Genomic DNA, 57,671 nt, shown 5'->3' on the forward strand with positions numbered 1-57,671 from the left:
TAAGCCGCTATCGGCGCGCATTCCGCAGGGTTAGGGATACGTGAAATAGTCGGAGTCTCGTACGCATCGGAGCAGATGCCACCCGGCTCCCAGCCCGCAGCCACTTTACTTAAACCTACATTTACTCCGCCTGGTCGTCTGTTTTGGCCCCGTCGGAATATGGTTCTTCGCTGCTCTGCTTGATGGTGACGCTCAGGTCGTTGAAGTCCACTTTCTTCCAGACTCCTTTGTTCACCTTCACGCCTGCCTTTTTGATCCATTTGTCACACGTATCGTTGTAGAGCTTTGTCTTTCTCTCCTGAACGATGCTTTCCTTTTTGGAATCCGTCGCCTCCCTGTCCAGAAGGCTTGTCACTTTGGCCACATAGCAGCCGCTGTCTGTCTCTATGACGCCGGTCGCTTCTCCTTCTCCGAGTGCGTCCGCCGCCTTTACGAGGTCTTCATCCGGGCTTGTGGACTCGCTGTCGAACGTGGCGGTCTGTGCTTCCAGTCCCTGCTCTGTGGCAAGTGCATTGAAATCTTCTGCCGTCTCAGCGCTTTGTGCAAAGCTCTCTGCCTTCTCCTTGGCCTCAGCCTTTTCCTCATCCGACAGGTCGGCAGATTTGCCGGAATCATCGGTTTTCGTATAAGGGAACAGCACGTACTGCATACTCTTCTGGGCCGCCTCGTCATCCGATACTTCCGTATCCGCATCCGCTTCTATCGCTTCTGACATCTTTTTCTGTATTGCCATCAGCGTCAGTACACGTTTTACCGTCTTCTTGGAACCTGATATCTTCTCTTTGGATTCCAGCGTATTGTCTTCATCAAAGGTTTTGGCGGATTTATCAATGACAGCTTTCTCTTCCTCAGTAAGAGATACGTCATAATCGCCCATGTGCTCTTCCAGCACGAGCATCTTTTCCAGCTCTTCCAGCACAGAGTCTTTGACGAATTCTTCATATGTCTGTCCCTCTGCAGCGTCAGTATTCCACATATCCTCCCCAAGGTAACCGGAATAATACGTCTCATACTGGGCTTGTGTATATCTTGCAAAGAAATTTGCAACATCGGCTGTAATCTCTTTCTCTCCCACAGTCGCCACCACGTCATCCTCGTCGATGGAACCACATCCCGTGAGGACGCCCGCCGCGAGCAGACCCGTTATTGCAAATAGTAACACTCTCTTTTTCATGTTTTTATATACCCTCCTTAGTACTGCTAACTTCACCATTATAGCCCGTTTTTAAGTGTCAATCAATCCTTTTATTCCAATTAGCACATTTTTCACAACCTGCAGAATATCTTCATTCTTTTCCTTTTTATTCCGGTTCTTCTTTTCATATATGAAATATGGCGGCGTTTCGGTCTTAAATATGAGCGCCCCTTTGAATGCATCCAGAAGGTCTTGAATCCGTTCCGGATGGACCTTCGCCTTCTCATACATCACAAAGGTATATGTCTCGCCTTTCTGTTCCACAGCCGTCACGTACACGCTGTGGGCCAGCGCTTTCAGACGGGCGACGTTCAGCAGGGTCTCCACCTTCTTTGGTATATCTCCAAAACGGTCGATGAGCTCCTCTACCATATCCTCCATCTCATCCTCCGTCTCCACAGCGGCAATCCGCTTATATATATCCAGCTTCTGATATTCGTTCAGAATATAAGAATCAGGGATGTACGCATCCACGTTCAGATCCATCGTCGTCGTGTAAGTCTCCTCTTCCATCTCACCTTTGAGATGTTTTACCGCCTCATTGAGCATCTTGCAGTATAGGTCGTAACCGACCGCCTCCATATGCCCATGCTGCTGTGCGCCGAGCAGGTTGCCGGCACCTCTGATTTCCAGATCGCGCATAGCAATCTTGAACCCGGAGCCAAGTTCGGTGAACTCGCGGATAGCAGCCAGACGCTTTTCCGCTACCTCTTTGAGCATCTTGTCTCTCCGGTACAGAAGGAACGCGTATGCCATCCTGTTGGAACGGCCCACGCGGCCCCTCAGCTGATAGAGCTGCGACAGTCCAAGCCGGTCTGCATCGTGGATGATCATCGTATTGACATTCGATATGTCAAGCCCGGTCTCGATAATGGTGGTGGATACGAGGACATCTATCTCACCGTTGATGAAATCATACATGATCTTCTCCAGCTGGTGTTCTTTCATCTGCCCATGGGCAAAAGCGACGCTGACTTCCGGCACGAGCTTCTGTATGCCGGCCGTAACCTCCGCGATATCTTCCACACGGTTATAGACATAGTAGACCTGTCCCTGGCGGGCGCACTCCCTCTCTATCGCTTCGCGCACCATCTCATCGTTATACTCCATCACATACGTCTGTATCGGCATCCTGTCATTGGGCGCTTCTTCCAGTACGCTCATGTCACGTATGCCGATCAGGCTCATATGAAGCGTCCGCGGTATAGGGGTGGCGGTAAGCGTCAGCACATCCACGTTTTCTTTCAGCTTTTTGATCTTCTCCTTGTGCTGGACACCGAACCTCTGCTCCTCATCGATGATGAGGAGACCAAGGTTCTTGAATTCCATATCATTGCTCAGCACGCGATGCGTCCCTATCACGATATCGACGAGACCCCGCTTCGTATCTTCGGCTGTCTTCTTCTGCTGTGACGGCGTACGGAACCGGCACATGAGGTCTATCCGCACTGGAAAGTCACGCATCCGCTGAACAAATGTGTTGTAATGCTGCTGCGCAAGTATCGTCGTCGGCACGAGATATACGACCTGCTTATCCTCCTGCACGGCCTTGAACGCTGCCCTGATCGCTATCTCCGTCTTGCCGTAACCGACATCCCCGCAGATGAGGCGGTCCATGATTCTGCGGCTCTGCATATCCCTCTTTACCGCCTCGATGGCCAGAAGCTGGTCCTCCGTCTCCTCAAAGGGAAACATCTCTTCGAACTCCCGCTGCCAGACCGTGTCTTCTCCGTACACATAGCCTTCCTGCTCCTGCCGGGCCGCGTAGAGCGCGACAAGGTCTCTAGCGATTTCTTTTACCGCTCCCCGGACTTTTTTCTTCGTCTTCGTCCACTCCTGCGTCCCGAGCCGGTTCAGCTTCGGCTTCTTGGCATCCGAGCTTGCATACTTCTGTATCAGGTCCAGCTGAGTGGCCGGAATGTAGAGATTTCCCCCTTTTGCATAGGATATCTTCATGTAATCCTTTGCCACTTTGTCCACTTCTATCTTCTCTATCCCCTGGTAGATTCCAAGGCCATGGTTTTCGTGGACGACATAATCTCCCGGCTTCAGCTCAGAAAAGCTCAATATCTTACGGCCTTCGTAAGATTTCCTCTTCTTTTTCTTCTTGACCTTGCCGAAGATATCCGTCTCTGCAATCACGGTAAATTTAAGCATGGGGTATTCGTACCCCTCTGCCACGTGTCCGTATGCGGTCATAATCTCGCCGGGATTTACCTCCCGGTCCATCTCATCGCTGTAATAGCTGCTCAGGTTATAATCGCGCAGATCTTCGGCCAGCCGCTTTGCCCTCGTTCTGGAACCGGAAAGTAGCACGACACGGTAGCCGTTTCTCTTCAGGCGTTTCAAGTCCTGCGTCAGCATGTCGAAGCTGCTGTTATAGGGATTAACGCTCTTTGTCATAAGACTGAGGGAAGCACGGACTTCAAATCCTCTGCAGCGCATCTCCAACGCAAAGAAGCCGATGCTGCTGTAGCCGTTCATCCGCTTGACTATCTCATCCGTATGAAAGAGCTGCGCTTCTGCATCGGTCATATCGTAGCCGCTTTCGAGACGGCGTTTCTGGGCTTCAATAAATTCATCCTCGACGCCTTTGCCTTTTTCCAGAAGCCGCACCGGCTCGTCGAGAAATAGAATCGTATGCTCCGGTTCAAAATAATCCAGAAAGGAAACCCTCTTCTCCCCCTCTTCCGGGAATTCGCTGGCCGGATATATGACGACTTCCTCGAGATTCTCTATAGACCGCTGCGTGTCGACATCGAAGGTACGAATCGAATCTACCTCATCTCCCCAGAGTTCTATTCTGATAGGAAGTTCCTCTGTCAGCGGATATACATCCAGAATCCCTCCACGGACGGCGAACTGCCCCGGGCCTTCTATCTGTATCTCCCTGTCATAGCCCAGTCTGGCAAGCTCTCTTTGCATCTTGGCAAGGTCGACCGCGCTGTCGCTTTTCACCGTTATCGTACGTCTCTCGATTTCAGCCTTCGGCAGCAGAGCATCCATGAACCCGTCGAAGCTTGTGACAACGGTAATGTCCTGACCCGTGATGACGGACTGGATGACTTCCATCCTCTGCCGTACCAGTTCTCTGCTCCTTAGATCTGCCTGATAGAACAGAAGGTCCTTTGCCGGGTACAGATATGTATTCGGATCTAGGAAACGGTATTCTTCATAGATTTGTTTCGCTTTTGACTCACTGGAACAGGCGATGACTTTATAGTGACAGCCATCGCTCAGCGCATACATCATATGGGTTTTCTGTGAATTGACGCAGCCGGATATCTGTATCATACCGGAACTGCTCTTCTTTCTCTTCTGAAGCTCTTCAAATTCCGCAAATTCTTCTAACGGCCTTATTAAGGCTTGCATATTTAGCCCTCCTTAGGCTTTACTTTTCGGTTATACTCATTCATAGCCGCATCTATATCACCCGCCGCTATCATCTCCACGGCCTCAGCTGCATGTCCATACCCTTCCTCCATCATCTCCCGCTCTGCTTTAGAAAAATGGCCAAGCACATAATCGGCCAGGTCATACCGTTTCGGCTTCTCGCCGACTCCTACTTTTATACGAGGAAATATGTCCGTCCCAAGGCACGAGATGATGCTCTTTATCCCGTTGTGCCCCCCTGCGCTGCCTTTCTTGCGTATGCGCAGCTGCCCGACGCCGAGGCTTACATCGTCGTAGATGACGAGAAGCTCCGTCTCCTCATCTACTTTATAATAGTCCACGAGCGCCCTGATGCTCTCGCCGCTTAAATTCATATACGTCTGCGGCTTTACGAGCAGCACTTTCTGTCCGGCAATGACGCCTTTTCCGACATACGCCCTGTTCTTCCGGTAATCTACGGAAATATTATATTTGTCTGCAATCGTATCTATGACATCAAATCCCACGTTATGCCTTGTACCTTCGTACTGTAATGTAGGATTGCCAAGTCCTGCGATAATAAACATTTTCTCTCACCTCATTTTCTCCCTATTACATTCTACAAGAGGGCAATCATTTTGTCACGCAAAAGCCACGAATAATTTTAGGATAAATCTCATACATTATAGAAAGTGAAAATACGATACACGACACAGGAGGGCTTTATGAGTTCTAAAACAAAAATAGTTGTATTGCATATGAAAGAGATTATATACACGGCGGTATTTGCCGTGTTGGCAATAGTATTGATCCTTTTACTGGTATTTATGTTCCTTCCCAAGAGCAAAGGCGCCGGTGCGGATGAAGAAAAATATGTCCCGGGAGTCTATACATCCACCGTGACGCTGAACAACACAGCGCTGGAAGTGGAAGTATCGGTAGATGAATCCCACATCAATTCCGTGCGGTTCTCTAACCTGGACGAAACAGTAACTACCATGTTCCCGCTTATCCAGCCTGCAATCGAAGACATTGCAGAACAGGTATATGACAAACAGTCGCTTGACGACATCAAGTATTCCGAAGACAATCCATATACCTCTCAACTTATCGTCAATGCCATCGACGAAGCATTGAAAAAAGCCGCAGTTACCAAATAGCTGCGGCTTTTCTAATGTACTGCGCTGCCCGGGCTACCCTTCCACGATCAGGAATCTGCCGTTAGGCAGAGGGAACACTTCGGAAGCCTCTTCCAGCTCTTCCTCCGACATTCCTTCTATGTCCAGGCCTTCTTCCTCAAAGAACTCCCTCACTTCACCGATTCCATCCACAACGACGGCCATGCAGTCTTCCAGGAATGCTTCTGCCTCTTCTAGTGTTATGGCGACCGGCTCGTCGAACAGCTGCGACTGTTTCTCCAAAAACGTTCTCAGACAATCTTCATCATACTCATACATCCTTGATATCCTCCCTTAAAGTGACGTTACGATCTTCTTATACATACTGCAGTAATTCTTCCGGCATATCTATGATATGCTCCGCCCCTGCATCTGCCAGGATTTCTCTTGAACGGAACCCCCATGCTGCTCCGATACATGTTATCCCCGCATTGCATGCAGTCTTCACATCCACTTCAGAATCGCCTATATACAGGCAGTCTTCTTTCTCCGTATGCAGCCTTTCGAGCACCTTGTACACTCCCTCCGGATCCGGCTTCCTCTTTAAGCCTTCCATCTGCCCCTGCACACAGTCGAAGATATCGTCCCCGAATATCTCCTGCACTACTTTCACGGTCTGTACATGCGGCTTATTGGAAAGGACCGCCAGCTTCAGGCCCACTGCCCTGAGTCTGGTTATCATCTGAGGTATTCCATCGTATGGTGTTACATGATATGTACAGTTTGCATCAAATATACGTCCGTATATCTCCATACCTTCATCAATTCTGCTGCCCGTCTTGTCCCCGGCAGCCTCAAGCGCACATTCCATCAGCCGTCTCGCCCCGTTTCCGACAAATCGTCTGCACTCGTCTGTCGTTATCTCCTCAAGTCCCATCTCGCGCAAGGTCGCTTTTACCGAATATGCCAAGGATTCCAATGTATCCGTCAATGTCCCGTCCAAATCAAATACGCAAGCTTTCATACATACATCCTCCTATGTACCTAATGATAGTATGAACGTGTATAAATTTCAAGCTGGAATTTGATGAAATGACGGCCGGGCAGAGCAAAGCGCGGCAGATTAGGATTGTTTTCGCCCCTTTCAGCCGCGCCGCTATATATACCTTCTGTCCACCCCAAAAACTTCCGTTTAATTTTCCAGATACTGCTTCATGACGCGAAGGGCATTCTTCTCCAGCCTGCTCACCTGTGCCTGGGAGATATTAATCTCCTCCGCCACTTCCATCTGTGTCTTGCCCTCAAAGAAACGGAGCTTTATAATATAGCGCTCACGCTCCCCAAGATGTTCCATCGCCGCCTCCAGCGACAAGTCCTCCACCCATTTCTCTTCCTTGTTCTTCGTGTCGCTTATCTGGTCCATCACATACAGGGCGTCTCCGCCGTCATTGTACACTGGTTCCTGCAGGCTCATCGGCACCTGTATCGCATCGAGTGCAAATACGATATCTTCTTTGGAAATCCCTATCTCCTCAGCTATCTCCTGCACCGTAGGTTCTTTCAAGTGTCTTTTTACATAATTTTCTTTCGCATATATCGCTTTGTAAGCAGTATCGCGAAGCGACCGGCTGACGCGTATGGAATTGTTGTCCCTCATATAGCGCCTGATCTCACCGATAATCATCGGCACCGCATAAGTCGAGAATTTGACATCAAGCTCAGTATTGAAGTTATTGATTGCTTTGATCAGGCCGATGCAGCCAATCTGAAAGAGGTCGTCAGGATTCTCATTACTGCCGCCGAAACGCTTGATGACGCTTAGGACCAGCCTCAGATTTCCCTTGATATATTCTTCCTTCGCTTCCTGGTCGCCTGCTTTTATACGCGCAAACAAAGCTTCCTTCTCCTCTTCTTTCAGGATGGGAAGCTTCGCCGTATTTACACCACATATTTCAACTTTTCCCTGAGCCATAATAAGAATCCTCCTTACTGAACATAACATTTTGTCAAATAAATTAAGTACAATAAGATTTTTCTCATTATGGATTTGGATTATACGAACGTTTCGAAAATATAAAAATTATTGGGGCTTGACATCACTTTTCTAATCTCTGTCCCACTTCTCCGCCAGATTCTGTATCTGCGTCTCGAACTTGGCCAGTTCCTTATTCGCCAGGCCTTCATTCTTATATACGACCTCAAGCAGACGTTTTGCGGCCGCGACGAGCCTGTTGAACGCTGCCTCCGCCCTTGTCCTGGCCGGCTTCTCCACCGCTATTTTCGGTTCCCTTACACCGATGGTAAGCACTTCTCCCGTCGCCAGGTCCACGCTGCCTCCTGAATACGGTGCCAGCGCAGGACATCCGAATGTATCGGTAATCGTCCGTGCGAATTCATCCGTGACCTGGTCTTCGCCGTGTACCACAAATACATGGGACGGCACAGTCTCAAACCCTTTCAGCCATGCCAGCAGGCCATTCATGTCCGCATGGCCGCTGATTCCTTTGAGCACCTCGATCCTTGCATTGACTTCCACCGGCTCGCCAAACAGCTTCACGCTCTCTGCACCTTCTATGAGCTTTCTGCCGAGCGTTCCCACCGCCTGGTAGCCGACGAAGCATATGGTGCACTCTTTCCTCCAGAGGTTGTGCTTCAGATGATGCCGGATCCTGCCGGCCTCGCACATCCCGGAAGCGGATAAGATGACTTTCGGCCTGTCGTCAAAGTTGATCATCTTCGACTCATCGCTTGTGATTGTCGTCTTTAGCCCTCTGAACAAGAGCGGGTTCACTCCCTTATTCACAAGTGCCAGCGCCTCTTCATCGAAGCAGGACCATACGTTCTTATTGAACACATTCGTAGCCTCGATAGCAAGAGGGCTGTCAACGTATACTTCAAAATCAGGGAATTCCGGCAGCAGCTTCTGCTCCTTGATCTCCCGGATAAAATAAAGCAGCTCCTGAGTCCGTCCTACGGCGAACGAAGGCACTACGAGATTGCCGCCCCTTTCAAACGTCTCACGCAGTATCCTCGTAAAATCACCTACATAATCTGGCGCCTCAGCACCGTGCGTCCGATTGCCGTATGTAGACTCTATCACGATATAATCCGCCTCTTTTACCTTCTGCGGGTCCTTGATTATCGGCTGGTTCAGATTGCCGATATCGCCGGAGAACACAATCTTCTTCTGCACGCCGCCTTCCGTAATCCACACTTCGACAGCCGCAGATCCGAGCAGATGTCCGACATCCGTAAAGCGCACGTCGATTCCTTCGCAAAGCGTAATCCTCTGGTTATAGTCACAGGGGGATAGAAGCTTGACAGCCGCCTCTGCATGTTCCATCGTATAGAGCGGCTCATACGGTTCGGCTCCGCTGCGCTTCGCTTTCCTGTTGCGCCATTCCGCCTCAAACACCTGGATGTGCGCGGAATCGCGCAGCATGATGTTGCACAGGTCGGCAGTTGCAAAGGTTGAAATTATGTCCCCCTTGAACCCCTGCTTACAGAGCATCGGAATCTTTCCGGAATGGTCGATATGTGCATGGGTGAGCAGGACATAATCGATGTCCCCGGAAGTTACCGGTATATCCTGGTTTTCATACAGGTCCGGTCCCTGCTCCATGCCACAGTCGACGAGAATATTTTTTCCACAGGCTTCAATCAGGTGACAGCTTCCCGTAACTTCATGGTCGGCCCCAATAAAAGTAAGCTTCATATGCACAACCCCTTTTTTCTTTTATTGTATCACCTTTCTATGGACGTGGCTATGAATACTTTACCATTTCCCTCCGGAGCCTCTGCATGATTTTTTTCTCCAGCCTTGATATGTAGGACTGTGATATGCCGAGCATATCCGCCACCTCTTTCTGCGTCTTCTCTTCCCCGTCAGGAGTCCCAAGTCCGAAGCGCATCTGTATTATCGTCCGCTCTCTCCCGGAGAGCCTGCTGATTGCTTTCAGCAGAAGCTTCTGTTCCACCTCGTTTTCCAGGTCCTTATATATCGTATCTTCTTCTGTTCCCAGGATGTCTGAGAGAAGAAGTTCGTTTCCATCCCAATCTACATTCAACGGTTCATCTATGGACACTTCCATCTTCGTCTTGTTATTCCTTCTCAGATACATCAGTATCTCATTCTCAATGCAACGTGACGCGTAAGTTGCCAGCTTTATATTTTTCTCGGGGTTAAATGTATTGATCGCTTTTATCAGTCCAATCGTGCCGATAGAAATCAGATCTTCCACACCGACTCCTGTGTTGTCGAACTTCTTGGCTATGTACACTACCAGGCGGAGGTTGTGTTCAATGAGCACTTTTTTTGCCTGTTCGTCATATTCGGAACCGAGGTCACCTATCACGGCACTTTCTTCCTCCGCCTCAAGTGGTGCGGGAAGTATCTCAGAGCCCCCAATATAGTGTATATCCTTTTTATCCGGAAAAAGCAGTGTCCGAAAGTCTGGAATTACTTTTAGTTTGAATTGATGCGGTACTGCTACTTTGATAACCATAATCTGTTCCTCCTATAATATATCAGGATTTAATATCATCCTGTATGCTCCATCTGATGCCACATGACCGTCGCAGATGCCGATGAGCGGACGTTCGATCCACTTCTCGTTCTTCTGGCACACGCACATCTTATCCAGCGTAATGACTGGCATGACTCCTGACTCTTTCCCGACGGAATGGTACGGTATGTACCGGATGCCGTCCGGCAGGGCAGCTTCTGTCAGTGCCTTCACAACGCTTTCATCCACGATGCTGACCGGTTTGCCTGTCACGGCATCTTTCAGGCTGTTGCCGGTATCTATCACTGCTTCCACCCTGCACATCTTTTCATCCTTGTACAGGACCGCTTCACATCTGTATTCTTTCAGCCTTGAAAGGTAAGACAGAAAGTTCCAGATACCAAGCACTGCATAATAGCTCACGACCGCAAGGGCAAAGAACAGGCTTCCAATCTTCATATACTGCCGGAGATATTCAAATACGCCTCCGACGAGGATTCCGCTGATATAGAGCACGACATAAGCTTTCACGAATGTCCTGTCCCAGCTGATTTTCAATCCTGCCTTAAGCATTACAATATTGACAAGACCGTGGAACAGTATGAATTTTATAAACGCATATGGTATGGGAACTATCACGACAGCACAGGTGAGCAATGCTCCGGCAGCCGCACCTAGGCAGATTCTTCCATGCGTGGCAGAACATTTCAGGATTCTGCGGGTAATCTGCAGGAGCATGAAGTCCATCATGAAGTTCACCAGAAAAAATACGTCTATGTATAACTCATAATACACATTCCACCTCTTTCTCTTTTGATACTAAATCGATTTGGTACTCAAGCAAGATTTATTATACGAGGAAGGTCCAAAAGATTTTGTCAGATGATGGAATCCATTCTTATTTTCTTTCGACAGCTGTTCCAAACCACAACATATAGATTTTTGGGGACTGTTTTTTTCGGATTTGTGTTTTGACAAAGCACAATACTTTGTGTCTGTTTTTTGGGTAAAAGCGAGAATTTTATGGGAGAAATATGGGGATTAAGAGCGAATAGGGATAAGAATTGTGATATATTGTCGAATAAAAGAAAGAACAATGTTGCTTTTATAACGAAAAAGGAGAACTTCGTATGTGAAGTCCTCCTTGTATTCCTACTATTGATCTGCTCTCTATCGTTTAAAGAAATCAGGTATCTTGATGGATTGCTCTTTTACCTTGCTCGTCGGCGTTCTAGGCGTATCCAGAGAAGGTGTCGTCCCTCCTGCGGGCTTTCTGGGCGCGGCCGTCGTGCCGCCGCCTCTGGTCGGAGCCATGCCAAGATCCAGCTTCTGGGATGACGGCTTCGCCGCTGTGGCAGCCGCAGGCCTCTCATATGCCTGTGCACCCTGCTGCGGTACTGCTCCTCTTTGAGTCTCCAGTCTTGCCTTCAGCTTTGAAGCGCTGCCGCCTACGTTATGTAGACCTGTAGCTATGACTGTAATGGTAGCTTCGTCTGCCCTGGAATCGTCATACATGGCACCGAAGATAATATTTGCATCTTCACCTGCCAGATCCTGCACATACTCAGCCGCGTCAGAAGCATCCATAAGCGTAATATCACCGGACACGTTGATGATGACATGGGACGCGCCTGCAATCGTCGTCTCAAGCAGCGGGCTTGCAACAGCCTGCTTAACTGCCTCAAGCGCTTTGTCGTCGCCGCGGCCCTGTCCGATACCGATATGGGCGATACCCTTGTCCGTCATGACTGTCTGTACATCGGCAAAGTCAAGGTTGATAAGTGAAGGTACATTGATAAGGTCGGTAATACCTTGAATACCCTGCTGTAATACTTCATCTGCTTTTTTGAGCGCCTCAGGCATGGTCGTGCGTCTGTCCACAACCTCCAGCAGCTTGTCATTCGGGATGACGATCAGCGTATCTACGCTTTCCTTTAACTTCTCGATTCCGGAAAGTGCATTGTTCATCCGTGTCTTTGACTCGAAACGGAACGGCTTAGTAACAACACCGACAGTCAGAGCTCCCTGCTCCTTCGCTATACGCGCGACCACCGGCGTGGCACCCGTACCGGTACCGCCTCCCATGCCACACGTAACAAATACCATGTCGGCGCCTTTAAGCGCTGCCGATATCTCTTCTGAACTTTCCTCTGCCGCTTTTTCACCTACTTCCGGCTTCGCTCCCGCACCGAGCCCTTTCGTAATCTTGTCCCCTATCTGCATAAGCGTAGGTGCCTTACATAACTGGAGTGCCTGTTTATCTGTATTAATAGCAATAAATTCAACACCGGCAATCTGTTCGTCAATCATTCGGTTTACCGCGTTATTACCGCCTCCGCCGACTCCAACAACAATAATCTTTGCCGCTGCTTCTGATTCATTCGTCTTAATTTCTAGCAAGGGTTTTTCCTCCTTTATCCTATCCTTATTATATATTATACATCCCACAGAGCAAAACGCAAAAACGCATTTTGCTATATATAGTATATAATATAAGCTTTTGTATAAAATATCAATAGAATTTTATCTTAATTTATTGATTTTTACGCATTTTTCTTAATTTTCTTCCTGTATTTCTTCTGCATTGAATGTGATTGTAGTATTTCCTTCCGAATAGTTTTCCAGATGGAGTGTTCCTTCTTTCCCCTCCAGCTTCTCCATAATCGGCGGAATCTGTGCGATCTGTTCCGAAGAGACACTGCTACCTAGTGAAATCCGTATCTTTCCTTTATATAGATATATCTTGTTGTCCTGACATACGATCTTGTCCGGGGACAGCTTATATTTTTTCACTTGCTGCGAAGTTACGAGCATCTCTTCGAAGATACTTTTATCCTTGCTCTCAATCATGCCGTACAGGCTGATATCACCGGTATCTATCCCTTCTATGCATGGAAGCCCCTCGATAAAATCCGGGCCTTTATATACGATCATTCCTTCTTTGTCAAAATATGCGTACTCATTTCCCGCGTATATGTAACCTACGATCGGCTTTTCCTTCACTGTCACCTTCACAATCCATGGCGCTTTCATGCTGACTTTCATATCATCCAGACACGGAAGCTGCTCTCCGCGGCCAAGCGCGTATTTTCCGAGTATGTACAACGTATTGATTGAAAACCCGTCATTCTGGACCGTATTGATAATCTCCTTATCCTTACAGTATTCGTTCCCCTCGACTTCTATCTTTTGTACATAGAAAAGAATCAGGACTGCAAGCACGATTATGGCAATGCCCATGACCAGAACCATAAGCGCATAGACTTTATGGCTTTTTTTCTTCTTTTTCTTCGGCCTTGCCGCCTCATCCTCCTGATACTCATTTTTTCCCATCGTATACTCCTCCTAAGCTTTCTCCTTACCCTCTCTCATTCTATCAGAGATGACACGCTGAGCACAAGCCCCATTTCCAGCAGCAGAAATACGACCGAGGTGCCCCCGTAGCTGATGAACGGAAGGGTGATTCCCGTGTTCGGAATCGTGTTCGTCACGACCGCGATATTCAGGATAACCTGTATCATCATATGTCCCATGGCCCCGGCCGCTATCAGCGCCCCGAACAGGTCCTTCGCATGTGTGGCAATGACGAAAAAGCGCCAAATAAGTATGAGGAACAAGATAAGTATGAATCCTGCCCCAAATAGCCCAAGCTCTTCACAGACGATAGAGAATATCATGTCATTCTGGGCCTCGGGCACAAACCCAAGCTTCTGCACGCTCTCCCCCAGCCCTCTGCCGAACAGTCCGCCTGAACCGATTGCATACAGTCCCTGCAGCGTCTGGTATCCTTTTTCAAACTCCTCGGGGTTGCGCCAGATTGCGAGCCTCTCCAGACGGTAGCTTTCAAGGGCCAGAAAGATGGTCATAAAGCCGGCTCCGAGCGCACCCATCAATATAAATTGGCTGTATTTAGGGCTTGCCACAAATACGAGAATAACACCTATCCCGAGAATGATAATAGCCGTGCTTAAGTTGCTGGCGCCTACGAGACCGACAATCGGGAGTATGAGGATCATCACCTTTACCATCGTCCTCATCTTTCCCATGCTCTTGACATTTTTCGTTATGATATGTGCCAGGAACAGTATGACGGCCACCTTGGCAAATTCCGACGGCTGAAAAGAAAAAGGCCCCAAAGATAACCATCTTTTGGACCCGTTATACTCATCACCGACAAATATTACCGCAACGGACAGCAGAATCGCCGTGAAATATCCGAGCACAGCCACATGTTTCCACACATGATAATCCATATTGGCAACAAAAAACATTCCGGCAACCCCAAGCACTGTCGCAAATGCCTGTTTCTTCAGATAATAAAACGAATCATGAAATTTCACTTCTCCGTTATATGCACTGGTGCTGTATAGTATCACCAGGCCGATAAGAACGAGCAGCAGCAGGGCTGCCAGCATCGTATAATCATACTTTTTCTTTTTGGACCGTGTCAAGCGATATGCACTCCTTATAAGGAATTTACAATTTCTTTAAACTTATCTCCACGTGTCTCATAATTTGGGAACATATCCCAGCTGGCGCAGGCCGGTGACAGAAGCACTGCTTCTCCGGGCCCCGCGATTTCTGCTGACATAAGCACCGCCTCTTCAAATGTATCTGCGAACGTATAATCATGAAAGCCGCAGCTTTCTGCGTCTTCTGCAATCTTTTCCTTCGTGGCGCCCAGAAGAATCAGCCTCCTGACCTTCCCGCCAAAGCTTTCTATCCATTCCGTATACGAAGAATCTTTGTCATATCCTCCGCCGATAAGTATGGTAGGGCGGTTCATGGCTTGTATTCCCTTGATTGCCGCGTCCGGATTCGTCCCTTTGGAATCATTGTAGTAAGCGACTCCATCCTTCTCCGTGACGAACTCGATCCTGTGTTCCACTCCTTTGAATGCCTTGATGCTCTCCCGGATTCGGTCCATCGGGACACCGTATACGGCAGCCATAGCTACGGCGGCCATAACATTTTCATAGTTGTGGGTGCCGAGAAGCTGCAGCTCCTCCACATGGCAGATACGAATCTCTTCCGGATTCTTATAGACTATCATACCGTCATCAAGATAGATGCCTCTTTCTAGTTTACGCCGGCTGCTGAAATATAGAACCTGCGCCCTGACATTCTTTCCGAATTCCCGTGTCACTTCGTCCTCATAGTTTAGAATGCACCAGTCATCTTCCGTCTGGTTCCTGGCTATATTCTTCTTCGCCTCAATGTATGCTTCCATCGTATGATGACGGTTCAGATGATCCGGCGATATATTGAGCAGAGCGCTCACAGCTGGCCGGAAGCTGACGATGCTCTCCAGCTGGAAGCTGCTCATCTCTGCCACAGCCACCGCATTGTCCGACATCTCTCCCGCCGCGACGGTATATGGATTGCCGATATTGCCTACGACATACACTTCTTCTTTATCATTCTTCATAATCTCGCCGAGCAGCGACGTCGTCGTCGTCTTGCCGTTCGTGCCCGTGATGGCAAGTACGTCACCTTTTCCGAATGCATACGCCAGCTCGACCTCTCCGATGACTTCTATCCCGCGTTCAAACATCTGTCGTACAACAGGCAGGTCCGTCGGCACCCCCGGGCTTAAAACGACAATGTCGAGCGTCTGGAGCAGCTCTTCCGGAAAAGGACCGAGTATAATCTGCACATCTCTTCCGACGCGGCCCGCAAGCTCTGCCTTGTCAAGCTTCTCGTTCCCATCGTACAGCACTACATCCGCACCGTGTTCTGTAAGAAGCCCCACGGCGCCTGTTCCACTGAGTCCGGAACCGAATACGAGCACCTTCTTATTTGTAACTTTCATAATTTCCTCCTACATAGCCATCAGCGCAACGAGACAGAGAAGCGCTGTAATAATAGAAAATACTGCAACGACCTTCGTCTCCGACCACCCGCACAGTTCGAAATGGTGATGTATCGGGGCCATCTTAAAGATACGTCTGCCCCCTGTCTTTTTGAAATAAGTTACCTGTATCATGACGGATAATATCTCCACCATGTATATAAATGCGACGATGATAAGAAAGATCGGCATCTGGAGCATATACGCCGTTGACGCCACAAACCCGCCGAGGGCAAGCGACCCCGTATCACCCATGAACACGCTGGCCGGATAGACATTAAAGAGCAGGAAGCCGAGAAGCGCGCCTACGACAGCACACGTTATCGGCTCTATGCCGCTCTTCGTGCCGATTGCCACCACGGTAAAGAACGTGGCTATCAGGACGGTTACGCTGGACGCCAGGCCGTCCAGCCCATCTGTGAAGTTGGCACCGTTGACCGTTCCGAGCACGGCCACGAACATGAGTGGTATCGCAAGCCAGCCGATGTCAAGGTAATGTCCGCCTGAAAATGGTATGAGCATCGTGAGCGGAATATTTGTAAAACGCACGAGGTAAAACGCGAGGACAGCCGTCACCAGTATCTGCAGCGCAAATTTCTGCTTTGGATACAGGCCGTCGGAACGCTTCATCACGACCTTCAGATAATCATCCAGAAAACCGATGAGTCCAAATCCCAGGGTTACGAACAATATAGGTATTATCTTCGGGTAGTTCTTCAGATAGAACACCGAAGTAACTACAACGCTCACCAGTATGATGACTCCGCCCATCGTTGGCGTGCCTGCTTTTTTCAGGTGAGACTTCACCCCGTCTTCCCGTTCCGTCTGCCCCATCTTAAGCCTTCTTAAAATAGGAATAATCACCGGCCCCATCACTACGCTAAGCGCGAATGCAATCAATACCGGAAGAAAAACTCTATAATCCATAATCCACCTCTTCGCTTCTTTTGTTAATCACTAACCTTACATAGTATACTTCATTTTTTACTCTTTTTCAATGCCAAGATAGGGCAATATATTCTCAAAAATGTCCCGGATGACAGGAGCTGCTATCGTACCACCATAATATACGCCCTGAGGGTTGTATATGACACACATCCCGAGAACCTGCGGGTCATCTGCCGGCGCAAAACCGATAAAGGATGAGATATACTTGTTGGCGCTTCTTGGCAGCGTCTGGGAGGTGGCTGTCTTTCCACCGATGTGGTACCCCTCCACGTAGGCATTCTTACCCGAACCTTCGGAGACAACGCTCTCCAGCAGCATCTGCATCGTCTCGGAAGTCTCTTTTGATACGATATTCTTTTCTTTCTTGTACTTGAACGTCTCTACTTCCTCGCCCTTCGAGTCCATTACTTTGACCCCGAAGTGCGGCGTAACTCTCGTCCCTCCGTTGACAAGGGAGCTGACGGTCGTAGCCATCTGCATCGGTGTTATCTGGAACGACTGTCCGAACGCCATCGTAGCTAGCTCCACCATACCTACGTTGCTTTTCTTGTGCATAATCGTTCCGGCTTCCCCCGGCAGATCTACCCCGGTCATGCCCATGAGTCCGAACTGGTTGAAATATTCATAGAACTTATCAACGCCGAGCCTCAGCCCGATATCGATAAACACAGGGTTACAGGAATTCTGTATTCCCTGCACAAAAGTCTCCGAGCCGTGTCCCCCGACTTTATGACACCGTATCTTCCTGTCTTCCACCACCCGGTAGCCGGGACAGCTGAAATTGTCGTCCAGGGATACGACGCCTTCCTCCAGGCAGGCAGAAGCTGTTATAATCTTGAATGTGGAGCCTGGTTCGTATGTGTCATTGATACAGCCGTTACGCCACATCTGGTTCAGCGCGTCCTGCTTTTCTTCCGGTGACATCGCGCCTGTATCTTCCTCCGTATTGAGCGTAAACGGATCGTTCAGGTTGAATTCCGGCACGTTCACCATGGCGATAATCTCACCGTTCTGCGGGTTCATCAGGAGAATCGACACTTTGTCTGCCTGTTTTTCTTCCATGACCTTCTCCGCCATCTGCTGTGCATACATCTGAATATTATAGTCCAAGCTCACCTGGAGCGTGTTACCGGCGACCGGTTCCATCCGGTCCTCCGCCACACCTTCCAGTTCGACACCTCTGGCATCTGTCGTCGTGAGTATCTTTCCGTTGATCCCTTTCAGATATTCTTCATATTTTACTTCCAGACCGATGATTCCCTGGTTATCCCCTCCTGTGAACCCGAGCACTTTGGATGCCAGTTCATCATATGGATAATAGCGCTTAAAGTCTTCATCTACTTTGACGCCTTCCAGCTCCAGCTCCCGTATCCGGTCTCCTGTCGCCTTATCTACGTTCGTCTTGATACGCTCCATGGAGGAGACCTTTTCTACCTTTTTACGCACGGTATCCTCGTCCATTTCAAGCTCAGCGCAAAGTGCCTTGATCACGCCTTCCGGATCCTTCATCTGGCTGTGTATGACCGATATGGTGCACACGGTCTTGTTCGTCGCAAGCACTGTCCCGCCTGCATCCACAATCTCTCCCCTGGCCGCTTTTATATCTCTTTCCCGCTCGTGGAGCGATTCAGCCTTCTTCTGGTAATATTCGGCATCAAATACCATGAGATACACAAGCCTTCCCACGAGCCCCAGTATGATGGCTGCGGCACAGATAAATACTACAAAGATCTTCTTTTTATTATAGGTCTTATTCTTCACAAAAAAACCTCACAGAAGCCGTTTTTATAACTTATTAACACTTCTGTGAGGTTATTCTACCTAATTTATTCTATTCTGCTTCCGGTGCGGCCTTTGTCACGCCAAGATAAGGGAATATCTCTGCCATTATCTTGGATGCCATCTCGGTCGCATATGAGCTGCTTGCCTGTGCTGCCACATTTGGTTCGTCAATCACGACATATACGACTACTTCTGGATTGTCCTGGGGCGCATATCCGATAAAGGATACGAGATATTTTCCGTTGCCACGGGGCTGCTTCTCTGCGGTTCCTGTCTTGCCTCCTATGTCATAGCCTTCTACCGCCGCCGAACTGCCGGTACCTTCCTGCACGACGCCAAGCATATAGTCTTTGATTATCTCGCTCGTCTCTTTTGAAACAGTCCGTTTTACGAGCACCGGATCCTTGTTTTCCGTGACATTCCCGTTTTCATCCTGAATCTGCTTCACCACATGGGGCTTATAATAATCACCTCCGTTGATGAGCGAACAGAATGCGGATGCCATCTGGGTCATGGTTACGTTGAAGTTCTGGCCGAATGCATTAGTTGCAAGGCTGGCAGGGTCCATATTATCAGGCTCATACAGCAGCCCTGTCTCTTCTCCCGGCAGATCTATGCCTGTGGACGAGCCAAAACCGAACAGCTCCTGGTATTTGCAGAACTCGTCATTACCAAGCGCGGCGCCTATCTGCATCAATGCCACATTACATGAATTTTCAAGCGACTGCTTCAGCGACTGCGTCCCGTGCCCGTCACGGTTGCTGCAGTGTATATCGTGGTCTCCTACATGAAGCATCCCGCCGCAGGTATAGCTTTCGTTTCCGGTCAGTACGCCGGTCTCCAGGCCGGCCGATATGGTGAACGGCTTATAGGTGGACCCCGGTTCATACGTGTCGCTTACGCAGAAGTTGTTCCAAAGTGCATTCAGCTTCTCAAGCTTCTCTTCATCCTCCATACCCTCTATAGCTTCCTCGGAATAGTATTTTGTCAGATCTCTTGGGTTGTTGAGGTCGAAGTTCGGATAAGATGCTTCCGCGATTATCTCGCCGTTCTGTGGGTTCATGACGATAACTGCCGTGTTCTTGCTGCCCTCTCCCTCAGATGCTTCGTTCTTATGCTTTTCGTTGAATTCCAGTATATGCTTTTCAACGATGCTCTGCACCTGGAGGTCTATGGTAGACATGATGGTGCTCCCGTCCACCGCCTCTTTTACCGTGCGCTCCACACTGGATTCCTTGTCAAAATATCCATATTCCCTGCCGTCGGTCCCATTCAGGACAGAATTGTAAGATGCCTCTATCCCGTTGCTTCCCACATTGCCGTCTACGGTAAATCCGACGACATCGCTGGCAAGCGTATTGTATGGATACTTTCTGACATAGTCCTCTTCCAGCCATATGCCTTTTACATCCGGATATTTCTTGTCATCTGCATCTATCTTTTCAAATTCTTTGGCCTTTTCATAATCAATTCCTTTTTTCAGTATGTTGTATCTGCTCCCCGGGTTGTCTTTTATCAGTTTCCTGACATCCTCTTCCTTTATATCGAAGCAGTCTTTCAGCACTTCTATCGTCGGTTCGATATAGTCCTTGTCGCTTGTCATCACCTTTGCATCCAGGATGACATTGTAAACCCGTTCGCTGGTGGCTATCTTTGTCCCGTTCCGGTCCACGATATCGCCCCGCTTGAACGGAATCGTACGGCTGTCGTACTGCTGCTGGTCCAGCACCACCTTCGTATACCTGTCCCCGCTGGCCGCATTGATGTATGTAATTCTCCCTACTAATACGCCAAAAGCTAGTACAATTGCTACGAAGAGCATTACTAGCTTTTTCTGCATTAGTTTGGAAAACTTCCTTTTAAATACATTTCTTGTCTGTTTTCCCATAATTCCACCTGTTTATTATTTTTTGTCTGATTGGGCAAGTATACCGTCTTCCGGTATATCCTCATATTGTTTCACATAATCTGACGAGGGATTGTCATACTCTACAATCTGATCTGAAGTGGCATATACCATTCCCAGTTCATTTTGCGCCTTGTCCCGAATCTCGTCCAGATTGACGGAATCCATTACAGCATTATACTTTGTATTATTCTCTTCTTTCATATCCGCCAGCTCTTCCTGCATCGCAGAGATTGCTTTTGAGCGGCTTGTAAGCCTGGACTGCAGCTGGACATAATTTACACATACTACGAGTGCAAGTATGGCCGCTGCTGCCAGAAATATAACATATCCGGGGCTCATATGCAGCGCTTTCCTGCGGTTATTGCGCACCTGCCTGCTTGTCTTCCTCGGTCTTTCAGGTTCTTTTGTACGCCGTTCCGGCTCGTAAGCCGGTTTTGTCACCACATTGCCGTAGACATACATCTGACCGCGTGTTCTGTTTGATGTTCCATAGGCTGTCCTGCTTCTGGATGATGTATATCTTGCTGCCATGTTTTTCCCCTTTCTAAAATTATCGTCGTTCAAATATGCGGAGCTTGGCACTCTTCGCACGGCTGTTATATTCCAACTCATCCTCATCCGGAAGAATCGGTTTTCTAGTTAAAATACTCCCCTTTGATTCTTTTCCGCATACACATATGGGAAAATCGCTTGGACAGGTGCATGGATTTTCATTCTTCTTAAATGCACTTTTTACTATCCTGTCCTCCAGTGAATGGAAGGTTATGATACACAGCCTCCCGCCTGGCTTTAACAAGTCAATCATATCATCCAGAGAATCCCGTAGAACTTCCAGCTCCCTGTTCAGTTCAATACGGATAGCCTGGAACGTCCTCTTGGAAGGATGCCCAGACTTTTTCTGGTATTTCATCGGAATGGCTTGTCTTATAATACCGGTCAGCTGACCGGTAGTTTCGATGGGCCTCTCCGCGCGTGCGGCTACAATATGTTTGGCGATGTTCTTTGCAAACTTATCTTCCCCGTAGTCCCGTATCACGCGGTAGAGGTCCATCTCACCGTAGTCATTGACGATGTCCCTGGCTGTCATCTTCTGACGCGTATCCATCCTCATGTCCAGCGGCGCATCTTCGCGATAGGAGAATCCCCGCTCTGCCGTATCCAGCTGATAAGATGATACGCCCAGATCAAGTACGATCCCGTCGACTTTGTCAATGCCTAACTGATGGAGCTGCGACTTCATATCACAATAGTTGCTCCTGACTATCGTGACCTTCTCCCCGAAGTCTTTTAAGCGGCCGCCTGCGGCAGTGATAGCCGCCGCGTCCTGGTCTATTCCTACAATACTCCCCTTGTTTCCTAAGCGTCTGCATATCTCGTATGCATGTCCACCTCCACCAAGCGTTCCGTCCACATATGTGCCGTCCGGCCTGATATTCAACCCATTAATAGTTTCTTCAAGTAATACTGACTTGTGTTCGAATCCCATATCTTCTCCCTCTAGATACTGAATCCACTCTCTTCCATATCAGAAGCAATATCCTCAATGTTGAGCTCCACTTCAGCATTCTTTTCATCCCATCTTGCCTTGTCCCATATCTCGGCACGCTTCCCCATGCCGATAAACACGACCTCTTTTTCAAGATGCGCGTAGGTCCTCAGTACAGAAGGAATTAAAGTTCTTCCTTGCTTGTCAAGGTCGCCATCAGTTGCACTCCCCTGAAAGAAGTAGGCAAAAGCTCTTGCTTTTTTGTCTGTGGTCGTAGGTAAAGCGTTAAGTTTATCTTCGAAGGCGTTCCATTCATCTTCAGGATATACATATAAGCAGTTTTCCATACCTTTTGTTATGACGAAATTCTCCCCTAGATCGTCACGAAACTTGGCCGGAATGATTAATCTTCCCTTAGGGTCGATATTATGACTGTATTCTCCTTTCAACATAAGAACTCACCCTCTTTCAAGTGGTCTGCCACTTTTGCACCACTTTATACCACTTTTCACCACTTTCTACCACTTGAATACATTGTAAACCACTTTTTGGGCGATTTCAACCCTTTTTTAAGAAAATTTTGAAAGGGGTCAGACCCCTGTGGCCACAGGGGTCTGACCCCTTTCAAAATTCAGGCCATTGTCAGACTTCTTTTTCTTTTGTTTTCAAACACAAAAACAAGGCGCTGCAGTGCAGATGGACCAGCCATCTATTCTGCAGCGCCTTTGTAATCTTGAATCTTACCGGCTATTCTTCTGTATTTCCTGCCGCCTCGGTGAGGTTTGTGGAAAATTCCGTCAGCGCGGTATAATCGATTTCTACTGACTCTTTTGGTTTGTTAGACTTATATGTTCCGTAGGCAGAATATCCAACCCAGCCTACAAGAAGAAGCGCGGCCAGCCCTACGACACATTTGCGGGCTACGTTTGCGGCTTTCTCCTTTTTCACATTCTTTTTGCGGTTAGCTTTTTCTTGTTTATACCTGTCTACTTTTTCCTGGCTCATATTTTTCGCTCCTTCTATAGCTCAATAACTAAAAGTTATTCTACCATAGTTTCCGGCATTATACAACTACAATTACGCCTCCGTCTGAAGCGTACATACTGCTGATTCCAGCCGTATCCAAAATGATGACATCCCGGAAATCTGCCTTTTCAAGCAGCATGTCTTTTACCTGACGGGCACGTTCGGGACAGTTGCAGTGTGATATGGCAAGTATCTTCTTCCCCGGCTCTTTCAGTCTCTTCGCAATCTCATCTACCATTTTCACGAGAGCCTTCTTAATCCCTCTTGCTTGTCCAAGCTGGCAGATGGTTCCTTCCGCCGTGGCGCCCATCACCGGCTTTATGTTAAGCGCCGTGGCGACGATAGCCTTTAGGCCCGTAAGCCGTCCGTTCTTCCGCAATGTCTCAAGTGTCTCTAGCACAAAATACGTATCTTGTTCCGCTATATATTCTTCTACCGTATCCACTACGTCCTGAAATGCCATCCCTGCCTCCTCACACTCTGCAATCTTCAGTGCTATTAATGTCTCACCGACAGAGGCTGAGCGGGAGTTGAACACGTAGATATCTTTCTCCCCATATTCTTCACGGTACAGGTTCTTGCCGAGCAGGGCGCTGTTGTAGGAACCGCTCAGCTCCGAGGATAGCGTCACCGCATATACATGATTCGCTTCACAGTGAAATCCCTCCATATATCTCTCCGGTGACGGACAGGAAGACTTTGGACATTCCGGCGAAACTGCCACCAGTTTCAGAAATCTTTCCTGGTCAAAAGTCTCGTCATCAACAATCTGCTGTCCCGCCACTTCTATTTTAAGAGACGCCGTCTCAAAGCACCCGGACTTCTTCATCTTATCTGTAAGTTCTCCACAGCTGTCTACAATCACTTTATAACTCATATCTTTCCTCCCGGCATACCATATCTGTGTTTGTTTGGCATGTCATCTGTTGCTATAATATGTAGTTTTCAATACTACATTTGTAATCATAGCACATTTGTATTGGAAATAAAAGTATTTTTATTAAAGTTTTCCCAGGTGCCTTAGTCTTCAAACTTAATTTTCCTCGACACTCCGAGTGCAATTCCCATCTCGATTGTCAGAAACAGGATTGAAGTCCCTCCATAGCTGATAAACGGCAGCGTGATTCCGGTCGTCGGAATCAGGTTGATCACAACTGCCACATTCAGAATGACCTGAAGGGCGATATGTGCGAATATACCTGTCACGATGAGAGAACCGTATATGTCTGGCGCATTCTGGGCGATGAAGAGCAGGCGGTACAGAAGCATCCCGAACAGGACGAGTACCAGGATTGCCCCGAACACTCCAAGTTCCTCACATATAATAGAAAGAATCATATCATTCTGGACTTCCGGGATGATCATCTTCTGCGCACTGTTCCCCAGGCCTTTCCCGAAAAAGCCTCCCGAACCGATTGCATACAGCGCCTGCATGATCTGATAGCCGCCTTCTGCAGCATGATCCTCCGGCGCAAGCCATACGAGTATTCTTCTCATACGGAAGTTTTCACTCGTCACAAGTACCCTGCCCAGAATCTGCACCGCCACAAGTATCACGCCCATACCTGCCGTAAATAGCACGATAAACGGCGCCGTCTTCGGATGTACGACAAATACCATGATGCAGGTGATTCCCATTACGATGATAGCCGTGCTCAAGTTGTCCGTCAGGAATAAAACGCAGGCGGCGGAAAAAGCACCCCACGCAAGTATTTTCGCGATTCCCCCAAGCGTCTTAATCTCCTTGCCCATCTTGCAGATAAGCACAGGAATAAATAAGATGATTGCTATCTTCGCCACCTCTGCCGGCTGGAACTGCTGGTCGAATGGCAGCTGTATCCAGCGCTTGGCGCCATTTACCTCTTTTCCCAGAGGCGTCTTTACAAGCATCATCAAAAATACAGAGACTAAATACAACGGCTTGGCCCATTTTATATAAATATGATAATCAATCTTAGCCACCACGTATATGACTATGAGCCCCATCACGCAGAATATAAGCTGTCGTTTGAAATAATGCATACTGTCGCCATAAGTTACAAGCGCGCTGTATGAACTCGTGCTGTACAGCATTACAAGTCCAAAACAGATGAGAAATATAAGGACCGCAAGCATACTGTAATCAAAATACCGTGCCTTCGTCATTTTCCTTTTTCTTGTCTTCCGACTTCTCGCCATAATATCTACACTCCAATCTACCGTTCTTATTATAACGATATGAAAGAATAAAAACAACTGCATTTTCTGCCTGGCCGGGTATTCCCTCGCTATATGGAGTGCACAGGCTGCCTAAGGTTCCGGTATTCATGTCTGCATATCCCACACTTTTTGAAGTCCATCGCATTTCTCCAGATGGGGACACTCCCCCTGTACATAAGAGATTACCGGGCTTCTGTGTTCATACTGTCTGATGGCCTCCTTGAGCTTATCAAGCATCTGTGTCCGGTCCACGGGCAGACGTCCCCGGACACGGAACTGTATATAATCATGGAATCCATCGTATATGACCGGCTGTTCCCCTGCTGCCTTGATGAGCTCCAACAGCCTTCTTTCTTCCCGGAGGTTCTCAAGCTCATCCGCAGGCCGGAAAGTATTGTCCAGGATATGCTGGTACAGCGGCACTTCCTTATGATGGAACATGGAGAAGTTGACCACATGCCGAGGAGATGTGCTGTTCAAAAAGGCGGCAAGAGCCTCTGCATTTTCTGCTCCTCTGCCTGCGCCCGCCACCCCTGTCATAATATGTGCATCAAATATCATTCCTGCCATGCTTATTCTCTTGACAGCCTCATAGGCCTGACTCATATCATGGTCTTTCTCCATGTAAGCCAGTACATCATCCAGGCCGCTTTCGATACCGATATACAGATGACGGACTCCCTTTCGATGGAGCATCGCCAGCTCTTCATCCGATTTCATGAGAATGCTCGTTACCGTCGCGTCCATGTTGACAGCCTCGCATTGAGGGAAATAGCCCCGAATCATGTCGAGCACTTTTTCCAGATGTCCGGCCTTAAGTCCAAATGCGTTGCCATCCCCGAGAAATATTCTCCTCGGCCGCCCGTTCATATCTCGGACGCGTCTCAGCTCGGCTTCAACCTGCGAAAGCGGAATCTCTCTGTAGGCCAGATGCCGGAAAAGGTTGCAGAACTTGCACCTGCCATAAGAGCATCCTACCATTACCGGAAGCATGAACGATGCCCGCTCCATAGGTGCACGGCAAATCTGCCCTTCATATATCATAATCATCACTCCTGTCTTCTGTGGTAATGTTTCTGTCATCGTATAATTATACTATACTCCTTATATCCTGTACAGCGAAGTCAAATACCTCGCTGCGAGCTACAGGGCATATGACCCTCGTGTCAGCCGCCAAGGCTAGCGGGCCTGGCTTTGGCTCGTTGCCCAAGGGATTAAATCAGGGCTTCTGACAAGTATGGTTCTGATGTCTGCAATGAGGAAGATGAATTCAGATACATATTTCCTCATACGTGTGAGCATCATACTTTTGAAAGGAGTGTGCACGTATGAAAGAAAATAAATCTTCATTTACAACGGAACGTCCAATCGACTATATGGAGAGCAAAGACGCTTATGACGGTAAGATCAACGCTTCCAACTCCGAAAAATCAGTTGAACCACTTCCGGAGTCTGAACGTCCGAGAAAAGACGGACCAGGCGGCGAATAGCCGCAAAACCGGCTGCCCACCCAGGCAGCCGGTTACGTCTTTGTATCAGTCATTCTATTATTGTCTAACGGTAACGATCCGGAAGCATCTCTCTCAGCTTTTCCGTTTCCATCTCCGTCATCTCAGGCACTTGGGCAAGCGGAAACGGTATGCCCATCGTTTCATATTTTTCCAGACAGAGCTTCCTAAACGGCAGCAGCTCGATCTTCTCAACATTCGGATACGCTTCCAGGAAATCCACCAGCTTTATCATATGTTCTTTCGTGTCATTGATGCCAGGGACGACGACCCTGCGGATCCAAAGCGGTATGTTCTTCTTTTTTACCAGATCCAAGAACGCAATCACCTTCTGGATATCTGCCTTGCAGTAATATATGTAGTCTTCCGCAGTTAGGAACTTTACATCAGCCAGTACCAAATCCGTGTACTCTAATACGCGTTCGGCCTTCTGCAGATCTCCGACCCCGCTCGTATCCAGAGCCGTGTGTATCCCTTCTTCCTTGAGAATGCAAAACAGCTCTGTGACAAATTCCGGCTGCATGAGCGGCTCCCCGCCTGTCACCGTGACACCTCCATTTTTCAGATATGGCAGATAGCGGCGGATCTTCTCCGCCACCTGTTCCGCCGCGTACTCTATTCCGGCATCCGGCTCCCACGTATCCGGGTTATGGCAGTAGGCGCACCGCAGAGGGCAGCCCTGCATGAACACCACGAATCTGAGCCCCGGCCCGTCCACCGCCCCCATGGACTGGAAGGAGTGGATACGGCCGCTACATCGTCTCATGGAAAGTACGTGAAATCACTTCCTTCTGCTGTTCACGTGTCAGCTTGTTGAAGTTCACCGCATAGCCGGATACGCGGATAGTAAGGTTAGGATATTTGTCAGGATTATCGTATGCATCCATAAGCGTATCCCTGTTCAGCACATTTACATTCAAATGATGTGCCATCTGGCCAAAATATCCGTCCAGTATGGATGTCAGGTTATCAAGCCTTTCTTCCTCTGTCTTTCCAAGCGCCTGCGGGACAACAGAAAATGTATTGGAGATTCCATCCTTACAGTATTGATAAGAAAGCTTTGCGACAGAGTTAAGAGAAGCAAGCGCCCCGTTCTTCTCCCTTCCGTGCATCGGATTGGCACCCGGTGCGAAGGGCTCTCCCGCTTTCCGGCCGTCCGGTGTGGAACCAGTCTTCTTGCCGTACACGACATTGGAGGTTATCGTGAGTATGGAAAGGGTTGGTTCAGCGTCACGGTACAGCTTCTGTTTTTTCAGTTCTTCACAGAACAGTTTTACCTGTTCACAGGCAATGTCATCCACACGGTCGTCATCATTACCGAACGCCGGATACTCTCCTTTTATCTCAAAATCTATGATAAGACCCGTCTCCTCGTCGCGGATGCATCTCACCTTAGCATACTTGATGGCGGAAAGAGAATCTGCAAGCACGCTCATCCCTGCGATGCCAAATGCCATGAATCGGTGCACTTCTGTGTCGTGCAGTGCCATCTGCGTCTTTTCGTAGGCATATTTGTCATGCATATAATGGATGACATTCATCGTGTTGGCATACATCTTAACGAGCCATGGACGGTATACGTCCAGAAGTTCCATAACCTTGCCGTAATCCAGATATTCTCCGTCGTATGGTTCATGCGCCGGCCCTACCTGTATGTTCTGCTTTTCATCCCTGCCGCCGTTCAGCGACATGAGCAGCAGCTTGGCAAGATTGGCACGGGCTCCGAAGAACTGCATCTCCTTCCCGATTCTCATGGCAGACACACAGCAGGCAATTCCGTAATCGTCGCCAAACTGCGGACGCATCAGGTCATCATTTTCATATTGGATGGCATCCGTATCACAGGAAACCTTTGCGCAGTACTTCTTAAAATTATCCGGAAGGTCCTTCGACCACAATACCGTAAGGTTCGGCTCTGCCGATGGCTTCAGGTTGTAGAGCGTATGGAGCATGCGGAAGGAATTTTTCGTCACGAGCGTCCTGCCGTCCTCACCCATGCCGCCTACGGATTCCGTAATCCACATCGGGTCGCCGGCAAACAGTTCGTTATAGTCCGGCGTGCGCAGATGGCGTGCCATACGCAGCTTCATCACAAAGTCATCGATAATCTCCTGGGCTCCTTCTTCGCTCAGGATGCCTTTTGCAATATCCCGTTCAAAATAGATGTCAAGGAATGTCGAGGTGCGGCCAAGGCTCATGGCTGCTCCGTTCTGCTCTTTGATGGCGCCGAGATAGGCAAAGTACAGCCACTGTACCGCTTCCCTGGCGTCCGCCGCGGGCTTTGTAATATCATATCCGTACATGGCGGCCATGTCGCGCAGCTTGCCGAGGAAGTTAATCTGCTGGTACAGCTCTTCCTGCTGGCGTATATGGTCTACATCCATGACCTCCAGGCTCAGCCTGTCTTTGTCCGCCTGCTTCTGTCCAATCAGATAGTCAAGACCGTAGAGGGCGACACGGCGGTAATCGCCGATGATACGTCCGCGTCCGTAAGCATCAGGCAGACCCGTGATAAGGCCGCAATGTCTGGCTGCTTTCGTCTCCTTGTTGTAGACACGGAATACTCCGTCGTTGTGGGTCGTCCTATACTGGAATTCGTCTTCCACCTTCTGTGACAGCTCATAGCCATACGCCCGGCATGCGTCCCTTGTCATGCGCAGGCCGCCGAAGGGATTGACGCCCCTTTTTAGTGGACGGTCCGTCTGGAGCCCTACGATAATCTCCTGTTCCTTATCCAGATAACCCGGCTTGTAATTCAAAAGAGAAGTGACCGTCTGGGTATCGATGTCAAGCACGCCTCCGAACTCACGCTCAAGCCCAAGCAGATTCTCAAACTTATGCAGCAGCTTATCGGTACGTTCCGTCGCCGGCTTCAGGAAATCCCCATTACCTGTATAAGGGGTATAGTTCTTCTGGATGAAATCACGTACATTCATCTCTTCCTGCCATATCCCCGGATTAAAACCTTCCCACTGTGTAAACATATTCCATTCCTCCTGTTCTCTGTGTGTATGACACCATTCCCTGCGCTCTTTTCATTGGGGCCTGACCCCTTTCGAAAGGGGCCTGACCCCAACCGCTAAAAAAAGAGCAGCACCAGAAAAATGATGCTGCCCAGACGGTCGGCTTATTCCAAGACTTCATTCCCCTGTGGTAACCCACATTATCCGTCAGTAATGAAATCCTTTTTGTTTACTTTACGGGGTGAGTATAACATTAACCTGCCGCAAAAGTCAAGCGTATTTTCATAGGGGTCAGACCCCCTGCATATGCAGGGGTCTGACCCCTTCGACAATTCACGCTATTTTCTGACATCAAACTCTGGATTGAATGCATAGAAGTTCTTGCTGTCCAGGTTATCCTGTACGATGCGCAGGGATTCGCCGAATCGCTGGTAGTGTACGATTTCGCGCTCTCTCAGGAAGCGGATTGGCTCACATACTTCTGGGTCCTTTACGAGCCTTAGTATATTATCGTAAGTAGTTCGAGCTTTTTGTTCTGCCGCCATGTCTTCGTGAAGGTCCGTTATAGGATCGCCTTTAGACTGGAACTCGCACGCATTGAACGGTATTCCTGCAGCAGCCTGGGGCCACAGAGCAAGAGTATGGTCTACGTAATATTTGTCAAAGCCGGATTTTTCTATCTCCTCCGGTGTCAGGTCCTTTGTAAGCTGGTAGACGATAGAGCAAATCATCTCCATGTGAGCCAGCTCTTCTGTTCCGATATCTGTCAGGATGCCTGTCACTTCCTTATATGGCATTGTATACCTCTGTGAAAGGTACCTCATTGATGCCGAAAGCTCTCCGTCAGGGCCACCAAACTGTGACATGATTACCTGTGCAATCCTCGGATTCGTCTGTGTTATTTTTACCGGATGCTGCAGTCTTTTCTCATAATTCCACATATACTAACATCCTCCTTCCTGCCACGGCCATGGCTCGTTGATCCATTTCCACCTGTCTGCTTCCGTATCAGCAGTGTCAAGTGTCAATGGGCCGTAGTATCTGGCATATTCTTTCAATGCCTGGACTCTCTGCCTTTGAAATTCATTGAAGAATTCAAGTGCTTCTTCATTACAAGGATGCGTATCGAGAAACAACTTTACATCATCCACCGCAAAACTCACCGCGTTGATCCAATCCAATAGTTCATGTCTGCAAGGTTTGTTGTCTGTCATCTTGAACACCCTCCTATCCCCCGGAATGGTTTGTTCAGTTCTTCAAAAATCGTACCGCAATGTAATCCTTTTTCGACTTCGTACAAGGCACGCCACTGCTGCCACGGTACATAGGCCATCGCTATGGGCATACCGCTCAGCTCGTCATAAGCTGCCCTGTCATCACAGCAGGCCGGCTGCATCTTCGGCTGTACTTTCGTACGGCAGCCTTCCTCTCTCATGACAGGTGCTGTTCTTCCACAATTATTACGCCTTCCGTACTCCGGCGCATTATAACGGTAATTCGGCATGTGTCATACTCCTTCCATAATCATTTGCAATATTATAGTATGGGACTGACCGGAAAGTTGTGCACAAAAAAGCCGCTGACTACAGATGACTGTGCATCTGCAATCAGCGGCCTTGCTATCGGCTGCCTATTTTAAGAGCATATAAATAATCAATGCTGCCACGGCTACAATTGCAATTCCCAGTATAATCACCGGTACTTTGGAGACCTTATCATCCTCCAAGTCATAATAGTCATCCTCGACTTCCGGCTCCGGCCTTCTCTTCGGCCTCTTTCTCGGTCTCTCTTCCTCCACGGAAAGCAGTTCATCATATGCCTTTCGCATTTCTTTTTCCCGCTTATCCCGCACCTTCTTCGGCGGAATATTGGCATACTTCTGTAATTCCTCTTCCCCGCGCTGCTTCGTTCCTGGTAACTTGAACTTCTTTCTGCAGTTAAAGCATAACATGTAATCCGGGTCTTTCTGGCTCGGTTTTAACGGCTGGCCGCATTTTGGACATTTCATGGAAATCTGTCCCTCCTCGTTCGTTTCTATCTGTACTTCCACTGCGTATTATACTATATCACAGTGCAAATATCAAAACAATTTACATAGTTGTCCTGCTTCTCTACACTTCTGCAGAAAATCCAAGGTCATCCAAAGCTTCCATGGCGGTTTTTACACAGTGTTCGCATCCGTCCACCGTCACCGTCTTATCCTCCAGGCTCACCTTAAAATCAAGCCCTTCCTCTGTCAAAAGCCTGGTAATCCTCTCCACACATTTCTCACAGTGCATATCTGCCACTTTAATCACTGTCATCTGGCCCGTCCTCCTATTTCATCAATTTTTGAATCGTATCGCAAAGTTCGTCCACCACTTCCACTTTGCCCTCCTGTATATCATCAACCACACACGTATGGATGTGGTTCACGAGCAGCTTTTTGCTGAATGCATTCAACGCCGCCTGAATGGCGGATACCTGCGTCAGTATATCCACACAGTACCGGTCCTCCTCCAGCATCTTCTTGATTCCCCTTACCTGTCCCTCGACGCGGTTCAGCCTCGTCACCAGCTCTTTATATTCGCCGGCATCCCGGTGCTTCGTACGTTCCATACAGCAGCTCTTCTCTTCCATAGTCCCTCTCCTCTTCGTGTATTCTTCCTATAATTTCAGCCTGCGAAGCCTGAGTGCATTTCCCACAACGGTCACGGAGCTCAAGGACATGGCAAGACCCGCAAAGACAGGGTTCAGCAGCGTCCCGTTTATCGCGTACAGCGCACCGGCCGCCAGCGGAATGCCGCAGCTGTTATAGAAGAACGCCCAGAACAGGTTCTGCTTGATATTTCTTATGGTGGCGTTGCTCAGCCGGATGGCCTTATATACGTCATTCAAATCAGACTTCATAAGGACCATATCCCCCGAGTCGATGGCGATATCACTACCGCTTCCGATAGCCACTCCAACATCCGCCTGCACAAGGGCAGGAGCATCATTGATGCCATCTCCCACCATCATCACGCGGCGCCCTTCCTTCTGAAGCTTCTCCACCACATTTGCCTTATCCTGCGGCAGCACCTCTGCAACCACATGGTCTACTCCTACTTTACCCCCAATATACTCTGCCGTCAACCGGTTATCGCCAGTCAGCATATAGACCTGTATGCCCAGTTCCTTCATACGTGCCACAGCTTCCCGGCTTGTCTCCTTCACCGGATCCGCCACGCTGATGATTCCGGCCGGGGCAGATGCCTCTTCTGCACCATCTTCCGGTCTGCCTGGCTTCTGCACGACAAACATAGGGGTCTGCCCTTTCGCGGCAATTGCCTCCGCCTCCTTACCGTATGCGCCAAGCCCTATCCCAAGAGACTCGCACAGCTTCCTGTTGCCAATATAATATGTGTCACTCCCGATGACCGCTTCGATGCCCTGACCGGTGACGCTCTGGAACTCTTCCGCTTTCAGAAGCGGCAGTCCTCTCTTTTTAGCCTCTTCCACGATAGCACGCCCGAGCGGATGCTCCGAAGCCTGTTCGCAGGACGCCGCAATCTGCAGCACCAGCTCCTCATCGTTGTCATGGCTTATGATGTTCATGACCGCCGGCTTTCCTTCTGTAATCGTTCCTGTCTTGTCAAGCACGACTGCGTCGGCCTTGTGTGCAATCTCAAGCGCCTCGCCGCTCTTGATCAGGATGCCGTTGCCCGCGCCAAGCCCGGTCCCGACCATAATGGCAGTGGGGGTTGCAAGCCCGAGCGCACACGGGCACGCAATGACAAGCACCGATACGAATATGGTAAGCACGAAGGCAACGTCGTGCCCAAGCAGCGCCCACACGACCGCCGCCACAAACGCGATACACATGACGGCAGGGACAAAGTACCCCGCTACCGTATCCGCGAGCTTTGAGATCGGCGCTTTCCTTCCCTGGGCGTCCTCCATCATCTTTACAATCTTCGCAAGCGTCGTATCCGCACCGACACGGGTAACCTCAACGGTGACGGCACCCTGGTAATTGACACTGCCTCCGATGACCTCCGAACCCGCCTCCTTCTCAACCGGGATGCTTTCGCCCGTAAGCATGGATTCATCTATCGTCGTTCGCCCTTCGGTAATGGTTCCGTCAAGAGGCACTTTATCCCCCGGCCTGATGAGAATCAGCTCACCTTCCCTTACCTGATCCACCGGTACCTCTGTCTGTTCCCCATCCCTCAGCACACAGGCCGTGTCCGGGGCCAGCTCCATCAGCTTACGTATGGCATCCTTTGTCTTGTTCTTGCTCCGGCCCTCCATGTACTTTCCGACCATGACAAGCGTCACGACGATGGCGGCGGACTCATAATACAGGTTGTGGACCGCCGTGCCGTCTGTACGTATGAGAAATGTCATCACGAGACTGTACACATATGCACTTCCTGTACCTATCGCCACAAGCGAGTCCATATTCGGATGCCCCCTGAACAGGCTTTTAAAACCTACAAGATAGAATTTTCTTCCGTTAAACAAGATGACGGTCGTAAGAATGAGCTGTGCCAGCGCAAAATTGAATGGGCTGTGGTGCATATCCAGTACAGCCGGGAGCGGCATCGGAAACGGTACCATATGCCCCATGGAAATATAGAGAAGCGGAATGGCAAGTATAATATTGATGATGAGATGCGTCCTCGTCTTGTGAACCTCGTCTTCCATCACCGCTTCTTCTTCCTTCTTCTCTTCCTTGCTCTTATCGATGTGGAGCTCCGCACGGAACCCCGCCCTCTCCACTTTTCTGATAATCTCTTCGTCAGACAGTGCCTGTTCGTCAAAGGTTATCGTCATTATGCCGGTCGTCAGGTTCACGCTGCTCTCCGTAACACTTCCAAGCTTCCTCGTAACCCTCTCGACCGCGCTGGAGCAGGCCGCGCAGCTCATACCGCCTATATTAAACTGTTTTGTAATCATGTCAACGCCTCCATTCATACCCCTATTGGGTATTTAGATTATACCTCCATCCGGTATATTTGTCAACGGGGGGGACATGCAAAATGACAAAAAATATTAAATCAAAAGATGAGGGCCGGACCCCCGCTCTCATACACGGCAGTTCCAGCCCCTTTCTCTCACTACTGGCAGAGCGGATACTTGCTCGTAAGCCCTGCCACAATTTCTTTTGCTTTCTCTATATTATCTTCACTCTTTATCACAAGCACGATTGCTTCTGCAATCGTATCCATGTCCCCTTCCTTCATCCCTCTCGTTGTCACGGCCGGAGTGCCAAGCCTTACGCCGCTCGTCACAAACGGGGAACGCGGGTCATTCGGAATCGTGTTCTTGTTGCATGTGATGTGGGCCTCATCCAGGCGTCTCTCCAAATCCTTGCCCGTAACTTCTTCTTGGCTTAAGTCCACGAGCATGAGATGGTTGTCCGTGCCTCCGGACACGATCCTTACCCCTCTGTCCATAAGTCCCTTGCAGAGTGCCTGCGCATTATCGATAATCTGCTGCTGGTATGCTTTGAATTCCGGCTCCAGCGCCTCCTTGAAGCAGACTGCCTTACCTGCGATGACATGTTCCAGCGGTCCGCCCTGGGTTCCCGGGAATATCGCCTTGTCAAAGTTGAACTTGTCCGCCGCTTCCCTGTTGCACAGTATCATGCCGCCTCTTGGCCCGCGCAGCGTCTTATGGGTCGTCGTCGTCACTACATCGGCGTACGGTACCGGGCTCGGATGAAGTCCCGCAGCTACCAGCCCGGCTATATGGGCCATGTCCACCATAAGATATGCGCCTGCTTCATCTGCAATCTCCCGGAACCTTTTAAAGTCAATCGTCCTCGCATATGCGCTGGCGCCTGCGATGATAAGTTTTGGCCTCTCCTTTAGCGCAATCTCCCTTACATCGTCATAATCGATGACTCCGTCCGCGTTGACTCCGTAAGAGACGATATCAAAATACTTCCCGGAAAAGTTCACCGGTGACCCGTGGGTCAGATGTCCCCCGTGATCCAGGTTCATGCCAAGCACTTTATCACCCGGATCTACCATTGCAAAATATGCGGCAAGGTTAGCCTGTGCTCCGGAATGAGGCTGAACATTAGCATAGTCGCAGCCGAACAGCTTCTTCGCCCGCTCCCGCGCCAGGTTTTCCACGACATCCACGCATTGGCACCCGCCGTAATAACGTTTCCCCGGATAGCCTTCCGCATACTTGTTGGTGAGGGGGCTGCCCATAGCTGCCATCACAGCCTTGCTCACCCAGTTTTCAGAGGCAATCAATTCGATGTGAGAATTCTGCCGCTCCATCTCTGAATTGATCGCCTCAGCTATTTCACTGTCTGTTTTTTTAATCTCGTCAAATGCATACATGTTTGTACCTCCCAGGCAATTCTTGCATATTTACGTTACCTATCAGGTACATTATATCATTATTGCGTATTTGTTCCAAGGGTTACTTCTACACTGCTCTCTTTATACTCGCCGCCCTTGTCCGGAGTCTGTACGGTCAACGTAACCTTTTCTCCCGCTTTATAATACTGGAGCTGTTCTTTCAATGTATCCATGCTGTTGATTGACGTACCGTCAAGCTCCGTGATGATGCTGCCCTTGGCAAGCCCTGCCTTTTTGGCCCCGCCGCCGTCGATAACTTCTGATATATAGACGCCGGTCGGCATATTGTACATCTGTGCGCTCTCAGAATTGACATCCACGCCCTGGATTCCGAGATACCCCTGCTCGCCTTCCGCAACCTTTGTTCGTGTCTCTTTGTTCATCAGATTCTGTATGATGCTGCCTGCGTCAGATATCGGTATCGCGTAGCCCATGCCTTCTACCGTGTCGGTAGCCACTTTGATCGAGTTGATTCCGACAACCTCGCCATTGGCATTAAGAAGCGCGCCGCCGCTGTTGCCTGGGTTGATGGCAGCGTCCGTCTGAATCAGTTCACCGTCGTACGTGTCAAGCTCTCTGTTCGTGGCAGAGATGATACCCGTCGTGACAGACTGGCCGTAACCGAGGGCATTGCCAATCGCGATAGCCGGTTCCCCGACCTTCAGCTTGGTAGAATCACCGAGCGTGGCAACCGCGATAGCGTCCATCGTGGAACTCTTCACAGAATCCAGCGGCACCGCAATCACTGCCAGGTCTTTTGCCGCATCCGTACCTTTTACATTCGCTTCTACGCTCTCTTCATCGATAAAGGATACGGTAAGCGTATTGCTGCCTTCCACCACATGGTTATTTGTCACGATAAGAAGTTCGTCGTCATTCTGTCCTACGATGATGCCGGACCCTACGCTCTTGCTTTCCTGCTCCTGCACGCCGCCGAAGAAATTCTGCACCTGCTGTACGCTCATATTCGTGATGGAGACGACTGACGGCATGGCCTTTTCCGCTATATCCGCAATGTCCGAGTTTACCGTACTGTTTGTGGATGTGTTCAGCTTCGTGCTGCCCACGGTAGATGCCTGCTTTGCAGTCTTGCCGCTGCCGCCTGTTCCGAAGATTTTATTTCCGACGACATTGCCCGTCTGGAATACCACGCTTGCCACGAGGCCAAAGACAAGTGCAGAACATATAAGCTTCACCCACTTCGGCGTTGTCTTCTTCACCCGTTCCGGCTTATTGTCATAACCGCCTGGCGTTCCTCCTGCATGCTCCTGTTCCGGATTATAATAATTATATTGATTGTCCATATATAAGACTCCTTTCGTTTTATAAGTCAGATGAACAGTTGTTTCTAACTGTCTATGTATGTAGTGTACCGTGTAATTGTGTTCAATCTGTGATAAAACCATGAGAAAATCGTTAAATGTCAAAAAAGAAAGAGAAGGGCGTACATATCCGCTGCATCGCTTTCCGTCGAACGGAACACTCTGCAGCAATCCTATACGCCCTTCTCTGTTTTCAATCAAAGAACTGCCTGCCAGCTCTCTATTAAGCTTCTGATTTCTTCTTCCTCTCCCGAAAGCGACCCTTGCACCATCTCCTTCTTGCCGCCGCCTCTTCCGAAGAATCTGCCATTCAGCTCCTTGCACAGGGGACGGACATCTTCCGTCCTGCTGCCGATGACATAACGGTATCCATCGCCGCCCGTTCCCGCCAGCACGGCGCATACATGGGCCCCTTTGTCCAGAAGCAGATTCATAAGTTCCCTCGGACCGCTCCCGGCAAGCTCCGAGTCGAACACGACCACTCTACCGCCGTCCGCGCCAATCTCCGCTGCCTTATATGCAATCAGCTTCTGCTGGAGAGAAGCGAGCTTCCCTTTCTGCTGGATATGTTCCTCTTTCAGATGGCAGACCGCCACCGCGGCCTCGTCCTCCTTCGCGCACAGAAGCGCCGAGACCGCCTTGACATTGCTCTCCTTCTGCTGGTAGTCCTTCAGGGCGCGTATGCCACATAACATGTTGATCCGTTCCCCGCCTTTGTAATTGACCATATCTGTCAGCTTGATGAGGCCAATCTCCCCTGTCCTGTCCACATGGGGGGCACAGCATGCACACACGTCATAACCGGGCACGGTTACGATACGCACCTGCCCTTCTATCTCTATCTTGCTCCGGTAGTCCATGTTCTTCAGCTCTTCTTTTGACGGATATGCCACCTCAAGATCCAGGTCTCTGAACACGGCTTCATTGGCAAGCTCTTCAATCTCTTTGAGCTCCTCCTTCGTTATCGGCCCATTGAAGTCGATTGTACAATAGCCGCTCCCAAGGTGGAATCCTACGTTGTCATAGCCGAACTTCCTGTGGACAAGTCCTGAGATGATATGTTCGCCCGAATGCTGCTGCATCTTCTCGAACCGTTCCGCCCAGTCAATCCGTCCCTCCACTCTCGTCCCCGGTTCCAGCGGCCCATCAGCCATATGTCTTACAATGCCGCCCTTTTCGTGTGCATCTGTTACACGGACGGTGCCGAGCCATCCGGTATCGGCATACTGTCCGCCTCCTTCCGGAAAGAAGGCTGTCTCATTCAGAATAATCTCGTATCCGTCCCCGGACGGCTCACATGACAGCACTTCTGCTTCAAATTCCTGCATATGGCTGTCCTCATAGAACAACTTCCTTGTCATCACATCCACCTTCTCTTACATCCTCTCCGGAGCCTCGAATCCGAGCAGGCCGATGCACGCCTCCAGCACCTTCCTGGTCAGCATGAGCAGCCCGATATAGCTCCTTTTCCTGTCCACATCTTCTTGTGCCAGTATCTTCGTCTCATGGTAAAAACGGTTGAAGACATTAGCCAGGTCATAGATATAGGCACAAATCTTGTGAGGCGCAAGATCCTCGAATGCAGTCTGCACCACCTCATTATACTTGGCAGCCTCCAGCATAAGCGCCTTCTCGCTCTCTGAATGAGCCCCTTCCATCTTGATTCCTTCAAAGGAACCGCCGTTTTCCCTGTACTTGTTCAGTATCGACTTGATACGCACGATCGTGTACAGAATATACGGTCCGGTGTTGCCTTCAAAGGATGTGAACCTGTCCACGTCGAACACATAATCTTTGGACGCCTGGTTGGACAAGTCTCCATATTTGATTGCGGACATGCCGACAATCTGTGCTGTACGGGCCGCATTCTCCTCAGACACCGTACGGTTATCTGTTATCTTCTTGTACATCTCCTCCTCGATTTCAGCAATCAGGCTTTCCAGCCGCATCACTCCGCCCTCCCGCGTCTTGAAAGGCTTCCCGTCCTTCCCGTTCATCGTGCCAAATCCAAGGAAATAAAGCTTCGTCTCTTCTCTGACGATGCCTGCTTTCTTGGCGGCCCGGAACACCTGTTCAAAATGCAGCTCCTGCCGCTTGTCCACCACATATATGATCTCATCCGGATGATAGTCCTGTTCCCTCTGTACGAGCGTTGCAAGGTCGGTCGTGCCGTAAAGCGACGCCCCGTCCGACTTCTGTATCATGCACGGAGGCACTTCCTTCGTGTCCGTCTCTTCCTGCACGTCAATCACGAGAGCGCCGTCATCGACACGGGCATGCCCTTCTTCTTTCAGCCGCTTCAGCATATCAGGGATATATCTCTGCGCGTCCGCCTCCCCCTTCCAGAGGTCAAAGCTGACACCCAGGTTCTCGTAATTTTTCTTAAGATCCGCTACCGATACAGCCATGATATGGTTCCATACGGCCGTATACCCTCTGTGTCCGTTCTGAAGGAGGAACGTGGCATTGAGCGCCTGTTCGCGGTAGTCCTCCTCCTCTTTTGCCCTGCTGCTCGCTGCAGGATATATCTCTTCAAGCTCTGAGATGGTAAACGGCGCCTCCTCCGGATATTCGCCTTCATAGCTGTCGTCAAAGTAGGGAAGTTCCGGCTGTCGGCATCGAAGCTCGGTAATGATCAGACCCATCTGGTATCCCCAGTCACCGAGGTGGATATCTCCGAGCACTTTGTGTCCCATCGCTCTTGCGACGCGCTTCAGGCTCTCTCCGATGATTGCAGAGCGCAAGTGCCCTACATGAAGCGGCTTGGCCACGTTCGGCCCGCCATAATCGACGATAATCATCTTCGGCTCCGCGGCCTTTGTAAGGCCGAGCGCCTCGTCGTCGTTCATCTCGTTCAGGTAATCAGCGGCAAACGACTCCTTCAGCCGGATGTTGATGAATCCCGGCTTCACAGCTTCTGCCTCCTTGATACATGAATCCGCAGAAAGATTTGCAGCCACGGCTTGTGCGATCGCTATCGGCGCCTTCCGGTATGCCTTTGCTCCTGCCATCGCGCCGTTGCACTGGTATTCACACAGGTCGGGACGGTTGGACAGCGTCACCTTGGCATAGGACTTGTCATACCCTGCTTTCTCGAACGCCGCTTCCATCTCTTTCTCTATGAGACTGATAATTTTTTCCATTTTGCCTCCTCCTTGCATATATGGCTTCTATATAAGAAAAACTTGAATATAACGTATTTTACCTAGTTATTCTATCACAAGGTAAGTTTGGCAACAACTATATTTTAAATCTGCTGTTGCAAAACCTTCCACGGCATGGTATTATATTAATAACAATTACTATTATTATATCAGAGGAGGTCATCATATGAACAAAAATGTATTCCGCAACTTATCCTACGGCGTCTATATCATCTCTACACTGGACGGCAGCCGCAGCACTGGCTGTGTCGCCAACAGCATCATGCAGATTACATCGGAGCCTGCTACCATCGCTCTCAGCATGAACCATGACAACTTTACCAACTCCTGCATCGCAAAAAGCGGCAGGTTTGCAATATCCATATTGTCGGAGTCATCTGCCTCTTCCCTCATCGGACAATTCGGCTTCCAAACCGGCAAAGACGTGGACAAATTTGAAGGCGTCAGCCATACCATGAAGGAAGGGCTCCCTGTCATCGACGATTCCTGCGGTTATATCGTCTGTAACGTCATAGACACGATGGAGACTTCCACTCACACCGTATTCCTCGGTGAAGTTGTGGATGGAGATATCCTGGAAGACTCCCCGGCTATGACATATGCATACTATCACAATGTCGTCAAAGGAAAGAGTCCGAAGAACGCTCCTACTTATCTGCCGGATGAGACAGAAGGAGCAGACAGCTCTGCCGCAAAATGGGTATGCAGCGTATGTGGTTATGTGTACGACCAGGAGACGCCGTTTGAAGACCTTCCCGATTCCTATAAATGTCCTGTCTGCGGCCAGGGAAAGGATAAGTTCCGCAGGCAGTGACAAATGATTGAAAAGAGAGGTATACAACTGTGATAAAGCTAGGTTCCCACGTCAGCATGAGCGGTAAGGATATGCTGCTTGGCTCGGCAAAAGAGGCGGCGTCCTACGGTGCCGATACCTTCATGGTATTTACCGGGGCACCCCAGAATACGAAAAGAAAAGACATAAGCGAACTGAATATAGACTCCGCGTGGGAATATATGGACAGCCATGATATAAGCGAAATCATCATCCATGCGCCTTATATTATCAATCTGGGGAATTCGGTAAATCAAAAGACATATGAACTGGCCGTAGAATTTCTCCGGATGGATCTGCAGCGCAGCGCCGCCTGCCAGAGCCAGACGCTCGTCCTCCATCCCGGCGCACACGTTGGCGAAGGGGCAGACAAAGGTATCGCCCAGATCATAAAGGGGCTTAACGAGATTCTGACAAGAGACACGTCCGTCCATATCGCGCTGGAGACGATGGCCGGAAAAGGTTCTGAAATCGGCCGTACGTTCGAAGAGCTCGCACGTATCTACGACGGTGTCGTCTTTAATGACAAGCTGAGAGTATGTTTTGATACATGCCATACGCATGACAGCGGTTATGATATCGTCCACGATTTTGACGGTGTCATGGAGCATTTTGACAAGGTAATCGGCAAAGACCAGATTGCGGTATTCCACATCAATGACAGCCGCAATCCGAGGGGGGCCGGCAAAGACAGGCATACCAACATCGGCAGCGGCGAGATAGGTTTCGATGCTCTCTCCTACATCGTACACCATCCTGATTTCCGGGAAATCCCGAAAATACTCGAGACACCCTATATCCCATCGGTCGATCATCCCAAGAAGGCCTATCCACCTTACAAGCACGAGATAACGATGCTCAGAAGTGGTCTGTTCAACCCCCGTCTTGCGGATACTGTACTGGAAGAATACGAAGCGGACAGCATCCGATAACTTTTTATACTGGCTATCCTACGATCCCGGCAGAAGCATGATATCTCTGCCGGGACTTTTTGCACGATTTTCGCGCCAATCTTGCTCAATCACTTGACAACTTCTCCCTTTTGTATTATTGTATTACATAGATAATACAATAATAATTATCCTTTCAGAAACGAGGTGATTACATGCCATGGGATTTAGATAATGAACGGCCCATCTATCTGCAGCTTATGGAGAAGATACAGCAGGATATCATAGCAGGTATATATAAGCCCGGCGACAAGCTTCCATCTGTGCGTGACCTTGCGCTGGACGCTGCCGTGAACCCTAACACGATGCAGAAGGCGCTGTCCGAGCTCGAGCGCAGCGGCCTGGTATACTCTCAGCGGACAAGCGGACGCTTTATAACGGAGGATGAAAAGATGTTGAAACAGATGAAGACGGAACTTGCTTCAGAACACATCAAAGACTTTTTTGAAAAAATGAAACAGCTCGGCTTTCAGGAGGAGGAAACCCTTCTGTTAATCCAGGAAGCGATAAAGGAGGAACACTAATATGAATCCAATTTTGGAATGCCAGGGTCTTTCCAAAAGGTATGGCAGCAGCTTCTATGCCCTGAACAACCTGAGCCTTTCTATCGGGAGGGGACAGATTGTGGGGCTGCTTGGACCTAACGGAAGCGGAAAGACTACGTTCATCAAACTGATAAATGATATTCTCGTACCTACTTCCGGCAAGATATTGATTGACGGCAAGGAACCCGGCGTAGAGACTAAAAAAATCGTGTCTTATCTTCCGGACCGCATCCATCTCGATGACTCCATGAAGATAAAAGACATGATTGTATATTTTTCTGATTTTTACAGTAATTTTGTGACGGACAGGGCTTATAAGATGCTTACGGACCTGGAGATAGACGTGAACAAACGTCTGAAGACATTTTCAAAGGGTACGAAGGAAAAAGTCCAGCTTGTGCTCACCATGAGCCGGGACGCGCAGCTCTATGTCCTGGATGAGCCGATCGGCGGCGTGGATCCGGCCGCAAGGGATTATATATTGCAGACGATACTTGGCAACTATAACGAAAACGCCACTGTTATCATATCCACCCACCTGATCCATGATATTGAAAATATACTCGACCGTGTCATATTCATCCGCCAGGGCCAGCTCGCTCTCAATGCTGCTGTAGATGAGATACGCTCAGACCACGGCAAATCCGTAGACGCACTGTTCAGGGAGGTGTTCAGATGTTAGGCAAACTGATTAAATATGACATGAAAGCATTGAACCGGTTCTTAGTTATCATACACGGTTTTCTCATACTGTCTGCCCTGGCCGGAAGATTCTTTCTTACAAGCCGGATACAGTTTACAGAAGTCAACGACACGACCACGCTCATGCTTTCACTCACCTTTATGCTTTATTTTCTCATAGTGTCCGGTGTCGTGTTTGGAACGCAGATGATAGTAGCGGTAAAGTTCTATAAGAACCTGTTCTCAAGTGAAGGCTATCTGACCCGGACGCTTCCGGTGACACCGGGCCAGCAACTGCTCTCAAAGACGATAGCTGCAACTGTCTGGTGCATTATCGACATCCTGCTCATCATACTGTCCATGTGGATAGTCATCATGACACCGTCCGTTGCGGGTGCGTACAGCTCAAACAAGGCAGAAGTCCTCAACCAGCTCGGAATCACAGGCGATACGACTCCCGCGCTGCTCATAGCCGTAATCATCCTGCTTGTAATCATCGGTGCGGTCAGCAGTGTCATCATGATATATGCCTCCATCGCCATGGGGCAGCTGTTTTCTAATCACCGCATCCTCGGGGCCGTAGTCTCCTACTTCATCATCACGACAGTCGTATCCATCTTCAGCCTGCTCGTCATGACGGTTACCGGCTTCTTCTCCGATTATATGCCGATTGCCTCGCAGAATGGAACCTTAGACTTCAACTTTGCAGAATATATGATATATCTCTGTAAGATTACGGCCGCACTCTCCATCGTTACGTCTGTCATCCTCTACCTCTTTACGTACTATATTCTGAGGAAGAAGACAAATCTTCAGTAAGAGCCAAAGCATTGCTTGCAAAACAGCCGGGCCCTGCCATATGTAACAGCAGGAACCGGCTGAATTTTTATCTGATATAGACTAGAACACCACCTGAATCAGGAACATATACAGTATGGTTCCCGCCCCGATACTGAGCAGATTGTTGCGTTTCCACACGTGAAGCCCTGCCGTCACGATGACCGCCAGCGCTTCCGGCACGCCATGGGGGCTCTCCAGCACAGGCGTCGCTTTCAGGCAGTACACGACAAGCATCCCGATTACGGCAGGCGTAAGCACCTTCCCGAGATACTGTACGACACGGGGAATCTCCTTTCCTTTCGGAAACACGAGAAAAGGGACGACACGGGTCGCGAAGGTCGTACCGGCCACTGCAAGTATTATGAGAAATGACATGGCTGCACTTATAGGCATTGTATCTCCTCCCTTCTCTCCAGCCTCGTACGCAGCATAAACAGTACGAGGACGATGAGCAGCATGGAAGGAAGCACGAACTTATCCGTGCCGAATATCTGAAGGCAGAGGAATGCAGCAGCGATTCCGATTACCGCAGGCGTCCTGTTCTTCCTGTCCATCCACTGTTCTACGAATATGACGACAAACAAAGCGGTCATGGCAAAGTCAATCCCATCCGAATTGAAAGGGAGCAGGCTGCCGGCCAGTCCGCCGATAGCAGAGCCGATAATCCAGTACGACTGGTCCATCAGGGATATGGCAAAGAGGAACTTCTCCTCTTCTACCCCATCCGGCACTTTTGTCGTACATAAAAGGGAATACGTCTCATCGGTCAGACCGAAAATCATATACCAGCGTTTTCTGCCCATATTATTGAACTTCTCCAGAAGAGAGATGCCATAGAAGATATGGCGTATGTTCACCATCAGCGTCATAAATATAACCTGGAGGAACGAGATTCCAGGCACAAAAAAGTTTACTGCCAGGTATTGTCCCGACCCCGCATATACGAGCAGGCTCATCAGCACCGCCCATAAAAAAGAATAGCCTTTCTCCGCATACATGACTCCGAATGCGATGCCGATAAAGATATAGCCCGTCATTACCGGAATCGTGTATGGAAATGCCTTTTTAAATGCCTCTTTATATCCCGACATCTTCTCCCAACCCATCCTTTGTATTTTTAAAAAGTCAGACCTCTTAAGATGCAGAGGTCTGACTTAATATACTTTATTCATTACTGCTTGTCCCAGTGGAATCTTCGTATGCATTCTTCAAATCTGCCAAAGCTTCCCTGAGCAACGCGTCAGATTCGACGGCACTGTGATACTGTGACGTAGTGTCCGCCAGCAGCTTGTCCACATCATCCTGGCCGGCCACTTCTTCCACGGAACTTTTCAGTTCTTCGTCCTCCACGGTCTGGCTCACATGATATTTGCCGCTCTCTTTGTTCTTTTCTACATACAGCGTACCCAATCCAGGAACCCCTGTGTAGATATCTTTTATCTTCATATCATATTTGACAAAAGCCACATATGAATCTTTGTATTTTCCCAATTTCGTATAGACCTGTACGTTGTCATAGGACTCGACAAAATCCGAATTCTCTGCCAGACGCGCGTAGTAAGACTTTACCACGTCTGTCACCTCCGGGTACTCTTCCAGCATCAGCGGATTCGTCTCCATGCTGTCATATCCTTTGTTTTCCGCCTTGACGTCCTGGGAATTTGTCTTTTGTGCTTTCTGGACCTTCTCTTCCGTAAGATTGAATCCGACTACGCCCAGCGCCAGTACGAGCAGCATGACGGCTATGATTATATTAGCCCTTCTATACTTCTTCAGCCGGCCGGAGCAGTCTTTCCATCTTGCTTTCATAAGACTCCCTCCATTGTAAGCACTTTTTTAAGTACACACCCGGGCGGATTCGAACCGCCGCTCCCGCCTCCGGAGGGCGGTGCTCTATCCCCTGAGCTACGGGTGCATAATTTGTCCTATATGAAATTGCCTTTGTAATATTATCACATTTCTTAAGTAATGTAAAGAAGATATCTTCGACAAAATAAAAGTTTATATGTACTCCATCTTCTCAAAGTACCGCATCAGTATATCCGTGCAGTTCTCTAAACCCAGATCGGATGTGTTCAGTATCATATGGTAATTGTTGACGTCCCCCCATGCCTTGCCTGTATGTTCATGATAGTAAAGGGCACGCTCTTCGTCTGTCCTCTCCACCTTCTCATCGGCTTCCTCATAGGAGATGCCGTCCTTCTCCATAATCCTCCGTACCCGGTCCTCTTTGTCCGCGCATACATAGATATTGAATACATTCTTCCTGTCCTTCAATATCTCCGAGGCACAGCGTCCAAGGATGATGCATGGCTTCTGTGCCAGCTCCTTTATCACTTCCACTTCAGATTCATAGATATTCTTATACAGCTCCTGTTCCACGTTGACCTTGTCATATACAGGTATCTCAAGCCTCTTTGACAGTTCCTGCGCGATGATGCTTGCCCCTGTACCGTAACGCCGGCTCATAGTAATTACCAGTTTCATACCGATTCCTCCTTAGCAGTGCAGATTGTGAACAGTTCTATTATAGCACTTTGCCGGCAAAAAAGGTATCCTTTTTTATCTGCCTAATACTTAAGCCCCTCCAGGTCCTCCCCGGGATATACGATTTTCTGTACATATTCCTCTCTGATTTCCCATATGTTGCCGCATACATTGAAGATTGTCCAGCTGTCGATCTCAAAGACGCGCTGCCAGCTGTCTTTGATGCGCCGCTCTTCCTCGGGATACATGCCTTTATACCGTCCCTCGAAGAATTCAAACCCGCTGGAGATGCCAATCCCCTTCAGATGTTCCTTATAGGCCGCCCTGTCACGGGCGTCTTTCGGCAGATAGATCCGGTTCAGCACATAGTCCCACTTTGCCTCGTCAAAATATATCACCTTATCCTTCGGCACTTCCAGCACATATACGACCGTCCCGTCAATCGGCTTCAGGCAGTTCTGTGCACTGATCGAACACCAGATTGGAGCTTTTACGTCCTCTGGCTTTGGCACCCTCTTTGCCGCTGTTTCCGTAAACCAGTCGTAGCTTTCCAAAAACAGCGGTGCGATATCTCCGAAGTGCATCTCCACATATATTCTCTGATTGATGATGCGGCCCTGCTTCTTTAACGGCAGCAGCGTCTTATCATTCTGTCTCGTATACAACCTGACTGTATCCTGTCCCATTCCACCACCCTCCTTAGTATCATTCTAACACCCGGCGCTCGTGATGGAAAGGGACATCTTTATTACTCCTGTAGTTTTTTCAGCTTCCGGTCGTAATAATATGCATTATCCGACAGCACATCCTCTTCTTCTACCTGGGTCGCGTTAATATCCGCCACCATCGCTGCCAGCTCCTTCTTGCCAGGCGCTTCGCTCTCCGGTATGATTATCACTTCATGGACGCTGCTCGGGAGCACGTAATAGTTCTCTTTGAGACAGCATCCGATGTACGCAAGCAAGCCGTCATACAAGACCGCGGCCGCTCCGAAGCTCCTTATGGAATTGCTCAGAACATACATGACATCCCTTCCCGGCTCCTCTTTGTTTCCCGTCAGCTCTGCTATCACTTCTTTCATCGTCCTGAACTCGTAGGGAAGGAGCCGTTCTGTATTGCGGCATGCCTGGCGGTATATCTCCTCTTCGGTTACGTTCCACAGCTTCAGATGCTCATTCTTGACCATCATCGCAGCCGTGCCATAGGCATTTACCTCAAACAGGACATAAAACACGGCGGCCATGTCCAGGTACGGCACATATGGGGTATCCGTCAGCATATTTTCATTCTTTTCCTTGTTGACGAGGTGATATACGATTCTCTCTTTTACCTTCGTATAAGCTGATATATTATCCTTATCCCACGAACGGCTGAAGCTTATCTCCTCGTACAGCCTCAATATATCCCCGGCGGCATCCTCAACCGTGCCTCCTGACAGAAACTGCTCATAGTATTCTTCCAGATATATGGCAGGCGATATATTGACCCCTTGCTTCGTCAGCCTTATCCCTTTCCTCTCCCTTCCATTATTCTTGATCGCCGTGTGGATACATACGGCAATGTCGTCATCGGTTCCCTCGTTCACTTTTCTTTCTACGGCCTGCACAAACTGATCGTAAGTCATATTACTCCTTTCTTCGTGCAGCAGTATCTTATTGGCTCTTTTTCTGAATATCCGGCAGAAGCTGCCAGGACACGGCCATATCTGTCAATCTGGCCGTTATGCATATCGATGTCATCTGGACAGGCTGTATGATACAGCCCTGAAATATTATGGTATAACAATTATAAAAAAGCCCTGCAGAAATTGCAAGGCTTTTCTTGTCATTATTATTATAAACTTGTCATGCCGTCCGGCAGTGCCGCAGTCGGAACATGACTATACCCGTGACAGGTATTCTCCTGTACGTGTATCGATTTTCAGCTTGTCTCCCTGTTCCACGAACAGAGGTACCATAACCTGAGCCCCGGTCTCGACGATAGCCGGTTTCGTAGCCCCCTGGGCAGTGTCGCCTTTGAATCCGGGCTCTGTCTCAATAATGTCAAGTTCAACCGTTATCGGCGGCTCTATGGAAAACACGTTCCCCTGATAAGAGATAACTTTTACGTTCTCATTCTCTTTTACGAACTTCAGAGAGTCTCCGACCGTATCTGCATTGACTGCAATCTGGTCGTATGACTCCACATCCATGAAATAGAATAAATCGCTGTCTGAATAAAGGTACTGCATCTCTTTCCTGTCGATGTGCGCCTGTTCAAACTTTTCTGTCGGACGGAATGTCTTCTCGACAACACCGCCGTTGATGATATTTTTCATCTTTGTACGGACGAAGGCAGCTCCTTTTCCTGGCTTTACATGCTGAAACTCCAGAATCTGGTAGATATTCCCCTCGATCTCTACGGTCAAGCCGTTCTTAAAATCACCTGCTGATACCATGAATAATCCTCCTTAAAAGGTGCGACAACGGCACCTGACGTTCTTTCTCACTTTTCTAATTCTATAATATATTCTGCCTTTTTTCAACCTTTTTTTACCTGTCGAGGCTCTTCTTGTAAAAGTGCAGCACTATTTTCTCCAGATAACGCTTCAGTACAATCTGAATCTCCTCTTTCGGGTGTATCGGCTTCACGAGTATATTCGGAATACCCGCCCTCTTAGCTCCCCATACATCGGTGAAAAGCTGGTCGCCGATAAAGACCGTATTATCCGTCCCAGTCCCCATAATCTCCATGGCTTTCACATAGTTCTTCGTGGATGGCTTATGGGCATTATACACATAGTCCACCTGGATATTCTTATTGAACATCCTGACCCTAGGTTCCTGGTTGTTCGAGATGAGGCAGCAGCCGAAGCCTATCCGCTTAAGCCTCGCGAACAGTTCTTCCGCCCGCCTATCCGCCGGCGCGCCATGGGGCACCAGCGTATTATCGATGTCAAAGATAAGTCCCCTGACACCTTCGCTGTACAGTTTTTCAAAATCTATGACATAGGTAGATGCCACGTATCTGTCCGGAAAAAATCTATCAAACATTATTTATCTTCCATTTCTGTAACGCGCTGCACAAGCTCTTCACATATCTGAAGCACGTTCTTATTGTCTGTATTGATTACGATGTCCGCAGCCGCCTCATATTTTTCACGGCGCTGCTCCATCAGCTCTGATATCCCTTCCACGTTCTTGCGCCCGTTCAGCACCGGCCTGTCGTCGCTGTCTTTCACACGCTCGTATATCGTCTCGGGGCTGGCCGTCAATAGTACGACCCTGCCGTTTTTCTTCATCTCGTCTACATTGCGCTCTCTGAGAGCGGCTCCGCCACCGCAGGAGATTACGGTATTCTTTCTCGACTGCATCTCTATCAGCAGATTGGTCTCCAGATTTCGGAAGTATTCTTCCCCGTATGTAGCGAATATGTCCGGAATGCTCATCTCCTCCCTGTCTGCAATCACCTGATCCATCTCTATGATTTCCATCGCAAACATCGTACTCAGATAATCGGAAACCGTCGTCTTGCCGGCTCCCATGAATCCGATGAGCACGATATTGTAATCAAACAGCTTCCTCGCCTGGATTCTCTTGCTGTTCTTGAGTATGCAGCGGAATACATCATATATCTCGTCTTTATACTTGCTGCCAGCCAGCTTTTCTTCCAGACGCTGCTTCTGCTTCGCTTCCTGCTGAGGCTGCAGGATAGGCATTCCATACTTTTCTTTGTATGCCATAATCTTCTCTATGACCGCGTTCCGCTCCACCAGGGCGTCAATAAGCTTATCATCACACAATGCCAGCTGCTCTCTGTACATCTCTAAATCATTCATATTTTTCTTTCTCTCCTGTTTTATACTGATCCGTTTTCACACCGGTATATTATATCAACTTTCCCGATACTGCGCAACAATTATACTTTATTTTTTCAGGCTGTAATAGTCTTTTACGTAATCTGCGAACATCCTGGCGATAGGGGCCTGGTACTTGTTTTTCAGCGTCACCATATAGATAAACCGCCGGTAGTCCAGATTCTCTATCTCCAGGAAGGATGCCTTCATACTCCGCACCGTAGCCGCATCCGGCACGATGCAGACGCCGAATCCTCTCGTCACCAGCCCGACCATGGCGCTGTCCTCGTCCACGGTATAGACGATATCCGGCTTCATTCCGTAATCTTTGAATATCTGGCTGATGACGCCGCGCAGACCGCTCCCTTTATTGAAGAATATCTGAGGATATGAGGCAATCTCCTCAAAGCTCGCCTTCCTCCTGCCGGCCAGCGGATGTCCCGGCGGCACGGCCGCAACAAGCTTCTCCTGCGACACAGGGATAAATTCCAGCTCTTTTTCCCCCGATACCATGGAGCAGAAGCCGATGTCATACTTCTCTTCTTTTACGCCTTGTACGATTTCCTTCGTGATACCATTGCTGAAGCCAAAGTCTACCTGCTTGTCCTTGTTTGTCTCCAGAAAGCCGGATACCAGCTCAGGGATAAATTCGCTCCCCTGCGTGTATATGTAACCGATGTCGACCTTGCCGCTCTTCTCGCTCGTCATGGCCTTCGTCTTCTTGATTCCCGCATCCAGTATATCGAGCGCCTCCTCGGCGTATTCCATAAACAGCCTGCCGTATTTGGTGAGGGCCACGTTTCTTCCCTGCCGTTCGAACAGGCTTGTACCGAGTTCCTCTTCCAGCGATGATATGGCATGGCTCAGGCTTGGCTGTGTAATCGACAGCTTTTGGGCTGCATTAGTATAGTGCTCCATATGTGCAAGTGTCACAAAGTAGTGCAATTGATTCAAATTCATAATCTGCCTCCTTTGTCTATTTTTTACAATCATACCACAATCCATAGAATATATCTATCAAACAATGCAAAAACATGAATTTGTTTTATCTTTAACAATATCTTATAATCCGACTATAGAACCGTGTTGGACGATATGTTAAGTAATGGAGGATGTTAAGATGAAGAATAATTTTAAGCACTTGTTTTCCCCACTCTCCGTCAGAGGGATGACGATGAAAAACCGTGTTGTCATGATGCCTATGGGCAGCAACTTGGCGGAACACGACGGCAGCATGAGCGATGAGCACATCGCTTATTATGAGCTTCGGGCCAAAGGCGGGACCGGGCTTATCCTCGTGGAGAATATCTGTGTAAAATATCCGGAAGGCGCAAACGGCACGACACAGCTGCGTATTGACAAAGACTGCTATATACCCCGGCTTTACAAGCTGACGGAAGCCTGCCACAGGCACGGCGCATGTATGGGGATTCAGCTCAACCATGCGGGCGCTTCCGCCATGTCCGCCCGCACGGGCATGCAGCCTGTCTCCTCTTCCGTTCTGCCATCCAAACCAGGCGGCGAATGTCCCAGGCCGCTGTCGAGAGAAGAACTGGAAAGCATCGCCGCAGACTACGGCGCCGCCGCAAGGCGGGCGGTCAACGCAGGGTTTGACCTTGTAGAAATCCACGCAGGACACTCCTACCTGATCAGCCAGTTCCTCTCGCCGACCATGAACGACCGGACAGACGAGTTCGGGGGCTGCGCCAAGAACCGGGCCCGCTTCTGCCGGATGGTCATCGATGAGGTCCGCTCCGCTGTCGGGCCCCGTGTTCCTGTCTCCCTGCGGCTCAGCGTCGATGAACTCGTGGATGGGGGCAATACGATAGACGACTGCCTCGAATATCTGGAATTCCTGGATGACGGCGTAGATATCTATGACACTTCGGCTGCGTTGAATCCGTCCATTCAGTACCAGATTGACGCGAATTATCTGGCAGACGGCTGGCGCTCCTACATGGCCAGGGCAGTCCGGGAGAAGTTCCACAAACCGACCATCGCTATCGGCAACATCCGAAGCCCGCAGGCGGCGGAAGATATACTGGCCAAGGGTGATGCAGACCTTATCGGTATCGGGCGCGGCCTTATCGCAGATCCCGACTGGTGCTGCAAAGCAAGGCGGGGCGACGTATCCGGCATCCGCAAATGCATTTCCTGCAATGTGGGCTGCGTCGGCAACCGCATCGGCGGCAACCGTCCGCTGCGCTGTACGATAAACCCAGACGTGACAGGAGGCGATGCGTATAAGAGGCAGAAAGTGGCAAGGCCGTGCAATGTAGTCGTTGCCGGTGCAGGGACGGCCGGGCTGGAGGCTGCCTGTACTGCGGCCGAGGCCGGCTGCAGCGTTACGCTTCTCGAAAAGCAGGACCACATAGGCGGACTTTCTGTGGAAATCTCTAAGATTCCTGCCAAAAAGCGGCTTGCCGACTTCCCTGCTTATCTCAGGCACCGCGCGGAGGAGCTTGACAACCTGACCATCCAAACCGGGGTGGACGCCACTGCCGATATCATCAGATCCTTCCAGCCTGACCTCGTAGTAAACGCCACCGGCTCCGTCCCGCTTCTCCCGCCAATCGACGGCCTGCACGAGAATCTTGCGGACAGGCAATCGAATGTGTACTCCATTCTGGATCTCATCCACAATATCGACCGCTATCCAGAGGACATGTCCGGCAAGAGCGTCATCGTAATCGGAGGCGGAGCCGTCGGACTTGACGTTGTAGAATTCTTCGCCCCCCGCGGCGCAGACACGACCATCATAGAGATGATGCCCTCCATCGGCAACGGCCTGGACGCCTCCTCCACCGCTTCCATGAAAGAGTGCATGGAGAAGCATAAGGTGAAGCAGCTCGTAAACACCGCGCTTAAGAAAGTCAATCCCCACTCCTTCCTCGTGGAACAAGGCGGAAAAGAAGTAGAACTGCCATTCGACTACGGCTTCGTCTGCCTCGGCATGAAAGCCCATGCCCCCATTTGGGATGCGCTCACCAAAGCCTTTGAGAACGAGGACATCGCACTTCTCAACATCGGAGACTCCGTCCGTGCCAGAAGAATCATCGATGGAACCGATGCGGGCAGACATATGGTTCTCAACACGTTAAAACAGCTTGGATATTTATAAAACAAACCGGGGACAGGTTAAAATGAAATGGGGACGGGGTTTTTTGAGAAAAACCCCGTCCCCATTTCATTTTAACCTGTCCCCATAAGCATGAATCTTATTTTTTCTTATTTATCTTCCAGCACTTTGTCTGCAAATACCTTGAGCTCCATGCTTCCAATATCGCCTTCATCGCGTTTTCTGACGGATACAACATTCTCGGCAACTTCTTTTTCTCCCACGATTACCATGTAAGGTACTTTCTGCATCTGCGCCTCGCGAATCTTGTAGCCGAGCTTCTCGCTTCTGCCGTCCAGTTCTACACGGATTCCAGCTTCTTTCAGCTCGTCCGTCACCTTCTGTGCATAATCGGCAAACTTGTCTGATACGGGCAGGATCTTGACCTGTACCGGTGCAAGCCATGTCGGGAACTTGCCTGCGTAATGCTCGATAAGGATACCGATAAACCGCTCGATGGAACCGAAAGCAACCCGGTGTATCATGATCGGCCTGTGCTTTTCGCCGTCTGCACCGGTATACTCAAGCTCGAACCTCTGCGGCATCTGGAAATCGAGCTGGATAGTGCCGCACTGCCATGTCCGGCCGATGGAATCTTCCAGATGGAAGTCGATCTTAGGGCCATAGAACGCGCCATCGCCTTCGTTAACCACATAATCCACTCCAAGCTCTTCCAGTGCGCCTCTTAATCCTTCTGTGGCCATCTCCCAGTCTGCATCGCTTCCCATGCTGTTCTCCGGCCTCGTAGACAGTTCCACGTGATATTTGAATCCGAACTTGGAGTACACTTCGTCAATCAGCCTTGCCACCCCTTTGATCTCATCCCTTATCTGATCCTCTGTCATGAAGATATGGGCATCGTCCTGAGTAAAGCAGCGCACGCGCATGAGCCCGTGCAGCTGTCCGGACTTCTCGTGCCGGTGTACAAGCCCGAGCTCGCCGACCCGCATCGGAAGGTCTTTATAAGAACGTGGCTCTACTTTGTACACGAGCATCCCGCCCGGACAGTTCATCGGCTTGACTGCATAGTCTTCTTCGTCGATGACTGTCGTGTACATATTATCTTTATAGTGGTCCCAGTGTCCGGAATTCTCCCACAGGTGCCTGGACAAGATGATAGGCGTGGAAATCTCAACGTATCCTTCTCTCAGATGCAGCTGCCTCCAGTAATCGATAAGCAGGTTCTTGAGCACCATCCCTTTAGGCAGGAAAAATGGAAAGCCGGGGCCTTCATCCATAATCGCGAACAACCCCAATTCTTTTCCAAGCTTTCTGTGGTCACGCAGACGAGCTTCTTCCATCCTCTTAAGATAAGCCTCCAGCTCGTCCGCTTTCGGGAAGGATGTCCCATAGATTCTCGTGAGCATCTGGTTGTTCTCATCTCCGTGCCAGTAAGCCCCTGCCACGCTCTGAAGCTTGAACGCCTTGATGACGCTCGTGTTGGACACATGAGGGCCTGCGCAGAAGTCTACAAACTCTCCCTGCCGGTAAAGGCTGATCTCCTCCTCGTCCGGGAGATCCTGGATCATCTCTGTCTTATAAGTCTCTCCTCTTTCTTCCATCATCTTCAAAGCTTCTTCACGGCTCACGACGCTTCTCTCAAGCGGCAGCGACTCCTTGACGATTCTGCGCATCTCCTTCTCTACCTCAGTCAGATGTTCTGTCGTAAATGGAAAGCTGAATTCAAAATCATAATAATAGCCGTCTTTGATTGCCGGCCCGATTGCCAGCTTCGTATCCGGGTACAGACGCTTTACGGCCTGGGCCAGGATATGGGATGTCGTGTGGCGGAATGCCTCCTGTCCCACTTCATCTGCAAATGTCAGATCCTGCACGGATCCGTCTCTCATGCTTACTTTCATCTTGTTACGCTCCTTTCGATTCTCTTTTTATTTTGCTTTAGGAAACATATTTTGCCTAGGGCAGTAACATTTCCTCTAACATAAGAAAAGCACCCAAAACAGACTGCTTACGCTGTCCGTTTAAGGGTGCATCTGATTGCTGCACGGTTCCACCTTAACTTTTCACTTCAGACTCTCACAAGTCCTATCCCTTAACGCAGGAGTACGACGATGCTTACTGTCGGTTCAGCACCACAGCTCAGGAATGGTTTTCGTCTGCCTTCTGCCATAAAAAACTTCCACCAAATGTTTTTCTCTCTGTATGGGTCCGATAGATTACTCTTTTCCGTCTCTGCTTTTCTCATGTTAATCGCTGTATACCAGCTACTTCCCATTATAGCAACACATGATAAAAAGTCAACGCATTTTCAGATTATTTTTTGATTCTTTATCTTTCGATAGCTGCCTGTACATCTGCCCGGAACTGCTTCCATGCATCTTCATTTTCTACGAAGTATTTCGGACAGTTCTTCTCCGTCACATCGTAATGCCGGATGACATCTTCGCTGTCCAGATCAAACTTCATGCAAAGCCACGCACAGAGCCGTACCATAGACTTATATGTCTCATCATTGAACTTTCCCGTCTCATCCGGATGGCAGCACTCGATAGACACCGTATCATTATTCCTGCTGTTGGACGCATACGCAACTTCCCAGGTCGGGACGCACTGGACAATCTCACCTTCCAGGCCAACGATGAAGTTGCTGCTTGCCTTCGTCTCATGACTGTCCTTGAGCCCTTCAAAATAATTCCGGTTATCCATGGCGGTTGCACCAGGATTGGCCGTATAATGCACGACGATTCCCTTAATCTTGTCCGTCTTCGTCCCTGGCCTTGAGTAGGGGTTCTCCGTGAGCAGCTCCACGTCCAGGTCCGGCCGGGAAGCGTCGATATCGCTGCCCTTGAGCTCAATGTAATCATCTGTAAACCAGGCCGGCTTTACAATCCTGACTATCCCCACCAGCACGATGAGCACCGCAAGCACGAGTATTCCGAGCCGTACGTTACGCCGAATCATCCTCCTGCGCCTTGCTTCCGCTATTCTTCTGTCCATATCATCTCTCCATTCACCCTACACCATTCTATCACAGGAAGGAGAAATATTTTATGAAAAAATACTTATAATTTTCTGAATCTTAAAATGAAAAGACGTACGACGTGTCAGACACAGCCTTCTCTTTGCCCCTTACTATCGGGCTTACAAAATTGTCCTTATTAACCGCATCGGGAAAATACTGCGTCTCAAAGCATATGCCCTGGTGCTTTCCATACAGCGCCCCTTCTTTCCCACGTTCCCGGTCCAGAAAATTGCCGCTGTACACCTGTATCCCCGGCATATCCGTATATATGTCCATGCCGATGCCGCTCTCCTCGCATGAAAAGCCGCCCACTTTCCGGAATCCGCCTTCGTTCAGCACCCAGTTGTGATCATAGCCTCCGGCATAATTCAGGGCTTCATAATCTGCCTGTATATCCCGCCCAACCGGCTTACGGGCGCGAAAATCCATAGGTGTTCCCGCCACATCCACAATCTCACCGGTCGGAATCGACTCCTCGTCCGCACGTGTATAGGCATCCGCTCCCAGCCACAGCTCCTGCTCCAGCACATCTCCCGAATCATGTCCGTTCAGATTGAAATAGCTGTGGTTTGTCATATTCACTATCGTATCCGCTTCCGCTTCCGCCTCATAATGAATCCTTAGCCCGTTCCCCTCATCCAGGCTGTATGTCACCGTTATATCCAGGCTGCCCGGGTACCCCTGGTCCCCATCCGGACTGAACAGATGAAG

At 49.4% G+C, this 57,671-nt stretch carries 57 protein-coding genes, 1 tRNA gene, 1 riboswitch and 1 other annotated feature (1 of these 60 running past the window's edge); of the genes, 8 read left to right on the top strand and 50 right to left on the bottom strand.

The window, feature by feature from the left end:
- Nucleotides 1-121: 121 nt before the first annotated feature.
- The 3 genes from HJV72_RS15410 to pth are packed head-to-tail and all read right to left on the bottom strand — an operon-like array spanning nucleotide 122 to nucleotide 5,154.
- Entirely contained in the window at nucleotides 122-1,174 is a 1,053-nt protein-coding gene (locus HJV72_RS15410; RefSeq protein WP_208072265.1) for a peptidylprolyl isomerase, read from the bottom strand.
- Nucleotides 1,175-1,225: 51 nt separating this feature from the next.
- A complete protein-coding gene (mfd, locus tag HJV72_RS15415; protein ID WP_208072267.1) occupies nucleotides 1,226-4,567 on the bottom strand; it encodes a transcription-repair coupling factor in 3,342 nt (1,113 codons plus the stop codon).
- Between the two features lie 2 nt (nucleotides 4,568-4,569).
- A complete protein-coding gene (gene pth / locus HJV72_RS15420) occupies nucleotides 4,570-5,154 on the bottom strand; it encodes an aminoacyl-tRNA hydrolase (protein WP_208072269.1) in 585 nt (194 codons plus the stop codon).
- Nucleotides 5,155-5,292: 138 nt separating this feature from the next.
- Between pth and HJV72_RS15425 the strand changes: the two genes are divergently transcribed.
- Nucleotides 5,293-5,727, top strand: coding sequence for a hypothetical protein (locus HJV72_RS15425; protein WP_132274263.1), 435 nt, complete (start codon nucleotides 5,293-5,295; stop codon nucleotides 5,725-5,727).
- A gap of 33 nt (nucleotides 5,728-5,760) precedes the next feature.
- On the opposite strand, the gene HJV72_RS15430 is transcribed toward HJV72_RS15425, so the two are convergent.
- The 20 genes from HJV72_RS15430 to HJV72_RS15525 all read right to left on the bottom strand — a co-directional run bounded on the left by HJV72_RS15430 (nucleotide 5,761) and on the right by HJV72_RS15525 (nucleotide 26,435).
- A complete protein-coding gene (locus tag HJV72_RS15430; protein WP_132274260.1) occupies nucleotides 5,761-6,024 on the bottom strand; it encodes a glyoxalase in 264 nt (87 codons plus the stop codon).
- A gap of 37 nt (nucleotides 6,025-6,061) precedes the next feature.
- The gene (locus HJV72_RS15435; RefSeq protein ID WP_208072271.1) at nucleotides 6,062-6,709 is read right to left on the bottom strand and encodes an HAD family hydrolase; all 648 of its coding nucleotides are present in this window, start codon (nucleotides 6,707-6,709) and stop codon (nucleotides 6,062-6,064) included.
- A gap of 168 nt (nucleotides 6,710-6,877) precedes the next feature.
- A complete protein-coding gene (gene sigG, locus HJV72_RS15440) occupies nucleotides 6,878-7,657 on the bottom strand; it encodes an RNA polymerase sporulation sigma factor SigG (RefSeq protein ID WP_049727582.1) in 780 nt (259 codons plus the stop codon).
- 132 nt (nucleotides 7,658-7,789) lie between these two features.
- Nucleotides 7,790-9,400 (bottom strand): MBL fold metallo-hydrolase RNA specificity domain-containing protein, encoded by a 1,611-nt coding sequence (locus HJV72_RS15445; RefSeq protein WP_208072273.1) that lies wholly within the window; start codon nucleotides 9,398-9,400, stop codon nucleotides 7,790-7,792.
- Between the two features lie 49 nt (nucleotides 9,401-9,449).
- Nucleotides 9,450-10,190 (bottom strand): RNA polymerase sporulation sigma factor SigE, encoded by a 741-nt coding sequence (sigE, locus tag HJV72_RS15450; RefSeq protein ID WP_049727580.1) that lies wholly within the window; start codon nucleotides 10,188-10,190, stop codon nucleotides 9,450-9,452.
- Between the two features lie 12 nt (nucleotides 10,191-10,202).
- Nucleotides 10,203-10,985, bottom strand: coding sequence for a sigma-E processing peptidase SpoIIGA (locus tag HJV72_RS15455; protein WP_208072275.1), 783 nt, complete (start codon nucleotides 10,983-10,985; stop codon nucleotides 10,203-10,205).
- 375 nt (nucleotides 10,986-11,360) lie between these two features.
- Nucleotides 11,361-12,590 (bottom strand): cell division protein FtsZ, encoded by a 1,230-nt coding sequence (gene ftsZ / locus HJV72_RS15460; protein ID WP_049727578.1) that lies wholly within the window; start codon nucleotides 12,588-12,590, stop codon nucleotides 11,361-11,363.
- Between the two features lie 156 nt (nucleotides 12,591-12,746).
- Nucleotides 12,747-13,523, bottom strand: a complete 777-nt coding sequence (locus HJV72_RS15465; RefSeq protein WP_208072277.1) for a cell division protein FtsQ/DivIB — start codon at nucleotides 13,521-13,523, stop codon at nucleotides 12,747-12,749.
- Between the two features lie 35 nt (nucleotides 13,524-13,558).
- Nucleotides 13,559-14,605: an FtsW/RodA/SpoVE family cell cycle protein gene (locus HJV72_RS15470; RefSeq protein WP_208072350.1), complete on the bottom strand. Its 1,047-nt coding sequence runs from the start codon at nucleotides 14,603-14,605 to the stop codon at nucleotides 13,559-13,561.
- A 50-nt stretch (nucleotides 14,606-14,655) separates the two neighbouring features.
- Complete coding sequence (gene murD, locus HJV72_RS15475; protein ID WP_208072279.1) at nucleotides 14,656-16,002, bottom strand: UDP-N-acetylmuramoyl-L-alanine--D-glutamate ligase; 1,347 nt, start codon at nucleotides 16,000-16,002, stop codon at nucleotides 14,656-14,658.
- Nucleotides 16,003-16,011: 9 nt separating this feature from the next.
- Nucleotides 16,012-16,968, bottom strand: coding sequence for a phospho-N-acetylmuramoyl-pentapeptide-transferase (gene mraY, locus HJV72_RS15480; protein ID WP_132274239.1), 957 nt, complete (start codon nucleotides 16,966-16,968; stop codon nucleotides 16,012-16,014).
- 57 nt (nucleotides 16,969-17,025) lie between these two features.
- Complete coding sequence (locus HJV72_RS15485; protein WP_208072281.1) at nucleotides 17,026-18,750, bottom strand: peptidoglycan D,D-transpeptidase FtsI family protein; 1,725 nt, start codon at nucleotides 18,748-18,750, stop codon at nucleotides 17,026-17,028.
- Nucleotides 18,751-18,820: 70 nt separating this feature from the next.
- The gene (locus HJV72_RS15490; RefSeq protein ID WP_208072284.1) at nucleotides 18,821-20,659 is read right to left on the bottom strand and encodes a peptidoglycan D,D-transpeptidase FtsI family protein; all 1,839 of its coding nucleotides are present in this window, start codon (nucleotides 20,657-20,659) and stop codon (nucleotides 18,821-18,823) included.
- 15 nt (nucleotides 20,660-20,674) lie between these two features.
- Complete coding sequence (locus HJV72_RS15495; protein ID WP_243765666.1) at nucleotides 20,675-21,211, bottom strand: hypothetical protein; 537 nt, start codon at nucleotides 21,209-21,211, stop codon at nucleotides 20,675-20,677.
- Nucleotides 21,212-21,230: 19 nt separating this feature from the next.
- The gene (rsmH, locus tag HJV72_RS15500; protein WP_208072285.1) at nucleotides 21,231-22,166 is read right to left on the bottom strand and encodes a 16S rRNA (cytosine(1402)-N(4))-methyltransferase RsmH; all 936 of its coding nucleotides are present in this window, start codon (nucleotides 22,164-22,166) and stop codon (nucleotides 21,231-21,233) included.
- Between the two features lie 11 nt (nucleotides 22,167-22,177).
- Nucleotides 22,178-22,618, bottom strand: a complete 441-nt coding sequence (gene mraZ, locus HJV72_RS15505) for a division/cell wall cluster transcriptional repressor MraZ (RefSeq protein WP_006442076.1) — start codon at nucleotides 22,616-22,618, stop codon at nucleotides 22,178-22,180.
- Between the two features lie 295 nt (nucleotides 22,619-22,913).
- Nucleotides 22,914-23,171 carry a hypothetical protein gene (locus HJV72_RS15510; protein ID WP_208072287.1) on the bottom strand — a complete coding sequence of 86 codons (258 nt, stop codon included), beginning with the start codon at nucleotides 23,169-23,171 and terminating at the stop codon, nucleotides 22,914-22,916.
- 58 nt (nucleotides 23,172-23,229) lie between these two features.
- A complete protein-coding gene (locus tag HJV72_RS15515) occupies nucleotides 23,230-24,069 on the bottom strand; it encodes a DegV family protein (protein ID WP_208072289.1) in 840 nt (279 codons plus the stop codon).
- A 143-nt stretch (nucleotides 24,070-24,212) separates the two neighbouring features.
- Entirely contained in the window at nucleotides 24,213-25,370 is a 1,158-nt protein-coding gene (locus HJV72_RS15520; protein ID WP_208072291.1) for an FtsW/RodA/SpoVE family cell cycle protein, read from the bottom strand.
- 126 nt (nucleotides 25,371-25,496) lie between these two features.
- The gene (locus tag HJV72_RS15525) at nucleotides 25,497-26,435 is read right to left on the bottom strand and encodes a radical SAM protein (protein ID WP_208072293.1); all 939 of its coding nucleotides are present in this window, start codon (nucleotides 26,433-26,435) and stop codon (nucleotides 25,497-25,499) included.
- A gap of 284 nt (nucleotides 26,436-26,719) precedes the next feature.
- Between HJV72_RS15525 and HJV72_RS15530 the strand changes: the two genes are divergently transcribed.
- Nucleotides 26,720-26,881, top strand: coding sequence for a hypothetical protein (locus HJV72_RS15530; protein WP_242868224.1), 162 nt, complete (start codon nucleotides 26,720-26,722; stop codon nucleotides 26,879-26,881).
- Nucleotides 26,882-26,945: 64 nt separating this feature from the next.
- Here the strand turns inward: HJV72_RS15530 and pflA are convergent, their stop codons facing one another.
- From pflA to argS, 13 genes are all read right to left on the bottom strand, one after another.
- Nucleotides 26,946-27,665 (bottom strand): pyruvate formate-lyase-activating protein, encoded by a 720-nt coding sequence (gene pflA / locus HJV72_RS15535; protein ID WP_208072295.1) that lies wholly within the window; start codon nucleotides 27,663-27,665, stop codon nucleotides 26,946-26,948.
- A complete protein-coding gene (pflB, locus tag HJV72_RS15540) occupies nucleotides 27,652-29,883 on the bottom strand; it encodes a formate C-acetyltransferase (RefSeq protein WP_208072297.1) in 2,232 nt (743 codons plus the stop codon). Before pflB ends, pflA begins: the two co-directional genes overlap by 14 nt.
- Before the next feature lie 121 nt (nucleotides 29,884-30,004).
- A riboswitch (ZMP/ZTP riboswitch) is annotated at nucleotides 30,005-30,087 on the bottom strand.
- A 113-nt stretch (nucleotides 30,088-30,200) separates the two neighbouring features.
- Nucleotides 30,201-30,803, bottom strand: coding sequence for a manganese catalase family protein (locus tag HJV72_RS15545; RefSeq protein ID WP_208072298.1), 603 nt, complete (start codon nucleotides 30,801-30,803; stop codon nucleotides 30,201-30,203).
- Nucleotides 30,804-30,806: 3 nt separating this feature from the next.
- Nucleotides 30,807-31,076 (bottom strand): spore coat protein CotJB, encoded by a 270-nt coding sequence (locus tag HJV72_RS15550; protein ID WP_208072300.1) that lies wholly within the window; start codon nucleotides 31,074-31,076, stop codon nucleotides 30,807-30,809.
- Nucleotides 31,073-31,366 carry a spore coat associated protein CotJA gene (locus tag HJV72_RS15555; RefSeq protein WP_243765667.1) on the bottom strand — a complete coding sequence of 98 codons (294 nt, stop codon included), beginning with the start codon at nucleotides 31,364-31,366 and terminating at the stop codon, nucleotides 31,073-31,075. The genes HJV72_RS15550 and HJV72_RS15555 overlap by 4 nt, the downstream gene beginning before the upstream one ends.
- Nucleotides 31,367-31,492: 126 nt before the next feature.
- Nucleotides 31,493-31,870 (bottom strand): zf-TFIIB domain-containing protein, encoded by a 378-nt coding sequence (locus HJV72_RS15560; RefSeq protein ID WP_208072303.1) that lies wholly within the window; start codon nucleotides 31,868-31,870, stop codon nucleotides 31,493-31,495.
- A 103-nt stretch (nucleotides 31,871-31,973) separates the two neighbouring features.
- Entirely contained in the window at nucleotides 31,974-32,165 is a 192-nt protein-coding gene (locus tag HJV72_RS15565) for a heavy-metal-associated domain-containing protein (protein WP_066577840.1), read from the bottom strand.
- 13 nt (nucleotides 32,166-32,178) lie between these two features.
- The gene (locus tag HJV72_RS15570; protein WP_208072305.1) at nucleotides 32,179-32,481 is read right to left on the bottom strand and encodes a metal-sensing transcriptional repressor; all 303 of its coding nucleotides are present in this window, start codon (nucleotides 32,479-32,481) and stop codon (nucleotides 32,179-32,181) included.
- Nucleotides 32,482-32,508: 27 nt separating this feature from the next.
- Nucleotides 32,509-34,782, bottom strand: a complete 2,274-nt coding sequence (locus HJV72_RS15575; protein WP_208072308.1) for a heavy metal translocating P-type ATPase — start codon at nucleotides 34,780-34,782, stop codon at nucleotides 32,509-32,511.
- A gap of 161 nt (nucleotides 34,783-34,943) precedes the next feature.
- Complete coding sequence (gene glyA / locus HJV72_RS15580) at nucleotides 34,944-36,182, bottom strand: serine hydroxymethyltransferase (protein ID WP_208072310.1); 1,239 nt, start codon at nucleotides 36,180-36,182, stop codon at nucleotides 34,944-34,946.
- A 59-nt stretch (nucleotides 36,183-36,241) separates the two neighbouring features.
- A complete protein-coding gene (locus tag HJV72_RS15585; protein WP_208072312.1) occupies nucleotides 36,242-37,507 on the bottom strand; it encodes a S1C family serine protease in 1,266 nt (421 codons plus the stop codon).
- 215 nt (nucleotides 37,508-37,722) lie between these two features.
- Nucleotides 37,723-38,886 carry an alanyl-tRNA editing protein gene (locus HJV72_RS15590; protein ID WP_208072314.1) on the bottom strand — a complete coding sequence of 388 codons (1,164 nt, stop codon included), beginning with the start codon at nucleotides 38,884-38,886 and terminating at the stop codon, nucleotides 37,723-37,725.
- A gap of 15 nt (nucleotides 38,887-38,901) precedes the next feature.
- Nucleotides 38,902-40,668 (bottom strand): arginine--tRNA ligase, encoded by a 1,767-nt coding sequence (gene argS / locus HJV72_RS15595; RefSeq protein ID WP_208072316.1) that lies wholly within the window; start codon nucleotides 40,666-40,668, stop codon nucleotides 38,902-38,904.
- Between the two features lie 187 nt (nucleotides 40,669-40,855).
- Here argS and HJV72_RS15600 point away from each other — a divergent pair, with 187 nt between their 5' ends.
- From HJV72_RS15600 to HJV72_RS15620, 5 genes are all read left to right on the top strand, one after another.
- Complete coding sequence (locus tag HJV72_RS15600; protein ID WP_208072318.1) at nucleotides 40,856-41,503, top strand: flavin reductase; 648 nt, start codon at nucleotides 40,856-40,858, stop codon at nucleotides 41,501-41,503.
- 32 nt (nucleotides 41,504-41,535) lie between these two features.
- Complete coding sequence (locus tag HJV72_RS15605; RefSeq protein ID WP_208072356.1) at nucleotides 41,536-42,453, top strand: deoxyribonuclease IV; 918 nt, start codon at nucleotides 41,536-41,538, stop codon at nucleotides 42,451-42,453.
- A 173-nt stretch (nucleotides 42,454-42,626) separates the two neighbouring features.
- Complete coding sequence (locus HJV72_RS15610; RefSeq protein ID WP_208072320.1) at nucleotides 42,627-42,995, top strand: GntR family transcriptional regulator; 369 nt, start codon at nucleotides 42,627-42,629, stop codon at nucleotides 42,993-42,995.
- Between the two features lies 1 nt (nucleotide 42,996).
- The gene (locus HJV72_RS15615) at nucleotides 42,997-43,698 is read left to right on the top strand and encodes an ABC transporter ATP-binding protein (protein WP_208072322.1); all 702 of its coding nucleotides are present in this window, start codon (nucleotides 42,997-42,999) and stop codon (nucleotides 43,696-43,698) included.
- Nucleotides 43,692-44,516, top strand: a complete 825-nt coding sequence (locus HJV72_RS15620; RefSeq protein WP_208072324.1) for a hypothetical protein — start codon at nucleotides 43,692-43,694, stop codon at nucleotides 44,514-44,516. The genes HJV72_RS15615 and HJV72_RS15620 overlap by 7 nt, the downstream gene beginning before the upstream one ends.
- A gap of 81 nt (nucleotides 44,517-44,597) precedes the next feature.
- On the opposite strand, the gene HJV72_RS15625 is transcribed toward HJV72_RS15620, so the two are convergent.
- From HJV72_RS15625 to HJV72_RS15675, 11 genes are all read right to left on the bottom strand, one after another.
- Nucleotides 44,598-44,930, bottom strand: a complete 333-nt coding sequence (locus tag HJV72_RS15625) for a branched-chain amino acid transporter permease (RefSeq protein WP_132274174.1) — start codon at nucleotides 44,928-44,930, stop codon at nucleotides 44,598-44,600.
- Nucleotides 44,921-45,628 (bottom strand): AzlC family ABC transporter permease, encoded by a 708-nt coding sequence (locus tag HJV72_RS15630; RefSeq protein ID WP_208072327.1) that lies wholly within the window; start codon nucleotides 45,626-45,628, stop codon nucleotides 44,921-44,923. Before HJV72_RS15630 ends, HJV72_RS15625 begins: the two co-directional genes overlap by 10 nt.
- Before the next feature lie 73 nt (nucleotides 45,629-45,701).
- A complete protein-coding gene (locus tag HJV72_RS15635) occupies nucleotides 45,702-46,346 on the bottom strand; it encodes a hypothetical protein (protein WP_208072329.1) in 645 nt (214 codons plus the stop codon).
- A gap of 34 nt (nucleotides 46,347-46,380) precedes the next feature.
- Nucleotides 46,381-46,452 (bottom strand) — tRNA-Arg (locus tag HJV72_RS15640).
- 86 nt (nucleotides 46,453-46,538) lie between these two features.
- On the bottom strand, nucleotides 46,539-47,024 hold the full coding sequence (locus HJV72_RS15645) for a cytidylate kinase-like family protein (RefSeq protein WP_208072330.1): 486 nt from the start codon (nucleotides 47,022-47,024) through the stop codon (nucleotides 46,539-46,541).
- Nucleotides 47,025-47,107: 83 nt separating this feature from the next.
- On the bottom strand, nucleotides 47,108-47,710 hold the full coding sequence (locus tag HJV72_RS15650) for a DUF3841 domain-containing protein (RefSeq protein WP_208072332.1): 603 nt from the start codon (nucleotides 47,708-47,710) through the stop codon (nucleotides 47,108-47,110).
- Nucleotides 47,711-47,772: 62 nt separating this feature from the next.
- Nucleotides 47,773-48,648 carry a DUF5688 family protein gene (locus HJV72_RS15655; RefSeq protein WP_208072334.1) on the bottom strand — a complete coding sequence of 292 codons (876 nt, stop codon included), beginning with the start codon at nucleotides 48,646-48,648 and terminating at the stop codon, nucleotides 47,773-47,775.
- Nucleotides 48,649-48,903: 255 nt separating this feature from the next.
- Complete coding sequence (efp, locus tag HJV72_RS15660) at nucleotides 48,904-49,461, bottom strand: elongation factor P (RefSeq protein ID WP_066577881.1); 558 nt, start codon at nucleotides 49,459-49,461, stop codon at nucleotides 48,904-48,906.
- A 94-nt stretch (nucleotides 49,462-49,555) separates the two neighbouring features.
- A complete protein-coding gene (locus HJV72_RS15665; protein WP_208072336.1) occupies nucleotides 49,556-50,056 on the bottom strand; it encodes a YqeG family HAD IIIA-type phosphatase in 501 nt (166 codons plus the stop codon).
- Complete coding sequence (locus HJV72_RS15670) at nucleotides 50,056-50,841, bottom strand: shikimate kinase (RefSeq protein WP_208072338.1); 786 nt, start codon at nucleotides 50,839-50,841, stop codon at nucleotides 50,056-50,058. Before HJV72_RS15670 ends, HJV72_RS15665 begins: the two co-directional genes overlap by 1 nt.
- Nucleotides 50,842-50,928: 87 nt before the next feature.
- Nucleotides 50,929-51,819 carry a LysR family transcriptional regulator gene (locus HJV72_RS15675; protein ID WP_208072340.1) on the bottom strand — a complete coding sequence of 297 codons (891 nt, stop codon included), beginning with the start codon at nucleotides 51,817-51,819 and terminating at the stop codon, nucleotides 50,929-50,931.
- 160 nt (nucleotides 51,820-51,979) lie between these two features.
- Between HJV72_RS15675 and HJV72_RS15680 the strand changes: the two genes are divergently transcribed.
- Nucleotides 51,980-53,980, top strand: a complete 2,001-nt coding sequence (locus HJV72_RS15680; protein WP_208072342.1) for an NAD(P)/FAD-dependent oxidoreductase — start codon at nucleotides 51,980-51,982, stop codon at nucleotides 53,978-53,980.
- Nucleotides 53,981-54,087: 107 nt separating this feature from the next.
- On the opposite strand, the gene thrS is transcribed toward HJV72_RS15680, so the two are convergent.
- The 3 genes from thrS to HJV72_RS15695 all read right to left on the bottom strand — a co-directional run.
- Nucleotides 54,088-55,839, bottom strand: coding sequence for a threonine--tRNA ligase (gene thrS / locus HJV72_RS15685; protein WP_208072344.1), 1,752 nt, complete (start codon nucleotides 55,837-55,839; stop codon nucleotides 54,088-54,090).
- A 119-nt stretch (nucleotides 55,840-55,958) separates the two neighbouring features.
- Nucleotides 55,959-56,180, bottom strand: a binding site (T-box leader).
- Nucleotides 56,181-56,266: 86 nt separating this feature from the next.
- On the bottom strand, nucleotides 56,267-56,935 hold the full coding sequence (locus tag HJV72_RS15690) for a peptidoglycan recognition protein family protein (RefSeq protein WP_208072346.1): 669 nt from the start codon (nucleotides 56,933-56,935) through the stop codon (nucleotides 56,267-56,269).
- 82 nt (nucleotides 56,936-57,017) lie between these two features.
- Nucleotides 57,018-57,671: the 3' portion of an aldose epimerase family protein gene (locus tag HJV72_RS15695; protein ID WP_208072348.1), read on the bottom strand. Its footprint extends 375 nt past the window's final position; 654 of the gene's 1,029 nt are visible here — the last part of the coding sequence; its start codon lies beyond the right edge, outside the window; the stop codon is at nucleotides 57,018-57,020.

Origin of the sequence: Extibacter sp. GGCC_0201, assembly GCF_017566055.1 — a bacterium.
In the GTDB taxonomy this organism is placed as follows: Bacteria; Bacillota; Clostridia; order Lachnospirales; family Lachnospiraceae; genus Extibacter.

Coding starts and splice junctions, on each gene's coding strand:
- HJV72_RS15645 (WP_208072330.1), bottom strand. CDS start 47,024: ATGAAACTGGTAATTACTATGAGCCGGCGTTACGGTACAGGGGCAAGC.
- pflA (WP_208072295.1), bottom strand. CDS start 27,665: ATGAGACGATGTAGCGGCCGTATCCACTCCTTCCAGTCCATGGGGGCG.
- HJV72_RS15680 (WP_208072342.1), top strand. CDS start 51,980: ATGAAGAATAATTTTAAGCACTTGTTTTCCCCACTCTCCGTCAGAGGG.
- HJV72_RS15590 (WP_208072314.1), bottom strand. CDS start 38,886: ATGACAAGGAAGTTGTTCTATGAGGACAGCCATATGCAGGAATTTGAA.
- HJV72_RS15575 (WP_208072308.1), bottom strand. CDS start 34,782: ATGATTACAAAACAGTTTAATATAGGCGGTATGAGCTGCGCGGCCTGC.
- HJV72_RS15510 (WP_208072287.1), bottom strand. CDS start 23,171: ATGAGCCAGGAAAAAGTAGACAGGTATAAACAAGAAAAAGCTAACCGC.
- rsmH (WP_208072285.1), bottom strand. CDS start 22,166: ATGGGATTCGAACACAAGTCAGTATTACTTGAAGAAACTATTAATGGG.
- HJV72_RS15635 (WP_208072329.1), bottom strand. CDS start 46,346: ATGAAAGCAAGATGGAAAGACTGCTCCGGCCGGCTGAAGAAGTATAGA.
- HJV72_RS15470 (WP_208072350.1), bottom strand. CDS start 14,605: ATGCTGGCAGCCCTGCTGCTGCTCGTTCTTATCGGCCTGGTGATACTA.
- mraZ (WP_006442076.1), bottom strand. CDS start 22,618: ATGTTGAAAGGAGAATACAGTCATAATATCGACCCTAAGGGAAGATTA.
- HJV72_RS15435 (WP_208072271.1), bottom strand. CDS start 6,709: ATGAAAGCTTGCGTATTTGATTTGGACGGGACATTGACGGATACATTG.
- HJV72_RS15525 (WP_208072293.1), bottom strand. CDS start 26,435: ATGATATATGAAGGGCAGATTTGCCGTGCACCTATGGAGCGGGCATCG.
- HJV72_RS15410 (WP_208072265.1), bottom strand. CDS start 1,174: ATGAAAAAGAGAGTGTTACTATTTGCAATAACGGGTCTGCTCGCGGCG.
- argS (WP_208072316.1), bottom strand. CDS start 40,668: ATGGAAAAAATTATCAGTCTCATAGAGAAAGAGATGGAAGCGGCGTTC.
- HJV72_RS15620 (WP_208072324.1), top strand. CDS start 43,692: ATGTTAGGCAAACTGATTAAATATGACATGAAAGCATTGAACCGGTTC.
- efp (WP_066577881.1), bottom strand. CDS start 49,461: ATGGTATCAGCAGGTGATTTTAAGAACGGCTTGACCGTAGAGATCGAG.
- HJV72_RS15650 (WP_208072332.1), bottom strand. CDS start 47,710: ATGGGACAGGATACAGTCAGGTTGTATACGAGACAGAATGATAAGACG.
- HJV72_RS15445 (WP_208072273.1), bottom strand. CDS start 9,400: ATGAAGCTTACTTTTATTGGGGCCGACCATGAAGTTACGGGAAGCTGT.
- HJV72_RS15625 (WP_132274174.1), bottom strand. CDS start 44,930: ATGCCTATAAGTGCAGCCATGTCATTTCTCATAATACTTGCAGTGGCC.
- glyA (WP_208072310.1), bottom strand. CDS start 36,182: ATGTATGCATTTGACGAGATTAAAAAAACAGACAGTGAAATAGCTGAG.
- HJV72_RS15670 (WP_208072338.1), bottom strand. CDS start 50,841: ATGAATGATTTAGAGATGTACAGAGAGCAGCTGGCATTGTGTGATGAT.
- HJV72_RS15585 (WP_208072312.1), bottom strand. CDS start 37,507: ATGGACAATCAATATAATTATTATAATCCGGAACAGGAGCATGCAGGA.
- thrS (WP_208072344.1), bottom strand. CDS start 55,839: ATGAAAGTAAGCATGAGAGACGGATCCGTGCAGGATCTGACATTTGCA.
- HJV72_RS15630 (WP_208072327.1), bottom strand. CDS start 45,628: ATGTCGGGATATAAAGAGGCATTTAAAAAGGCATTTCCATACACGATT.
- HJV72_RS15530 (WP_242868224.1), top strand. CDS start 26,720: ATGAAAGAAAATAAATCTTCATTTACAACGGAACGTCCAATCGACTAT.
- HJV72_RS15490 (WP_208072284.1), bottom strand. CDS start 20,659: ATGGGAAAACAGACAAGAAATGTATTTAAAAGGAAGTTTTCCAAACTA.
- HJV72_RS15465 (WP_208072277.1), bottom strand. CDS start 13,523: ATGGGAAAAAATGAGTATCAGGAGGATGAGGCGGCAAGGCCGAAGAAA.
- HJV72_RS15495 (WP_243765666.1), bottom strand. CDS start 21,211: ATGGCAGCAAGATATACATCATCCAGAAGCAGGACAGCCTATGGAACA.
- HJV72_RS15610 (WP_208072320.1), top strand. CDS start 42,627: ATGCCATGGGATTTAGATAATGAACGGCCCATCTATCTGCAGCTTATG.
- HJV72_RS15600 (WP_208072318.1), top strand. CDS start 40,856: ATGAACAAAAATGTATTCCGCAACTTATCCTACGGCGTCTATATCATC.
- HJV72_RS15690 (WP_208072346.1), bottom strand. CDS start 56,935: ATGGACAGAAGAATAGCGGAAGCAAGGCGCAGGAGGATGATTCGGCGT.
- HJV72_RS15430 (WP_132274260.1), bottom strand. CDS start 6,024: ATGTATGAGTATGATGAAGATTGTCTGAGAACGTTTTTGGAGAAACAG.
- sigG (WP_049727582.1), bottom strand. CDS start 7,657: ATGGCTCAGGGAAAAGTTGAAATATGTGGTGTAAATACGGCGAAGCTT.
- HJV72_RS15655 (WP_208072334.1), bottom strand. CDS start 48,648: ATGACTTACGATCAGTTTGTGCAGGCCGTAGAAAGAAAAGTGAACGAG.
- HJV72_RS15520 (WP_208072291.1), bottom strand. CDS start 25,370: ATGGCGAGAAGTCGGAAGACAAGAAAAAGGAAAATGACGAAGGCACGG.
- HJV72_RS15570 (WP_208072305.1), bottom strand. CDS start 32,481: ATGGAAGAGAAGAGCTGCTGTATGGAACGTACGAAGCACCGGGATGCC.
- HJV72_RS15665 (WP_208072336.1), bottom strand. CDS start 50,056: ATGTTTGATAGATTTTTTCCGGACAGATACGTGGCATCTACCTATGTC.
- HJV72_RS15425 (WP_132274263.1), top strand. CDS start 5,293: ATGAGTTCTAAAACAAAAATAGTTGTATTGCATATGAAAGAGATTATA.
- mfd (WP_208072267.1), bottom strand. CDS start 4,567: ATGCAAGCCTTAATAAGGCCGTTAGAAGAATTTGCGGAATTTGAAGAG.
- HJV72_RS15550 (WP_208072300.1), bottom strand. CDS start 31,076: ATGACAGACAACAAACCTTGCAGACATGAACTATTGGATTGGATCAAC.
- pth (WP_208072269.1), bottom strand. CDS start 5,154: ATGTTTATTATCGCAGGACTTGGCAATCCTACATTACAGTACGAAGGT.
- mraY (WP_132274239.1), bottom strand. CDS start 16,968: ATGGATTATAGAGTTTTTCTTCCGGTATTGATTGCATTCGCGCTTAGC.
- HJV72_RS15615 (WP_208072322.1), top strand. CDS start 42,997: ATGAATCCAATTTTGGAATGCCAGGGTCTTTCCAAAAGGTATGGCAGC.
- HJV72_RS15515 (WP_208072289.1), bottom strand. CDS start 24,069: ATGAGTTATAAAGTGATTGTAGACAGCTGTGGAGAACTTACAGATAAG.
- HJV72_RS15560 (WP_208072303.1), bottom strand. CDS start 31,870: ATGAAATGTCCAAAATGCGGCCAGCCGTTAAAACCGAGCCAGAAAGAC.
- HJV72_RS15675 (WP_208072340.1), bottom strand. CDS start 51,819: ATGAATTTGAATCAATTGCACTACTTTGTGACACTTGCACATATGGAG.
- sigE (WP_049727580.1), bottom strand. CDS start 10,190: ATGGTTATCAAAGTAGCAGTACCGCATCAATTCAAACTAAAAGTAATT.
- murD (WP_208072279.1), bottom strand. CDS start 16,002: ATGAAAGTTACAAATAAGAAGGTGCTCGTATTCGGTTCCGGACTCAGT.
- pflB (WP_208072297.1), bottom strand. CDS start 29,883: ATGTTTACACAGTGGGAAGGTTTTAATCCGGGGATATGGCAGGAAGAG.
- HJV72_RS15545 (WP_208072298.1), bottom strand. CDS start 30,803: ATGTGGAATTATGAGAAAAGACTGCAGCATCCGGTAAAAATAACACAG.
- HJV72_RS15565 (WP_066577840.1), bottom strand. CDS start 32,165: ATGACAGTGATTAAAGTGGCAGATATGCACTGTGAGAAATGTGTGGAG.
- HJV72_RS15555 (WP_243765667.1), bottom strand. CDS start 31,366: ATGCCGAATTACCGTTATAATGCGCCGGAGTACGGAAGGCGTAATAAT.